Source organism: Paenibacillus nanchangensis (genome assembly GCF_046543445.1).
Classification (GTDB): Bacteria; Bacillota; Bacilli; order Paenibacillales; family Paenibacillaceae; genus Paenibacillus_AQ; species Paenibacillus_AQ nanchangensis.
Genome location: NZ_JBHOFD010000011.1, coordinates 56,891 through 114,561 on the forward strand (window position 1 = coordinate 56,891; position 57,671 = coordinate 114,561).

Annotated in this window: 53 protein-coding genes (2 of these 53 running past the window's edge); 33 read left to right on the forward strand and 20 right to left on the reverse strand. The window is 51.6% G+C overall.

Annotation, left to right across the window (positions count from 1 at the left end; all coding sequences use genetic code 11):
* Both ACE6ED_RS10395 and ACE6ED_RS10400 read right to left on the reverse strand, forming a co-directional pair.
* Positions 1-783: the 5' end (the start) of a flavocytochrome c gene (locus ACE6ED_RS10395; RefSeq protein ID WP_410827050.1), read on the reverse strand. 807 nt of this gene lie to the left of the window's left edge; the window shows 783 of its 1,590 coding nt (coding positions 1-783); it begins with the start codon at positions 781-783; its stop codon lies off the left edge, out of view.
* 364 nt (positions 784-1,147) lie between these two features.
* Positions 1,148-2,671: a serine hydrolase domain-containing protein gene (locus tag ACE6ED_RS10400; protein ID WP_410827051.1), complete on the reverse strand. Its 1,524-nt coding sequence runs from the start codon at positions 2,669-2,671 to the stop codon at positions 1,148-1,150.
* 247 nt (positions 2,672-2,918) lie between these two features.
* Here ACE6ED_RS10400 and ACE6ED_RS10405 point away from each other — a divergent pair, with 247 nt between their 5' ends.
* From ACE6ED_RS10405 to ACE6ED_RS10415, 3 genes are all read left to right on the forward strand, one after another.
* Positions 2,919-3,464 carry an SMI1/KNR4 family protein gene (locus tag ACE6ED_RS10405; protein ID WP_410827052.1) on the forward strand — a complete coding sequence of 182 codons (546 nt, stop codon included), beginning with the start codon at positions 2,919-2,921 and terminating at the stop codon, positions 3,462-3,464.
* A 188-nt stretch (positions 3,465-3,652) separates the two neighbouring features.
* Entirely contained in the window at positions 3,653-4,318 is a 666-nt protein-coding gene (locus ACE6ED_RS10410; protein ID WP_410827053.1) for a DUF2625 family protein, read from the forward strand.
* A gap of 50 nt (positions 4,319-4,368) precedes the next feature.
* The gene (locus ACE6ED_RS10415) at positions 4,369-5,229 is read left to right on the forward strand and encodes a metallophosphoesterase family protein (RefSeq protein WP_410827054.1); all 861 of its coding nucleotides are present in this window, start codon (positions 4,369-4,371) and stop codon (positions 5,227-5,229) included.
* A gap of 10 nt (positions 5,230-5,239) precedes the next feature.
* On the opposite strand, the gene ACE6ED_RS10420 is transcribed toward ACE6ED_RS10415, so the two are convergent.
* Positions 5,240-6,352 carry a hypothetical protein gene (locus tag ACE6ED_RS10420; protein WP_410827055.1) on the reverse strand — a complete coding sequence of 371 codons (1,113 nt, stop codon included), beginning with the start codon at positions 6,350-6,352 and terminating at the stop codon, positions 5,240-5,242.
* Positions 6,353-6,356: 4 nt separating this feature from the next.
* Positions 6,357-6,722 carry a hypothetical protein gene (locus ACE6ED_RS10425; RefSeq protein ID WP_410827056.1) on the reverse strand — a complete coding sequence of 122 codons (366 nt, stop codon included), beginning with the start codon at positions 6,720-6,722 and terminating at the stop codon, positions 6,357-6,359.
* A gap of 404 nt (positions 6,723-7,126) precedes the next feature.
* Between ACE6ED_RS10425 and ACE6ED_RS10430 the strand changes: the two genes are divergently transcribed.
* A complete protein-coding gene (locus tag ACE6ED_RS10430) occupies positions 7,127-8,194 on the forward strand; it encodes a hypothetical protein (RefSeq protein ID WP_410827057.1) in 1,068 nt (355 codons plus the stop codon).
* Positions 8,195-8,300: 106 nt separating this feature from the next.
* Here the strand turns inward: ACE6ED_RS10430 and ACE6ED_RS10435 are convergent, their stop codons facing one another.
* Positions 8,301-8,768 (reverse strand): hypothetical protein, encoded by a 468-nt coding sequence (locus ACE6ED_RS10435; RefSeq protein WP_410827058.1) that lies wholly within the window; start codon positions 8,766-8,768, stop codon positions 8,301-8,303.
* A 240-nt stretch (positions 8,769-9,008) separates the two neighbouring features.
* Between ACE6ED_RS10435 and ACE6ED_RS10440 the strand changes: the two genes are divergently transcribed.
* From ACE6ED_RS10440 to ACE6ED_RS10450, 3 genes are all read left to right on the forward strand, one after another.
* Positions 9,009-9,440, forward strand: coding sequence for a hypothetical protein (locus ACE6ED_RS10440; protein WP_410827059.1), 432 nt, complete (start codon positions 9,009-9,011; stop codon positions 9,438-9,440).
* Between the two features lie 72 nt (positions 9,441-9,512).
* The gene (locus tag ACE6ED_RS10445; protein ID WP_410827060.1) at positions 9,513-10,244 is read left to right on the forward strand and encodes an MORN repeat-containing protein; all 732 of its coding nucleotides are present in this window, start codon (positions 9,513-9,515) and stop codon (positions 10,242-10,244) included.
* Between the two features lie 46 nt (positions 10,245-10,290).
* Positions 10,291-10,881: a hypothetical protein gene (locus ACE6ED_RS10450; protein ID WP_410827061.1), complete on the forward strand. Its 591-nt coding sequence runs from the start codon at positions 10,291-10,293 to the stop codon at positions 10,879-10,881.
* 54 nt (positions 10,882-10,935) lie between these two features.
* Here the strand turns inward: ACE6ED_RS10450 and ACE6ED_RS10455 are convergent, their stop codons facing one another.
* Both ACE6ED_RS10455 and gdhA read right to left on the reverse strand, forming a co-directional pair.
* Complete coding sequence (locus ACE6ED_RS10455) at positions 10,936-11,103, reverse strand: hypothetical protein (protein ID WP_410827062.1); 168 nt, start codon at positions 11,101-11,103, stop codon at positions 10,936-10,938.
* 220 nt (positions 11,104-11,323) lie between these two features.
* A complete protein-coding gene (gene gdhA, locus ACE6ED_RS10460) occupies positions 11,324-12,697 on the reverse strand; it encodes an NADP-specific glutamate dehydrogenase (protein WP_410827063.1) in 1,374 nt (457 codons plus the stop codon).
* Between the two features lie 515 nt (positions 12,698-13,212).
* On the opposite strand from gdhA, the gene ACE6ED_RS10465 reads away from it, so the two are divergent.
* The gene (locus tag ACE6ED_RS10465) at positions 13,213-13,884 is read left to right on the forward strand and encodes a stalk domain-containing protein (protein ID WP_410827064.1); all 672 of its coding nucleotides are present in this window, start codon (positions 13,213-13,215) and stop codon (positions 13,882-13,884) included.
* Positions 13,885-14,005: 121 nt separating this feature from the next.
* On the opposite strand, the gene ACE6ED_RS10470 is transcribed toward ACE6ED_RS10465, so the two are convergent.
* Positions 14,006-17,143, reverse strand: a complete 3,138-nt coding sequence (locus tag ACE6ED_RS10470; protein WP_410827065.1) for an alpha-mannosidase — start codon at positions 17,141-17,143, stop codon at positions 14,006-14,008.
* A 309-nt stretch (positions 17,144-17,452) separates the two neighbouring features.
* Here ACE6ED_RS10470 and ACE6ED_RS10475 point away from each other — a divergent pair, with 309 nt between their 5' ends.
* The 8 genes from ACE6ED_RS10475 to ACE6ED_RS10510 all read left to right on the forward strand — a co-directional run bounded on the left by ACE6ED_RS10475 (position 17,453) and on the right by ACE6ED_RS10510 (position 28,935).
* Positions 17,453-19,210: a sensor histidine kinase gene (locus ACE6ED_RS10475; protein WP_410827066.1), complete on the forward strand. Its 1,758-nt coding sequence runs from the start codon at positions 17,453-17,455 to the stop codon at positions 19,208-19,210.
* Entirely contained in the window at positions 19,207-20,811 is a 1,605-nt protein-coding gene (locus ACE6ED_RS10480; protein ID WP_410827067.1) for a response regulator, read from the forward strand. Before ACE6ED_RS10475 ends, ACE6ED_RS10480 begins: the two co-directional genes overlap by 4 nt.
* 273 nt (positions 20,812-21,084) lie before the next feature.
* Entirely contained in the window at positions 21,085-22,014 is a 930-nt protein-coding gene (locus tag ACE6ED_RS10485) for an ABC transporter permease (RefSeq protein WP_410827068.1), read from the forward strand.
* A 17-nt stretch (positions 22,015-22,031) separates the two neighbouring features.
* Positions 22,032-22,982: a carbohydrate ABC transporter permease gene (locus ACE6ED_RS10490; protein ID WP_410827069.1), complete on the forward strand. Its 951-nt coding sequence runs from the start codon at positions 22,032-22,034 to the stop codon at positions 22,980-22,982.
* A gap of 112 nt (positions 22,983-23,094) precedes the next feature.
* Entirely contained in the window at positions 23,095-24,624 is a 1,530-nt protein-coding gene (locus tag ACE6ED_RS10495; protein ID WP_410827070.1) for an ABC transporter substrate-binding protein, read from the forward strand.
* Between the two features lie 114 nt (positions 24,625-24,738).
* Complete coding sequence (locus tag ACE6ED_RS10500) at positions 24,739-27,519, forward strand: endo-beta-N-acetylglucosaminidase (protein ID WP_410827071.1); 2,781 nt, start codon at positions 24,739-24,741, stop codon at positions 27,517-27,519.
* A 262-nt stretch (positions 27,520-27,781) separates the two neighbouring features.
* Positions 27,782-28,111, forward strand: coding sequence for a transposase (locus tag ACE6ED_RS10505; RefSeq protein ID WP_410827072.1), 330 nt, complete (start codon positions 27,782-27,784; stop codon positions 28,109-28,111).
* A gap of 110 nt (positions 28,112-28,221) precedes the next feature.
* Positions 28,222-28,935 (forward strand): IS3 family transposase, encoded by a 714-nt coding sequence (locus ACE6ED_RS10510; RefSeq protein WP_410827157.1) that lies wholly within the window; start codon positions 28,222-28,224, stop codon positions 28,933-28,935.
* 137 nt (positions 28,936-29,072) lie between these two features.
* On the opposite strand, the gene ACE6ED_RS10515 is transcribed toward ACE6ED_RS10510, so the two are convergent.
* The 3 genes from ACE6ED_RS10515 to ACE6ED_RS10525 form a co-directional block, all read right to left on the reverse strand.
* A complete protein-coding gene (locus tag ACE6ED_RS10515; RefSeq protein ID WP_410827073.1) occupies positions 29,073-30,608 on the reverse strand; it encodes a DUF4179 domain-containing protein in 1,536 nt (511 codons plus the stop codon).
* Positions 30,580-31,161, reverse strand: a complete 582-nt coding sequence (locus ACE6ED_RS10520) for an RNA polymerase sigma factor (RefSeq protein WP_410827074.1) — start codon at positions 31,159-31,161, stop codon at positions 30,580-30,582. The genes ACE6ED_RS10515 and ACE6ED_RS10520 overlap by 29 nt, the downstream gene beginning before the upstream one ends.
* Before the next feature lie 534 nt (positions 31,162-31,695).
* The gene (locus ACE6ED_RS10525) at positions 31,696-32,058 is read right to left on the reverse strand and encodes a MerR family transcriptional regulator (RefSeq protein ID WP_410827075.1); all 363 of its coding nucleotides are present in this window, start codon (positions 32,056-32,058) and stop codon (positions 31,696-31,698) included.
* Between the two features lie 128 nt (positions 32,059-32,186).
* On the opposite strand from ACE6ED_RS10525, the gene ACE6ED_RS10530 reads away from it, so the two are divergent.
* The gene (locus ACE6ED_RS10530; protein ID WP_410827076.1) at positions 32,187-32,825 is read left to right on the forward strand and encodes a nitroreductase family protein; all 639 of its coding nucleotides are present in this window, start codon (positions 32,187-32,189) and stop codon (positions 32,823-32,825) included.
* Between the two features lie 403 nt (positions 32,826-33,228).
* Here ACE6ED_RS10530 and ACE6ED_RS10535 read toward each other — a convergent pair whose 3' ends face one another.
* Both ACE6ED_RS10535 and ACE6ED_RS10540 read right to left on the reverse strand, forming a co-directional pair.
* Positions 33,229-34,167, reverse strand: coding sequence for a sulfurtransferase (locus tag ACE6ED_RS10535; protein ID WP_410827077.1), 939 nt, complete (start codon positions 34,165-34,167; stop codon positions 33,229-33,231).
* A 206-nt stretch (positions 34,168-34,373) separates the two neighbouring features.
* Positions 34,374-34,757 (reverse strand): PilZ domain-containing protein, encoded by a 384-nt coding sequence (locus ACE6ED_RS10540; RefSeq protein WP_410827078.1) that lies wholly within the window; start codon positions 34,755-34,757, stop codon positions 34,374-34,376.
* Between the two features lie 340 nt (positions 34,758-35,097).
* On the opposite strand from ACE6ED_RS10540, the gene ACE6ED_RS10545 reads away from it, so the two are divergent.
* The 3 genes from ACE6ED_RS10545 (at position 35,098) to ACE6ED_RS10555 (ending at position 38,006) form a co-directional block, all read left to right on the forward strand.
* Entirely contained in the window at positions 35,098-36,723 is a 1,626-nt protein-coding gene (locus ACE6ED_RS10545; protein WP_410827079.1) for a sensor domain-containing diguanylate cyclase, read from the forward strand.
* 544 nt (positions 36,724-37,267) lie between these two features.
* Complete coding sequence (locus ACE6ED_RS10550; protein WP_410827080.1) at positions 37,268-37,669, forward strand: hypothetical protein; 402 nt, start codon at positions 37,268-37,270, stop codon at positions 37,667-37,669.
* 73 nt (positions 37,670-37,742) lie between these two features.
* The gene (locus ACE6ED_RS10555) at positions 37,743-38,006 is read left to right on the forward strand and encodes a hypothetical protein (RefSeq protein WP_410827081.1); all 264 of its coding nucleotides are present in this window, start codon (positions 37,743-37,745) and stop codon (positions 38,004-38,006) included.
* A 108-nt stretch (positions 38,007-38,114) separates the two neighbouring features.
* Here the strand turns inward: ACE6ED_RS10555 and ACE6ED_RS10560 are convergent, their stop codons facing one another.
* On the reverse strand, positions 38,115-38,705 hold the full coding sequence (locus tag ACE6ED_RS10560) for a TetR/AcrR family transcriptional regulator (protein WP_410827082.1): 591 nt from the start codon (positions 38,703-38,705) through the stop codon (positions 38,115-38,117).
* A 276-nt stretch (positions 38,706-38,981) separates the two neighbouring features.
* On the opposite strand from ACE6ED_RS10560, the gene ACE6ED_RS10565 reads away from it, so the two are divergent.
* The gene (locus tag ACE6ED_RS10565) at positions 38,982-40,466 is read left to right on the forward strand and encodes a DHA2 family efflux MFS transporter permease subunit (protein WP_410827158.1); all 1,485 of its coding nucleotides are present in this window, start codon (positions 38,982-38,984) and stop codon (positions 40,464-40,466) included.
* A 193-nt stretch (positions 40,467-40,659) separates the two neighbouring features.
* Here ACE6ED_RS10565 and ACE6ED_RS10570 read toward each other — a convergent pair whose 3' ends face one another.
* The gene (locus ACE6ED_RS10570; protein ID WP_410827083.1) at positions 40,660-41,058 is read right to left on the reverse strand and encodes a cytidine deaminase; all 399 of its coding nucleotides are present in this window, start codon (positions 41,056-41,058) and stop codon (positions 40,660-40,662) included.
* Positions 41,059-41,195: 137 nt separating this feature from the next.
* Complete coding sequence (locus tag ACE6ED_RS10575) at positions 41,196-42,092, reverse strand: RCC1 domain-containing protein (protein WP_410827084.1); 897 nt, start codon at positions 42,090-42,092, stop codon at positions 41,196-41,198.
* Positions 42,093-42,691: 599 nt separating this feature from the next.
* Between ACE6ED_RS10575 and rsmD the strand changes: the two genes are divergently transcribed.
* Together rsmD and coaD are read left to right on the forward strand one after the other, a co-directional pair.
* The gene (rsmD, locus tag ACE6ED_RS10580) at positions 42,692-43,300 is read left to right on the forward strand and encodes a 16S rRNA (guanine(966)-N(2))-methyltransferase RsmD (RefSeq protein WP_410827085.1); all 609 of its coding nucleotides are present in this window, start codon (positions 42,692-42,694) and stop codon (positions 43,298-43,300) included.
* The gene (gene coaD, locus ACE6ED_RS10585) at positions 43,284-43,811 is read left to right on the forward strand and encodes a pantetheine-phosphate adenylyltransferase (protein WP_410827086.1); all 528 of its coding nucleotides are present in this window, start codon (positions 43,284-43,286) and stop codon (positions 43,809-43,811) included. The genes rsmD and coaD overlap by 17 nt, the downstream gene beginning before the upstream one ends.
* Here the strand turns inward: coaD and ACE6ED_RS10590 are convergent.
* Positions 43,774-44,973: a nucleoside recognition domain-containing protein gene (locus ACE6ED_RS10590; RefSeq protein ID WP_410827087.1), complete on the reverse strand. Its 1,200-nt coding sequence runs from the start codon at positions 44,971-44,973 to the stop codon at positions 43,774-43,776. The genes coaD and ACE6ED_RS10590 overlap by 38 nt on opposite strands.
* A gap of 586 nt (positions 44,974-45,559) precedes the next feature.
* Here ACE6ED_RS10590 and ACE6ED_RS10595 point away from each other — a divergent pair.
* A complete protein-coding gene (locus ACE6ED_RS10595) occupies positions 45,560-46,582 on the forward strand; it encodes a SepM family pheromone-processing serine protease (RefSeq protein ID WP_410827159.1) in 1,023 nt (340 codons plus the stop codon).
* On the opposite strand, the gene ACE6ED_RS10600 is transcribed toward ACE6ED_RS10595, so the two are convergent.
* Positions 46,572-47,897 carry a tRNA(Met) cytidine acetate ligase gene (locus tag ACE6ED_RS10600; RefSeq protein WP_410827088.1) on the reverse strand — a complete coding sequence of 442 codons (1,326 nt, stop codon included), beginning with the start codon at positions 47,895-47,897 and terminating at the stop codon, positions 46,572-46,574. The genes ACE6ED_RS10595 and ACE6ED_RS10600 overlap by 11 nt on opposite strands.
* A 195-nt stretch (positions 47,898-48,092) precedes the next feature.
* Here ACE6ED_RS10600 and ACE6ED_RS10605 point away from each other — a divergent pair, with 195 nt between their 5' ends.
* Together ACE6ED_RS10605 and rpmF are read left to right on the forward strand one after the other, a co-directional pair.
* Positions 48,093-48,605 carry a YceD family protein gene (locus ACE6ED_RS10605; RefSeq protein WP_410827089.1) on the forward strand — a complete coding sequence of 171 codons (513 nt, stop codon included), beginning with the start codon at positions 48,093-48,095 and terminating at the stop codon, positions 48,603-48,605.
* A gap of 52 nt (positions 48,606-48,657) precedes the next feature.
* Positions 48,658-48,831 carry a 50S ribosomal protein L32 gene (gene rpmF / locus ACE6ED_RS10610; RefSeq protein ID WP_019911234.1) on the forward strand — a complete coding sequence of 58 codons (174 nt, stop codon included), beginning with the start codon at positions 48,658-48,660 and terminating at the stop codon, positions 48,829-48,831.
* Positions 48,832-48,905: 74 nt separating this feature from the next.
* Here rpmF and ACE6ED_RS10615 read toward each other — a convergent pair whose 3' ends face one another.
* A complete protein-coding gene (locus ACE6ED_RS10615) occupies positions 48,906-51,119 on the reverse strand; it encodes a M56 family metallopeptidase (protein ID WP_410827090.1) in 2,214 nt (737 codons plus the stop codon).
* Between the two features lie 2 nt (positions 51,120-51,121).
* Positions 51,122-51,484, reverse strand: coding sequence for a BlaI/MecI/CopY family transcriptional regulator (locus tag ACE6ED_RS10620; protein WP_410827091.1), 363 nt, complete (start codon positions 51,482-51,484; stop codon positions 51,122-51,124).
* Positions 51,485-51,720: 236 nt separating this feature from the next.
* Between ACE6ED_RS10620 and fapR the strand changes: the two genes are divergently transcribed.
* From fapR to fabF, 7 genes are all read left to right on the forward strand, one after another.
* Positions 51,721-52,326: a transcription factor FapR gene (gene fapR, locus ACE6ED_RS10625; RefSeq protein ID WP_410827160.1), complete on the forward strand. Its 606-nt coding sequence runs from the start codon at positions 51,721-51,723 to the stop codon at positions 52,324-52,326.
* Positions 52,310-53,299, forward strand: coding sequence for a phosphate acyltransferase PlsX (gene plsX / locus ACE6ED_RS10630; protein WP_410827092.1), 990 nt, complete (start codon positions 52,310-52,312; stop codon positions 53,297-53,299). Before fapR ends, plsX begins: the two co-directional genes overlap by 17 nt.
* Before the next feature lie 8 nt (positions 53,300-53,307).
* Entirely contained in the window at positions 53,308-54,297 is a 990-nt protein-coding gene (locus ACE6ED_RS10635) for a beta-ketoacyl-ACP synthase III (RefSeq protein WP_410827161.1), read from the forward strand.
* Positions 54,298-54,405: 108 nt separating this feature from the next.
* Positions 54,406-55,329: an ACP S-malonyltransferase gene (gene fabD, locus ACE6ED_RS10640; protein ID WP_410827093.1), complete on the forward strand. Its 924-nt coding sequence runs from the start codon at positions 54,406-54,408 to the stop codon at positions 55,327-55,329.
* 32 nt (positions 55,330-55,361) lie between these two features.
* Positions 55,362-56,111 (forward strand): 3-oxoacyl-[acyl-carrier-protein] reductase, encoded by a 750-nt coding sequence (fabG, locus tag ACE6ED_RS10645; RefSeq protein WP_410827094.1) that lies wholly within the window; start codon positions 55,362-55,364, stop codon positions 56,109-56,111.
* Positions 56,112-56,228: 117 nt separating this feature from the next.
* Positions 56,229-56,462 (forward strand): acyl carrier protein, encoded by a 234-nt coding sequence (gene acpP / locus ACE6ED_RS10650; protein ID WP_025334828.1) that lies wholly within the window; start codon positions 56,229-56,231, stop codon positions 56,460-56,462.
* Between the two features lie 204 nt (positions 56,463-56,666).
* On the forward strand, positions 56,667-57,671 hold the 5' portion of the coding sequence (gene fabF / locus ACE6ED_RS10655; protein ID WP_410827095.1) for a beta-ketoacyl-ACP synthase II. The gene runs 234 nt beyond the window's last position; only the first 1,005 of its 1,239 coding nucleotides appear in the window; it begins with the start codon at positions 56,667-56,669; its stop codon lies beyond the right edge, outside the window.

Genomic DNA, 57,671 nt, shown 5'->3' on the forward strand with positions numbered 1-57,671 from the left:
GATGGTTTTTTCATCCGTCTGGTTAAAAACAACCTTAACGCCGTTCACCTTGCCGTCCTGCTGCGTGATCTCCTTGACATCGGCATTCACGAACAGCGGGATTCCTTGTTCCTGGACGTTTTTGACCAGGCCTTTGACCAGGTATTGGCCAACGGCAGAGCCGTCTTCCGGACGGTGGGTGCGTTTCTCGTTCATTCCGCCGGTGATCGTAATGTTGTTCAGCCGGATCCCAATGGAATCGAGCCAGTCAATGGCGGCAGCGGAGTTGTCCACAAAAAAGCGGAGCATTTCTTTGTCGTTGGTGCCATGTCCGCCTTTCAGCGTTTCTTCATAAAACAGGTCGTTGCTGTCCTCAATGCCTTGTTCTTTCTGGAACTTCGTTTCGGAGGCGTTCATCCCCGAAGACGATTTGGTAGTGTTGCCGCCGGCAACCGGCATTTTTTCCAAAATGACCGGATTCATGCCTTTGGCTTTGGCTTCCAGCGCCGCCGACATACCGGCGCCGCCTGCGCCGACGATGATCAGGTCGTAGCTGTCTTTCAGCTGATCGTAAGGCGTATAGCTGGTTTCGGAAGCGCCCGAAACGGCTTCTACGGATTTGGTGTCACTGCTTGCGTTCTTGTTCTCGCCGCCCGGCGCTGCCGACGGAGCGGTGCTGGCGGAAGGCGCCGCGCTGCTGGCGGCTTCCTTGCTGTTTCCGGCATTGCTGCCGCTGCCGCATCCCGCGATGACAAGCAGGAACGACAGCAGGAGAAGAAGAGCGGCCGATGATGTCTTTTTCATAATTAGGTATTGCCCCCTTGTGCATAAATTCACAATTATCATAGCGGGTAACCGGCGTTTATTGGAAGTTTGCGTAACTAAAAAAAACGTTTTGTAATTAAAGTAACCAAATCTTCCGGTTATCTTAATCAGCCCCTCCGGTTTCCTCTATTCCCTTCTATATAGACTGAACTTTAGGAGGACAGGTGGGGCGGAGCCGCCACTGCGGCCAATTTGGGACTTCCGGTTGCTGTTATTTTCGGAGTTCTTGAATGAAAGTCTCAGATAGCGGTAGAACTCCGAAAATAAAGGCAATCGCGTTCGCTCCTCCATCTCCAAATTGCCTCCGCGACATCTCCCTTTTCCTGTCATTCAATATTTCAGTCTATATAGCTGGTGATTGTTCCCCGCTTTTCTTTAATCTGTGCAGGCGCAGAGTATGAATCCATACCATCAGCTTGGCAGCACCCATCCCGAGCGATAGGATACTCAGGCCAAAGACGAGATGCCCAACTCCAGGCAAAAAGGAGAACACCACTTTCCATGGGGCAAAAATATGGCTGGGACCATATAAAACCGTAATCGGCAGCACGACATGAAACAAAAGCAGGCCCATTGCGAATAAGCTGATCCGCAGCGGGGTAAACCGGATTCTTTTTTTTAGTTTAAGCAGATTGTAAACGGACACTCCCAGCATAATTACCAATGCTGCACATGCTATGTCAACAACAATAAGTGTACCGGTAATGCTGCCTGCATCCTCGTCCGGCTCGAGGCCATGCAGAATATCAAGAATTCCATCAGCCACCATACTTAATTTGAAGCCTCGAACTAAATAATCATGTGTATTGACCAATACCACAACACCTAAATTTCCGTCCAGCTTGATATCGGAATGAAAGCTCTCAACGTCACCTGCATGCTGAACAATACCATTAACGATCTCAAAGCCCATGCCGTATTCACCGCCGGTGGTAGGATCTTTTATGGCCGGCTGATGCATCTTCACAACACTTTCTGCAGCAGCCACACTGCGGTCACGGAATTTACCGCCATTGATTTGCGCAATTAAATAATGGGTCATATCTTCTGCGCTTGAGATCAGATACGCGGATGCAAGCATAGATTGGTTGTCCGGCTGCTCAAAAGGAACAATGAAACCAAAAACGGATTTGTAGCCTGTGGCCAATCCATGTAGTTTCGCTTCAGGCGTAGAAGTAAAGCTGTTGTTCATATCCAAAGGAGAATAGATATGATCCTGAATATATCCAGCATAAGACTTGCCGGAAACGGCCTGAATAATTCCGCCCAGTATATCGTAATTAAAATTGGAGTATTGAAACTTGCTGCCGACGGCCTCGGTTAATGGTGTGGTTTTCAGATTATGGATAAGTTCATCTATCGATGGCACCGTGTTGGTAAAAGCCGCCCGCCCATGTAATGTGGACAGCCCGCTGTTCTGATTCAGCAGATGCCGGACGAGGATCGTTTTTGCCGCTTCCTTGTCGGCAAGCTCAAAGTCCGGCAAATAGCGCTGCACCGGCGCATCCAGGTCAATTTTGCCTTGTTCAACTAATTGCATGATGGCCAGCGCTGTAAACGATTTGGTGACGGAGCCTAAAATGAAAGGGGTTTGCGCGGTAACAGGCTGGCCATCGGAGCCGGAAATTCCATACCCCTTGGTGTAGACGGTCTGGTCTCCCTGCACAACGCCGACAGCCACACCCGGAATATCCAGCTTTTCGCGCATCGTTTCCACAAATTTATCAATTCGGTCCGTGTCTAAAGCAAGTGGTGGAGCCGTTTTCGCATGGGCTATCCCCGGTTGCAGTAAAGGCAGCACGCTGCCGGTGACCATAACCAGCATGATTATAAATGTTTGGATTATGGTCCGCAGTATTCTTTTCATCTCTCTCTTTACCTCTTCTCCTTGATTCCGTCCCTTTTTGGCAGACGTACGGATTAAGAATATCAGTTCAACCTTTCGGTACTATTTCGTTAATCTTAAATTAATCTTAACCGGCTGATGCAGAAGCTTACGTCTCGTCCCAATAGATTCATATGAGAGCGATTCGCCAATTTGTCCTTCTCCTGGAAACAGCTATAATAGAAATCATAGGTTTATAGAAGCCGAGTTCTTAGGGGTGAGCGTGCGTATGTTGTTAACCATAAACGAAATCGCGGAGAGTCTGGACCGTAAATTTATTCCGCTGGCGGATGTAGTAACCGGTCTTAGGCTGGTCAAAAGAGCCAAACCGCTTGCCGGGCTGGAAGAGGCGGAGCAGCGGCTGGGTACCGTTTTTCCCGAACCGTTCGCCCGTTTTATATCCGCGTATGAGCTGGATGATTTTTCGTTGAATAACGTGATGTTTGGTGCGGAACAGGATTACGTGGAAATGATCGTGGCTATGAACACAACCGCTTCGTTTGACCAGTGGTGGAGCGGGGAGACGAGGCCTTCCTCCTGGTTGGGTATTGCGAACTCCGATCCGTACGGGATCTTTTTGAACACGGACAGCGGCGAAGTCTACGCAGTAACAAGTGAAGACGAATGGGGCAGCTGGCGGAGTGCTGCTCGGGATTTTGAATCTTTTATCCGCGCGCTCGGTACGGCCTATCTCCTGCCGGTCAAGGCGGCTGAGCTTGCTGCTGAAGCAGGGTCGGAGCATTTTGAGTTTTGGGAGTGGGCGGCGACAAGATAAGCCGTTCAGTTCCCTCCATCCATCCGGACAAACACTGCAGTGCTTTGAGGCCTGCGTTTATCCGTACTTCCTGCGCTGGGGGCGGGAATGGGTTGAAACAGACTGGAATCAGCGAAAGGGCTGCAACCATCGAAAGGCAGCAATCATCGAAGGATGAGGCGGCAGCAGCATTAGAAAGGGGCGAACCAATGAATACCTTATCTGTAGAAGCGCTTGTTGATAAAGAAAACCATGCCTGGTCGGAGCTCAGGGAACTGCTTAGCGGCGGGAAAAATCAATACCGTGTAATCCCGCCAGCGGAAGGCGCGCCGGAGAAAACGCTGTATCTCCTTCAGGTCAGCACCCGGTCTTATCTCGGGACAATCGCTTATGAGACGGGCGGGATCGTCTTTGATTACGGCTGGCTTACTCTGCTTGGCGCTGGCGGGGAGGGCATTTATGGAAATCTGGCCGGGTGGAACGGACTGCAAAGCGCTGGCGGGACGCCGTCCCTGTCCGGACTGCTGGTGGTGGCTTATGACGCTGCGGGCGGTTTTTTTGCGCTGGATACGGGGCGGTTCGGCCGGACAGGCCATATCTATTATTACGCGCCGGATACACTGGAATGGGAATCGACTGAACTCGCCTACTCCGGTTTTATCGGCTGGTTGGCGGAAGGGGATTTGGATCAGTTCTACAAGACATTTCGCTGGGAGGGCTGGCGGAACGAGCTGAGTGAACTTTCGGCCGGGCAGGTGTTCAGCTATTACCCGCCGCTCTGGACGGCGGAAGGCGGAGGCGAGTCCAGTACCAAAACGCCGGTTACGGTGGCGGAAGCCTGGGAAGCGGTTTGCGGCAGCAGCAATGACGGGTAGGGAAGATTTTGTCCCTTCAGTACAGGGCGTACAGGACAGGGAGTGAGGTTATGAAATCAGCTAAAAAAGGAAGCCGGGCACTGCGTATCGTCAGTCTTGACGACCAGCCGGTGGATCAGCTTCCCGTCACTTCCGCCCAGCCTGGCGGAAAAGGGGCGGCACATGTCTGGCTGCCTGTCTATGCAGGTCAGATTGCGGGCCTGCCTGAAGGGATCGACGGCCTGATTATTGCCTCCGATCTGCAGGGAATTTCGGGGCACAAGGCTGTGGGAGAGGCGCCCGACAAGCAGATTGGTGCAGAATTGGCCGAATGGCTGCCAATTCTGCTGGAGGCAGCGTTCCCGGCGCTCCAAATGGACAAGGTGATGGTGCTGCTGTGCGGCGATTTGTACGGCGATCCCGCCAAAAGAGGCTCCAGCGGCGACCCGCTGCCCGTATGGAACGCCTTCCGGCGCTCGTTCCAGACGGTAATCGGCGTGGCGGGTAATCACGATTTGTTTACACCCGAAGGGGTGGAGCAGATGCAGATTACGCCGGGAATCGACTATTATGACATTCCCAAAATCTCAGAGCATCGCGGAATAAAGGCCGCAGGATTGGGCGGTGTGATCGGGAGGGCAGACAAACCAAACCGGATGCCGGAAGCGGAGTATCTAGGCGTGCTGCACAGGCTTCTCCGGAGCGGTCCCGAGCTGTTAATGCTTCACCAGGGCCCTGATGTGCCTTCCAGGCTGCTGCCTGGCGAACCCGGCATCCGTCAGGTGCTGGAACGGATGCCGCCGCTGCTTGTCGCCTGCGGCCATGTGCACTGGGAGCAGCCGCTCGCGGAGCTGGATAACGGGACCCAGGTGATTAACGCAGACGGAAGGGTTTATATTCTCGCCCGTGCTGCGGAGGGTGGGCAGCATTGAAGTAACCGTCTTACAACCGGAGGATCCGCCGGTAATGCAGATGGTCAAGGCGGTCCGCCCATTCCAAATCGTCATCTCTGTTATTCCGGAAATAGACGGCGACAGGGAGATACCCCCAAAAGATCCCGCCGCCGCTGCAAATGGCGTTTCCGCCGTCTCCGCCTTTGCTGACGGCCTGTCCTTCCGGCGAGACGGTAAGCTCAATCTGGTAAGGATCGCCAAGAAAACAGAGGCCAAAGCCGTTCGGAAGGGCCAAATCAAAGGGCCGGTCCGGTGATCCTTTACCGGCTGATCCGCCAGTTTCGCCAGTTTCGCCAAGCTTGACAAGCTCGCCTGCTTCGCCAAGCTTGACAAGCTCGCGCGTTTCGCCAAACCTGTCAAGCTCGCCTGCTTCGCCAAGCTTATCCAGTTCACCGAAATGAGCGACCTTCATCGTGTAATCGAAGCTGTCCCCCCAAGGAAACAACGAGCGGGTTCCTCCCCCGTAGACATACTCCCATTCCTCTTCGGTCAGGAGGTCAAAGGGTTCCTCCAGTTTATGCTCTAACCACTCGGATAAATCCTCAGTGTATTCGAACAGATAAATACGAATACCGTCTGCTGTGCGGTCCAGGCGATAGGACTGATACACTTCGTATCCGTTCAAATCCGAAAGTCTGAACTCCGCTAACTGTTCCAGTACATCCTCATCCTCCTGCGGGTCCAGATCGCCTTCTGCAACTTCGATCCAACCTGCGGAATGCGTCTTCCGTTCTACCAGCATGGCTCGAATCTCAGTGCTCCGTATGGGCGACATCTGCTGCTGCAGCAGCTCGGGGCCGGCTGCCGCATCCATTCCCGCTGCGGCCAAGGTTTCCTGCATATCCTCCATCGTAGTCTGGTCCATCTCTCCTGGCCATAGCGACTGCTCCCAGCCTAAGGTAACCCTGTCGCCGGGAATCCACACAAATTCGCTGTCTTTATAGGTAAAGACGCCCGTTTCTAGGCTGACACCGTACCGTTCAAACCGCTCCATCCGCTTAAAAATAAAACCCTCAGGCAGTTTCGCCTCAAGCTCGCGCATCCGGCGCTCCTTGCCGGTACGGTTGAGCATCATCCACTCGGGACGCAGCATTTCCGTCATGGCTTTACACCTCTTTTAAATGAGGAAGAGGGACGGGGGAATACACCAGCGTATCGCCGTCTTCGTCACGCTTTAATATCATTCCAAAGACGGCGCCGCCCCGCAGGTCTCCCTGCGGAAGGGCAAACACCATGGGAGGGCAGCGCAGCTCGTTATTCCGTGGAAACTGCTTTACCCAGTCCTTCATTGCGGCCTCCAGAAGTTCATCCAGCTCCCGCAGCACATCGCCGATCTTGGCGCCGGCATGCTGGTAAAACGTTTCATTTTCAGCGTATTTCCGGGTCAGGAACGCTTTGTAATCTTCAATTTGCATGAAGCAGAACTCCCAGTCAAGCGGGAAAAAGCCGAGGTCGTACGTATAAAGCTGCATTTGATTTTCCTCCTCACGAAACAACGAAATGATGGAAATTAGCGGAACTCAAACTATCTTATCACGTTCAGCGAGGCCATCCAACGATTTCCACCTTAAGGACAAGTCTGGTTTAATAGATTTGCCCAGTGTTACAGCGGTCCTGTCTTCTCGCTGCGGACCGGTATTGCGTCCACACGCATTTCAGGCATATTAGGCAGGAGCAAGGTCCCTTTTTCATCCGCCTAACGGTCGATGCCACCCCCCGAAACCTTGCCAATGTACTTTTTGTGTGCGTACAATCCAACTATAGCGAAACTAAATCCGAACCGTCCGTCCACCGGGCAGCCTTTTTGCCTGCCTGTAGACTGCAGGAATGAGGACATTTTAGCCGTCTGGTAAATTGGCCGTGGAGGGAAGAAAATATGCATATTCTACAGGAAGTTTCTTTGCCGCAAAATCTCTTGAAGCCAAGGGCAATCACAGCGTTCGAGACGCTGCCGGGTGCAGATCCTGCTGACATTAAGCTGCTGGCTCTCACTACAGACGGTGAGCTGTGGAAACTTGATCTGAATACAGGGGCCGCGGAGCATCTTTTGCAGCTCCGGCTGCCGGATTTCGATCCAAAGCTGCCTGTCCAGCTTGTTGCCAGTCCGGACGGAAAATTTGCCGGGATCTCCAACCGTTTTGGCAGGTATGCGGGAGTTTACGATTTATCGGCGAAAACCTTGAACATCCAGCGGTCACGGGGCGATTATTACACAGAAGTCAGCACATTTCCGCTTGCATTTGTACCGGACCGGGATAAATGGCTGCTTGTCCATGGATCGGATTGGAACCGGCTGGATCTTTCGGATCCGGCTACCGGCGGGCTGCTGACGGCAAGGCAGGATAACGAGCGTGAAGCCGATTATTTTCACGGCAGATTGCGGGTTTCGCCGGGGGGACAATGGATCGCCGACAGCGGCTGGGTATGGGGACCTGCCGGAATTCTTCAGAGCTGGTCCGTGTCCAATTGGACGGCGAACCCATGGGAACCGGATGACGGACCATCCGTTCGTCCGCTTTGGCAAACGGAGGACTGGGATCTGCCGGTCTGCTGGACCGGTCCCACGCAGGTTGCGGTGTGGGGACATGTGGATGCAGAGCTGCTGGATGAGGAGGATCAGGGGGAGGAAGGGACGTCGCCGGTAATCGTCATTTTTGATATGGAACGGCCGGAATACCGTAAAGTACTGCATGGAATGCCCGCGTTCAGCTGCGGCACAGTGGGCACCGATGGGCATTTTAATCCGCGGGCGGACATGGCGGCCAAGGGAGACCGGCTGTTTTTATGGGGAAAAAACGTGCCGTTTCAAGTCTGGCGCATCTCCACCGGGAAGCGGGAATATATAGGCAGCGAATACGAGGCGCTCCTGTATCATCACCTATCGGGTTTGTTTATTGAGCTGCTGCCCGGAAAAGACGGCTTCAAAGTACTGTCGTACACGTAAGCAGGGACCGAACGCAGTGAATACGGGATCAACATGGTTTACTATGCAGCTCCCGACGCTTTGCGCCGGGGCGGGTCCTCTGCCGACGTGATGCGGATTCTCATTTTTACAGCGGGTATACTTTCAACTCCTGATGAAATACACGCTCGCCGTGACGGATGATGTTGGGGTAGTTCTCAGGACGGGCAAGCTTGTACAGTACGGACTGTCCTTCCTGGTAAAAAACTTTGTCTTCGCATTCATCGTATAATTTTCGCGAGAGTCTCTGAAGCTCTTCAAAGTGACTGCCGCAGCTCCAGCCGAACCGGACCATGCCAAGCTGATCGAGCGGGTCTTGATAAGAATCTATAATAATGTAGGTACCAGGCGTATCCTTAAGCACATACTTCAGCACATGCCCGGTGTGGACGGGCTGCTTCAGGGCATATTCGTGAATATCACGAAAAGGAATCTGCAGGTTCAGCACATCCATAATGCTCTCGAAATTGGGATGAACCAGGTAGTCTTCCGAATCTTCCTCCGGCCAGTATGTCAGTTCGCTTAAAGGTGCCATAATTAAAAATTGCTGTATCACGTTGTTCCCCCCCTAAATTTTTCCGGTATTCGTAGTTTAACGGATGCGAGGGAAGCAAGTAAAGCGGTCTAGTCCGTCGTTGGCGGTCCAGTTTGTCGTTGGCGGCCCAGTTTGTCGTTGGCGGTCTAGTCCGTCGTTGGCCGTCTTGTCCCGGCATTGGACCTTGTGTATTCCGGCTAAACGGTTACGGGTAATACAAGTATGTGTATTTTATTAAAATCTCAATAGGAGTGAAGCCGAATGTTGTCCAATAAAGTGAAGGAATACTGCCAGCAAAAAGGCTGGTGGCATGAATCGGTCCCGGAGGAGTATAAAACAGCGCTGCAAAGCATAAACGTGGACCTGGCGTCCGACTTTGCCGAATTTTATCTGCATGCTGAAGATTTGCATACGTTTTTAAGCAGGAAGCGGGAGATTTACCAGGTCTGCTGGTTCATTCTTAATTCACATTATCAGCAGTCCGTCACCTCAGCACATGAATCGCTGAAGCTGCCCGAAGCGTACATCCCATTGTCCACGTTTGATGAAGACGGATTTTTTTATAACCGGTCCACGGGAGAAGTTCTGCATTTGGAGGTAGGGGAGAAGCTGGCCCGATTGTTTGAAACGGGGCATGTGACCCCGGATTGGCCGGATTTTAATTCGTTTCTGGAATGGTATTTTGAGAGATAACGAGTATAATCAAAGAGTTGGAAATGAAAGGGCAAGTGGTGTAGCAACTATTGTGTATAAGGGGATTAGAGGATGAAAAAGAGAATTTTGATCACATTATTGGCAGCACTCAGCGTAACATCCTTATCGCCTGCGGCTGTACGTACCGTTCCGGGCGCCAATGCCGCAACCGCGGCGGAGACCATGAAGTTTGCGAATGGCGTGTACCTTGGGGAGGTCAAAAACGGACTGCCTCACGGAAAAGGCAAACTCACGTGGAGCAACAACAAATGGTACATGGGCGATTTTGTGCAAGGTAAACGTTCAGGGGCAGGCAAATATTATAACGAGTACATAAGTGAAGACGGAAGAACACACCGGACCGTATACAATGGGGCCTGGAAAAACGATCAAATGAGCGGAACCGGCACGTTCACCGACAAAGTCATCGAGACTACCGGCGAAGTCGTCAGTAATGCCATTACCACCGGCGAATTTGGCAACAACGTCTGGAAAAGCGGCTATCAGGTGATGCATGCTGTAGCCGATCCAGACTACAGTTTTATGTATAAAGGAAACGGAACAACTATTTCCATCTGGGGCACAAACGGCAGCCTGCTTCAACAGTGGAAAGAGGGCAATCTGTTCCGTGTGCAGTACCAGAAAGGCCAAGTCTACAAAGAGTATTGGATCTTCCCTACGGACACCGCTGCGGAAGAAAAAGCCAAACAGGCATCGATCCGTTACCTGAAAAACATCGCCTCTCAGGCCGCTCCGCATCTGGCGAAGTTTGAGCAGTTGGCCAAGCAGGTGCCTTTGAAGTAGCACCGGACAGGGGGGATGATGCTGGATACCAAAGGGGAGGGATACCGTGGGAATTGATGGACTGAAAGTGGAGGAATTTGCGGCATATGGGTTGCGTGTGTCGGCACGTCCGGTTCAGACCATGACGGTGGAAGAAATCGGGGCCAATCCCTTGGGGCGTCTCATCGATTTTCAAGGGTTTACCTTTGCGGCGTTCCCCGATCAAATGCTGGATGCGGTCCGGGAAGAAGAAAACTACGAAATGTTTGGTACGGCGGCTGCGGGTCCATTCCACGGGGCGTTTGCGCTTGACCGGGATGGACATGTCCGGTTTTTGGTTGATGCCCGGGAGGTTGCAGAAGCGGATGCCGAAGAAATAGGCGAACTGGATGGAGGAATTGTCAACCGGTCTTTGGAGCAGTTCGTTTCCGTGTTTTGTTTGTTTATAAGCGCGCATTTTCGGGCGCGGGCCTATCCGTCTACGGCGGCTGCGGTAATGGAAGCAGCGGCAAGGGAGTTTGTGGAGTTGGCGGAGCAGGTTGAAGCCGGCTGCACGGGCCCCGGGCGCTTCTGGGAACAGCTTGCTTATGAGCTTGAGGACGGAATGGCGCATCTGGCACGTCCGCTAAGCGACTATATTGAAGCAGGACGGATTTAAGAGTTCTGGGGCCACCGGCATTAAGCCGGACTGGCCCCTTGTTTGTTTCCCGGGTTAGCTGTTTTGCTGCCCGGATTTTTGATTGTTAAAAGCAGCTTTGGCATCTGCAGCAATTTCTTCGGCGAACTCTTCTTTTTCCTTGCTTGGGTCCGGCATGACATTGAATTTGCTGCGTTGTACTTCATATTTGCTGAGTCCACTGCCTTGTGATTTGTTGTCCATCCGTACTTCCCTCCTTTAATTACAATCCAGTCCGTCTTTAGGCTGCTGCAAAAAGAATGGTTTTATGCGCGGGTCACATGTTCCCTGTAACGGCCTGGTTGAATGGGGGAGGATAAAGACGACAGCGGACTTTTGTTCCTTAGAAAGCACAAGGACCAGGAAACACACGCAAAAGAGGAGGATCCGGCGGGATCCTCCTTTAGTTACGTTTTAACGGTGATTAAACAACGCCTTGGGCCAGCATGGTATCGGCTACCTTCAGGAAACCTGCGATATTGGCTCCCGCCACCAGGTTGCCCGGTACCCCGTATTCCTCCGCCGCGTTAACGGCGCTGCGGAAAATATTTTTCATAATTTGATGCAGGCGTTCATCAACTTCTTCAAAGGACCAGGAAAGGCGCAGGCCATTTTGGCTCATTTCCAGTCCGGAGACGGCTACACCGCCTGCATTGGCTGCTTTGGCGGGTCCAAACAGAATTTGATGCTCCAGAAAATAATCGATAGCCGAAAGGGTGGAAGGCATATTCGCCCCTTCCCCGACCGCCATTACTCCGTTAGCTACCAAGGTGCGTGCCGCTGTTTCGTCCAGCTCGTTTTGCGTTGCACAAGGCAATGCGATGGTACAGGGGAGATTCCAGATGCCTGTGCTGCCTTCTGTGTAGACGGCATGAGGATGTTCATTCACGTATTCGCTGATTCGGGTGCGCTTTTGTTCTTTCAGCAGCTTGACGGTCTCCAGGTTGATGCCTTGCGGATCGTGGATATAACCGCCGGAATCGCTGCAGGCAATGACGTGCGCGCCAAGCTGCTGCAGTTTCTCAATGGCGTAAATCGAAACATTACCTGAACCCGAAACGACAACCGATTGACCTTGGAAGTCCAGCCCTTGCATGGCCAGCATTTCCTGGACAAAATAAACAAGCCCGTAACCGGTGGCTTCTTTTCTCGCCAGGCTTCCGCCATACAGCAGGCCTTTGCCTGTCAGGACGCCGGCTTCATGTCCGCCGTGAATCCGCTTGTATTGCCCAAACATGTAGCCGATTTCGCGTGCGCCTACACCAATATCGCCCGCGGGGATATCGGTATCCGGTCCAATGTGCCGGTACAGTTCAGTCATAAAGCTTTGGGCAAAAGCCATGATCTCCCGGTCGGATTTGCCTTTAGGATCAAAATCGGAGCCGCCTTTGCCGCCGCCGATGGGCAGGCCGGTCAGGGCGTTTTTGAAAATCTGCTCAAACCCCAAAAACTTGACAATCCCCAAATAAACGGAAGGGTGGAAGCGAAGGCCGCCTTTATAAGGACCGATTGCGCTGTTGAACTGTACGCGGTACCCGCGGTTCACATGGATCCGGCCGGCGTCATCGTACCATGGAACCCGAAAGGACACGGTGCGCTCCGGTTCGACAAGACGTTCCAGAATGGAGTTCTCCATGTAATGGGGATGCCGCTCTAACACAGGGACGAGCGTATCCAGAATCTCCTTGACGGCCTGATGAAACTCCCGCTCCTGCGGATCGCGGCGCTGAACTTCTTCGTAAATACGCTGTACATAATTTTTTGCCGCTGACTGGGTTTCGGTTTGAAGTGTGGACACTTGATTGAACCCTCCCTGTTCCTAGGATGAAATGAAATAAAAGTCAAACACATAAATGATTAAAAAGAATATTACATAAAAATGACATGAAAGTGGTAATCAATTCTTTTTTTCTGGGTTATTATTAATTTTTATGGAGGAACCCGCTGCTAAATCTGTAGTATGCATAACACCGTCCGAAAGTATAAATACCATGTTGTTTAACGAAGTAAAGCGTTCACTTAATAATACTTTAAAGAAGGTGTCCATTCCTAGCTTTTCCTTAAAAATTTTTTTGATGATTTTTTATAGTGGAATAAAAATATAGTTTCCGGGGCTTCAGAAGGGAGGGTTGGCGTTCATTTCAATCCGGGACCAAACATGCAGATGGCGGCCTATAACATGAAGCTGGGGGAGGTGTTAGATGACCTGGCGCACGTATTAAATTCGTAATATTTTATTGCCTATGAAGAAAAAAATAGGTATAATCTGCCTGATCATTTCAAATTTAAAGTATTGGGAAGGAGTTATCGAATTTGAAAAAGAAAACGGCAGCGGCATTCATCTCCTTAGCGATGTTGGGGTGCCTCGGAACAGGCGTTTATGCCGGTTCGAATCTTCAGGAGATTAAGGCTTATTTAAATCCCGGCATCAAGTTTAAGGTAGACGGCCAACCCGTTCAGCTTAAGAACGGCAGCGGCGCAGTGATTGCTCCTATCTCCTATAACAACACTACATATTTGCCGGTCCGGTCGGTTTCGGATCTGCTGGGTGTAACCGTGAAATTTGATGGAAAAACCAACACCATCCAATTGGGCGAACAGACCGAAGGCGTTTCGATTGCGGCAGGATTTGACTCCTCCTATCATACAAAAGACCCAAAAATGACCGTATACAATGGCAAGGATTACAAGGACGTTTTTTTTGATAATGGGAGCGGCACCCGGGGAAGCTCGTTTATGCTGTATCCCAAAGGAAAATACCAAAAGCTGTACCTGCAGGTGGCGGCAATCGGTTCGGACATCGAGGAGTTCATGATCAATGATTCCGACACAGATACCACACTGAAAAAACAAGAGATCCGGGTAGAGGATGGACTGGTTACCCTGGAAGTGGATATTGCTGGGGTAAAATCACTATTCGTGCACGGGCAAGTGAAAAACGGCGGTTCCGTGTTTATCCCGTTAACAAGCTCTTATTATAAATAAGACTAGGGAGCGGCCGCTCCCCTATAGAATAGAGGAAGCGGCCGGGCAGCAATAAAGCCTTGTGCTATTATCATTAACTGGATAAGGGTGCTAAGGCTTTTTGTATCTCCTGTGAGTCGTTTTATTTGATCAATTCGAGCTCAAACGTTTTGATCTCGTATGGTTCAAGCACAAACGAAATGGTTCCTGTCTGCATTTCGCCTTCCGGTTTCTCCATCAGGCTGCATTCCCGCCAGCCCGAGATGGTAAAGCCGCTGTTCAGCGTGAGCTGCTGTCGGCTTCCGGAGTAATCATGCAGCCGGACAATGACCGTGCCGCGGTCTTCGGATTTTTTTACGGCTGAAATCATCGCCGTATTGGGGCTTAGGCTGAACATGGAGAAGCTGTGCTGCTCCGCTGTTCCTGAAGCCGCTTTTAACGGGCTGTTCAATTCCCAGGCATACCGGACGGTGTCCCCATGCAGCCAGCCTCCCTGATGAGGAAATAAAGCATAAGTGAATTGATGCTTGCCTTGATCCGCTTCAGGATCAGGGTGTGTTGCCGATTTGATCAACGACAAGCGTACCTGGTTGTGTTTAATGTCATAACCGTATTTGCAGTCATTCATCAGGCTTACGCCGTAACCTTGGTCAGACAGGTCCGCCCATTGGTGGCCAACAGTCTCAAAGCGGGCCATGTCCCAGCTGGTATTCCAATGCGTCGGGCGCTTCACATTGCCAAACTGGATGTCATATGTGGCTTCGGTGGTACGGATATGAACAGGGAAGGCAACCTTAAGCAGCTGCTGTTTTTCATGCCAGTTGGCCTCGGTTTCAAAATCAATTCGGCGGCTGTTGGCATACACGATCAACCGCTGACGGATCAAGGAGTCGCCGTAAGTCCAGGTAAACTCAAGTCCTGCCCGCAGACGTCCGCACTCTACGAGACGGATTTCTTTTAAGCTGCGGATTTCGCGGGATTTTTCCTGATAAAAAATATCGATGTCCCAGGCTTCATGAGCCAACGGTTTATCCTCAAACACCTGAAAAACATTCCCGCACGATCCCTTAGCGAGCACCTCGCGCTGATTCTCCACATCGTAAATTCGGGTCAGCTGACCGTATTTATTCCATTCCAGTTTGTAAAAAGGTGTATCTATTCCTTGATCCTTCACAGTAAACGGGCAATCGTAAGTTTCTGGAGCTGAAGACAGCGTCTCCAGCCGGATCGCTGCATACCCAAGCGAAGGAAGGTTTTGGGCTTCCACAAGCCATCCCGTTTCTGTTTTTTGAGAATGCAGCGTGTTGCCCAGCATATCCTTCCATAAGCCCTCAGTGTACTCGTTTGCGATTTCCACCAGTCCGGTCCAGACCCATGGAGCCGTGTTCCATATGGTATATTCCTTGCCGCCCGGCCGCCGTTCAACAATGGCTTGCTCCGCCTGCTGCCAGGCCGTGAGGCCGATGCTTTGGGCATCCGCATATTCGATGCGGCTATCCTCATATACTTCCCCGATCGAGGAACCCGGGATGATATCATGAAACTGATTCCGCAAAATAATCTTCCAGCCGGCAGCCAGAGATTCAGCCGGATAACGGGTCCAATCACCGCTGAATACGCTGTTCAAGGCATTCAGCCACTCGGTTTCACGGTACAGCAGCTCCAGCTTGCGGTTCATTCGTTTGTTGTACGCTTGACTGGTGTACGTACCCCTGTGGTATTCCAGGTAAAGTTCGCCATCCCAGGTATGCACATAGCTGTCCGTTTTCGCTACGGTTTCATTCAATTTGCGGAAATACTCACCCGCACGTCCAGTCTTGAGCTTGGGCAGCCCGGGCATTTGATCCAGCCTGCGGCGCATTTCCAGCATTTCGCGGTTAACGCCGCCGCCGCCGTCTCCAAAACCGTAGGACAGCAGCAGTTCTTGATTCATTTCCTTGTTCCGGTATGCATCCCAGCTGCCCTTTACTGTTTTCGGCAGGATCCGGCCGTTGTAGGTGTAAAACCAGGAGCCTGGCTCGGACCAGGGTTCGGTCGTCGTAATGAAATGGGTCAAAATTTCGGTTCCGTCAATGCCCCGCCAGTAAAACGTATCATGCGGCATCCGATTGTATTGGTTCCAGCTGATTTTTGTGGTCATAAAGGTGTGAATGCCTGATTTTTTCAAAATCTGCGGCAGAGACCAGCTGTAGCCGAACACATCCGGAAGCCATAAGTAGTCACAGCCGGCATCCAATTCGTTTTTGAAGAACCGGGTTCCCATAAGCAGCTGGCGCACCAGGGATTCTCCTGATGTCAGGTTGCAGTCCGCTTCGAGCCACATGCCGCCTCCGGCTTCCCAGCGACCTTCCGATACCCGTTGTTTAATCTCCTCGTACAGCTCAGGGTAGTCCTGCTGCACATACTCATACAGCTGAGGCTGGGTTTGTAAAAAAATATACTCCGGGAACAGCTCCATCAGGCGCATGACCGTGGAGAAGGAGCGGGCGCATTTTTCCCGGGTATGCTTCAGCTGCCATAACCAGGCCACGTCAATATGGGTGTGGCCCACACATGTTACTTCGACAGGGGTTGTTTTCTCCATTGTCTGGATCGCGTGTGCAAGTTCGTCTCTGGCTGCATAAACCGAGCGGTAAAAAGCATCCGAACCCGGACGGCTCCAGTCGATCCGCGCCAGGGATCGGTCCGCAGATTTCTGCAGCTGCGCTCTTTCCGCAAGGTTCGGGTCCAGTACTTTAATAGTTTCGGAAGCGGCGAGAAGCGTATAGTAGTAGTCGTCCGCCATTTCATCCAGCCAGCAGAGCTCGGCCAACCGGACGGAGTGGGTCTGGTCTCTCTTTGGTCCGCCGCCTTCAAGACCCGACCAGAGGCGGAACAGGAACCGCTGACGGGTTCCGGACAGCTCTTTGTTCAGAAATACCTCGGTATGGTTGGAGTCCACCCCTTGGTAGGGAGCCCCTTGGAGGTATAACAGGGATTCAAAACCGGAGTTGTTTCCGCCCCCGGTCTCTCCAAAGTCAAAGCGGCCCAGCACTTTTTTGCCGGTCCAAGAGGAGGGTATGTCTACTTCGGCGGACAGCCATAAATACAGGTCGCGTCCTGTCCATGTGCCGCCGACAGGCAGTTCGCCCCATGTATCGTCTACCTCGGGAAGGGCCGGATTGATTTCATTGCCCCGGTCTTCCAGACAGCGAAACGACGGGATGGACAAGGAATCGCGGTAACGGTAACCGGATAATTCGTGAATGCGGGCTTCAAGCTTTTGCTGAGTGAGAAACATGGAAGGTACCCCCTTTTGATAATAGGGAGTGCAGAATGAAGGCGGAGCCATTAGGCCGTGCTTGCGGGCGTTTAGACCCTAAAGTGGGGGGATCGATCTTGGGGGATCAGTAACATTATAATCACAGGCAGCCGTTTTTTCAAACCAGATCGACACACTCGGCCGAGAACACGGGAGTATGCAAGAGTAATGAATTGCCACAAGAATGGGTAAGGTGTTAAACTGAACCCCGAAAGTAAGCGCTAAAAATAGGAAGTGGTCGATATCTGGAAACTCCGGAGGTTTTATTCCAATCACCTGAAACGAAAGATGTTCAACAAAATCATTGTGTTGTATTCCGCCGTAATGATGCTTCTTTTTGGAATCGCTGCGGTGCTTGTCTACCAGTACCAGACCCAGCGGATTTTACGCGAGTATACCGATGCCAATCTCAAATCTGCTCATGTCCTAAGTATGTACTTGAACCGCCAGTATGAGGGAGTGATGAGCATGCTGCAACAAATTTATGGAGACGCCGCGCTTAGTGATGAGCTAACGTTTTTTCTGAACCATGATTATGAAAGTTATTTGAAGTACAGGCTTGATCTCTACTCCAGGACAGGAGAGCGGCCCCGCTCCTTTACGGCATTGATCAAAAATTACTTGGAGCAGGAGCCCGGTGTCAAAAGCATAACCGTGTACAGCAGTACTCAAAACTTCGATATGTTCTTCAGTAAAAGCCGGCAGATGCTCGATAATGAAACCGTTTCCCAACATTATGCCCCCCCGTTTAATCTGCTTGAACCCCAGAGCTGGGATTCGAAAAAAGAGGGGAATCAGGAGGTTTACTCCTACTCCCGCGAGTTAAAAGACCCGTGGACGCTTGAACAAATCGGGATCATTAATGTTGAATTTGACCGAAAGCAAATCTCGGCTTGGCTGGAAAACAGGGCTTCCATGAGAGGAAGGCTCGTAGCGCTAACACCGCAGGGGGAGACGATCTTTGATTCAGAAGGAGAAGGAAGCCGGAGCGGCTCCGTTCATCGAATGGATCTAAATCATGGAGACAAGCGGGTACAGCCGGATGAATCCTCAAAAGCAACGGTGCTTCAAGTCGGAAATTCAGGTCTGAGTGTTGCTGCAATGGTGCCCAAATCATCCATTCAGCTGAATACCAAACATCTCAAGCTCAGCTTGGCAGCCATTACGCTTTTATTTATAGCCGCGAGCTTCGCGGTTACCTTCTCGGTTATACGAAAGTATTCAAAAAAGGTGCAGCGGATTATTCGCTCTATGAACCGGATCGGGGAAGGGGATTTATCGACCCGGATTCACATGCCGGGAGAAGACGAACTGCAGCAGATTGCCGCCCGGTTTAACGATATGGGGGACCGGCTGGAGCAGTACATTGACCAGATGTACACTTCCGAACTCAAGCAAAAACAGGCAGAACTCGTCGCTTTGCAGTCCCAGATCAACCCGCATTTTTTATATAACACGCTGGAATCTATCCGAATGAAGGCTTACGTGCAGGGAGCTAGGGAAACCGGGCAAATGATCTACAGTCTGTCGGTCTTGTTTAAAAATATGGTCAAGCAGAGCACCATCGTTACGCTTGGAGAAGAACTCGAAATGTGCAGGGTGTATTTGGAGCTGCTGCGTATCCGTTATGAAGGCCGGCTGGTGACGCAAATTGAGCTTGAACCGGAGATTCGGGATTGTCCGATGATTAAACTGTTGGTTCAGCCTGTAGTTGAAAATTATTTCGTCCACGGCTTCCGGTCGTCGGAGGAGGATAACCGGATTTGTGTTACGGCCAGACGCGAACAAGAATATATCTTGATTACAGTTACGGATAACGGAACGGGCATTTCGCCAAGCAGATTGGAAGAGATTAGACGAACGCTTGACGGTGCTGCTGCCTCTGGAGTGGATAAAGTGTATGCATCCATTGGCTTGATGAACGTTCACGAACGAATTGTGCTCAATTACGGGCCGGGGTACGGATTGACGATAGCCAGCCAAGAGGGCCGGGGCACTGAGGTCTGCCTGAAAATACCTATGCTGCTTAAGGGGGAGAGTACATGAGAAAGGTATGGTTTGTTGATGACGAGCCGCTTATCGTTCAGGGCTTATCCGCTATTATGGACTGGAGCCGGTTTAACTTCGAAGTGGCGGGAACGGCGCGGGACGGTGCAGAGGCTTTGGAACAACTAAGAGACGAACCCGTGGATCTGCTGATAACGGACATTATGATGCCTAAAATGAACGGTTTGGAGTTAATCCAAAAGATCAAGGAGCTGCACCCTCACACCCGGTTTATTATATTAAGCGGCTACGAGGAGTTTGACTATGTTAAACGCGGGATTAAGCTTGGGATTCAAAACTATATTTTGAAGCCGATCAATCTTGAAGAACTCGAATCCACCATCGAACTTATTGTGCAAGACTGGCAGCGCGAAGAACGAAGCCGGTATTGTCAGGAAGAAGATTGGAAGGTGCTGAGGAGTAATGTTTTGCAGCGGTGGGTTAACGGAACGATCGAAGCGCCAGAGCTGGAGCAGAGGGCTGAATTGCTCGGTTTCTCGTTAAAAGGCAAAACCTTTCACGTCCATGTTGTCCGGGTTTGGGACCCTGAAAACAGAGGGCTGGGGATACTTGAAACCAGCTGTTTGCCGGAGCTTCTTGGCGGCCTTTTGTCTGAATGCTGCGGGGCCTTTAAGAACTCCATTGTATTTACGGACCGCGATGACGATCTTGTGGTATTCCTCCCGTATACCGGTGGAGACCGCTGGAGAGAAGCGGAGCGGGAGGCCCTGTATTCCTGCTTGGAGCAGCTGCACAGCCGGACCGGAATGCGGTTTTGGTGCGAACCCGGAGCAGCGGACGCCAAGGGTAACATGACGGAGGTTCCAGACAGCTACATCCACGCCAAAAGACAGCTGGAAACCCGGCTGATCACAAACGGCAAGCCGGTTTATTGCGGCAGGGCAGATGAGGAAAAGGCCGTACCTTCTCCGTTTACAGGCGGGCTGGATGCGTTGAACAAGCATGTGATTGAAGGAGATTCCGAGAAGATTGAGAAGCATATTGTCTCCGTCCTTGGCGCTGCTTCAGACATGGATACCGTTTCAAGAGAGGGATACCTGAATTTGGCGGTACAATTGATGCTCGCTGTAAAGGAAATTGCAAACAATACCGATTACAGCGACGTATTCACACCGCTTCAACGTATTTATACGCTGGAGGAACTGCAGCAGCATGTGCTGCTGGTGGTCAGCCGCACCTTTGACCGGAAGCAGGAGGAGCGTCCCTGCTGCAGCACGCACGTTTCTTATCTCTTAGACCAGGTAGAACATCATTATGCTGAGGAACTGTCATTAAAGACATTAAGCCAGCGCCTGCAGCTGCATCCCAATTACATAGGACAGCTGTTTCTGCAGGAGGTGGGGGCGACATTTTCGGATTATTTAAATCAATACCGGATCGAGCAAGCTGCCCGGCTCCTCTTGCATACGGACCAAAAAACCTCTGATATTGCAACTCATGTAGGTTATATGGATAGTTCGTATTTCTATCGCCAGTTCAAAAAATACACCGGAATATCGCCAACCAATATGAGAGCCCGGTACGCTAAAACGTCGTTACTGACAGCTGAACAAGAGTTAGATACGCAAAAACGTCATTAATATGTTTTTTCGTGGTTTGTGGGCGCAAATACGTCATGAACGGCAGTGAAAAGGGAGGAAGCGTTCTAAGCTTCCTCCTTTTTTAGTTAAACCTTTAATTTGTACATAACATTCTTATGTTTTTCAACTTGAGCGAGATAGCGCTTACTTGCCACAATAGAAGCAGGAATAACGGGTGTTCAGATTGGCGAATGGCCCAAGGCTGTGCCGGGGATCTGTGGGGGATTTCAAAAGTACAGCGATACTTCAAGTGTTGGTAAGGAGAGGATGCCTATGCCGGCATTCATCAAAAAGGTAATCCGGAACCGGTTTATGCTGCTGATGATTTTGCCAGGAACGATTTGGTTTCTTGTTTTTGCTTATTTGCCCATGTTTGGAACGGTGCTCGCGTTCAAGGATTTCAGAATCAGCCCGGACGGTTTTTTTGCCAGCGTCTTTAACAGCGAATGGGTTGGAATGAAAAATTTTGAGTATCTGTTTATGACCTCGGATGCTTACATCATTACGAGAAATACCATTTTGTACAACCTGGCGTTTATTATTTTTGGCCTGGTCGTCGCTGTCGGGTTTGCCATTATGCTCAGCGAGCTGGTGAACAAACGAATGGCAAAGGTGTACCAGACCGGCATGTTTTTGCCGCATTTTTTATCATGGATCATTATCAGTTATTTTGCGTTTACCTTTCTGAGCGTGGATAAGGGGACGCTGAATCAGATGATTACCTTTTTTGGGGGAGAACCGGTCAGCTGGTATTCTAGCGCTCCATATTGGCCGTTTATTCTGGTGTTTGTAGGCATCTGGAAAGGTGTTGGCTATAACAGCGTCATTTATTTGGCGGCGATTACCGGGATCGACAAATCCTATTATGAGGCCGCGGTGATCGACGGCGCAGGCAAATGGAAGCAGGCCCGCTATATTACGATCCCGCTGCTGAAACCGCTGATGATTATTTTAACCATTTTGGCAATCGGGGGCATATTCCGTTCTGATTTTGGTCTGTTTTATCAGCTTCCCAAGGATTCGGGAGCGCTTTATCCTGTAACGAACGTTATCGACACTTTTGTCTATAGAGGACTTATCAACATGGGAGACATCGGAATGAGTACCGCCGCCGGCTTATACCAATCCCTGGTGGGTTTAATCCTGATTTTGATCTCCAACTATATTGTCCGGAAAATCGAAAGGGAGCATGCCATCTTTTAAAGCAAGGAGTGTACGGGATGTCTCAGCTATCACGCACCGCTAGTGAACCGGTAAAAGCCGGCCGCAGAAGAAAAAGGGATTTTAACGCGATTTCTCCGCCGTGGAATACGCTGTTTCATATTGTAATTGGTTTATTCTCGTTTTCGTGTGTATTTCCATTTTTGTTTGTGATCATGATCTCGCTGACGGATGAGCAGACATTGGCGATGGAGGGCTTCAGCCTGTGGCCAAGCAAATTTAGCACCGCTGCCTATGCTTATATTTTTCAGACCGGCGGGGAGCTGTTTTCTTCCTTTGGTTTAACCCTGCTGGTCACCGTTTTGGGAACGCTGATCAGCCTGATACTGGTAACGACTTATGCTTATGCTTTATCCAGGCGGAGCTTTGAATTTCGTGGTGTATTCAGTTTTCTGGCCTTTTTTACGATGCTGTTTTCGGGTGGAATGGTTCCAGGCTATATTGTGATGACTCAGTTTTTACATTTGCAAAATACGATTTGGGCGCTGATTTTTCCTTTGTCCCTCAGTGCGTTTTCCATCATCGTCATGCGAACTTTTTTTCAGACAACGGTGCCTGATGAGATTATCGAATCGGCGCGTATAGACGGGGCGGGAGAGTTTACCACCTTTGTCCGGATTGTCTTGCCTGTATCCCTGCCCGGTATTGCGACCATCGGTTTGTTTAGCTCTTTAGGGTACTGGAACGACTGGTTTAATGCGCTGCTCTATTATAACCATCCGCAGAAGACGCCGCCGCTGCAGTTTTTGCTGATGCAAATTGAAAAAAACATGGATTTTATGATCAAAAATGCACAAAATTTAGGTTCTTTTGATGCGGCAGCCGGATTGCCGACGGAAACGGTTCGTATGGCGATGGTTGTGCTGGCTACCCTGCCAATTGTAATGGCCTATCCGTTTTTTCAGCGTTATTTTGTCCAGGGGCTCACCATCGGTTCAGTGAAGGGCTGAAGTCCGGATGATCTTGGTTTGTCCCGCCTAAGGCAGCGACAAAGCTTGGCTTTCGACGCTGTCTGTAAGCGGTATCATTATACCAACATTTATGTTCCAAGGGGGAAAACACATGTTCAGAAAAAAGGGTTCATCTGCTGCTTTGGTGCTGGCCATTGTGCTGGCGCTCTCCGTTGTTTTGACGGGCTGCGGCGGCAAGGAAAGCAGCGGAAGCTCAAGCAATACTTCCAAGGAGGAAGCAGCGGTTCAAAGCGACGGGACCATTGACGTATCCAAGCTTGAACCGGTCAAACTGAAAATGTATATGATTGGACCGTCGCAAAAGGATCTTCCCATGGTGCAGGAAGAAATCAACAAATACTTGGAGGAAAAAATCAACGCCAGTCTTGAAATTGAAATGATCGACTGGGGCGACTACAGCCAGAGAATGCAGGTAATCACCAGCTCAGGGGAAAATTATGATATTGCGTTTACCAGTTCATGGGCATTTGACTATTTGCCTAATGCGGCCAAAGGAGCGTTCAAACCCCTGAATGAGCTGCTGGACCAGTACGGTCAAGGTATTAAAGATGTGCTGGACCCGCGGTTTTTGGAAGGAACAAAGGTGAATGGGGTCAATTATGGCATTCCGGCGAATAAAGAGCTTGCCCAGCAGTTTGTATGGCGGTTTAACAAAAAATACCTTGATAAATACAAGCTGGACATCTCCAATGTGACCACCTTAGAGGACCTGGAGCCCCTTCTCAAAACAATTAAAGCAAACGAACCGTCGGATATCACTCCTCTGGCGGTTCCGAAAAGCTTCAAGCCTTATATGCCGTATGATTTCCTGCTGGGGGACGAAATTCCGATCGGCATGCCTATCGATACAAAGGATTTCAAATACGAAAATATTTTGGATTCCTCAGCGCTGAATGCTGCACTAAAAACGATGCGCAGTTATTACAAGGCAGGTTATGTCCGCGAAGACATCGCCACATTGGACGGAATAGATAACATAAAAACGGGCAAATGGCTGGTGGACCGTGAAATTACACAGCCGTATGCCGAAATGGGATGGTCCAGGAACGCAGGGTATGAGATCGTGACACGTCCGATGCATCAACCCGTAATTTACACCAGCTCGGCGGCAGGCTCGATGATGGCCATTTCCTCTTACTCCAAACATCCGGAGCGGGCAATGATGTTTCTGAACCTGTTGAATACCGATGTGAAGCTCCGCAACATGATCCAATATGGCCTGGAAGGCACGCACTATAAAAAGCTGGAGGACCCTTACATCGAAGATCTGCCGGCGATGCAGGAAAACTATGCAATGCCCGGTTTTGCGCTCGGCAACCTGTTTCTCACCTATCTTCATGAGGGTGAACCCAAGGACAAATGGAGCGAGTTTGAAAAGTTTAACAGCTCTGCCGTTGTCGCGCCTACTTTTGGTTTTAACTTTGACACGGCTCCGGTAAAAACCGAAGTGGCGGCCATCACCAATGTTGCCAAGGAATTTATTCCGGCGCTGTACACGGGTTCCGTTGATCCCGATGAGTATCTCTCCAAAGCAAAACAAAAGTTTCAGGATGCGGGAATCGACAAGGTTATTGCCGAGGCTCAGAAACAGTTTGACGAGTGGAAAGCAGAAAACAAGTAAAGAGCCGAAAATAAGTGATAAGCAGGAGAGATCGGCGGCAGTTGAGGGACGGCCGGTTAGGCCGTTTCTCCTTCTTGCTATATTCAATCTGCGCTCGACAAGGGAGGATACGGAATGAAACAAAAGAAACCTGGCTTGTTTGCCGGAAGTAAAAGGAAGCGGCAGCTGAAGGTAGGAGTGGCGGTTGTTATGCTGGCAGGCGCCATTGGGTTCGGAGGAACTCCTGCTGCAGCCGAGCAGCCGTATTCTTCCTATTGGTATCCGGATACGCTCCTTTCCTGGTCTCCGGCTGCCGACAAGGACGCCCGGTTTAACCGGGGATCCGTCAAGCTTCAGCATCAACGTTTTGTAGGCGAAAAGGCCAATCCAAATGCCAAAGAGGAAGTGAAGGTGGTCGCGATTGCCTCCATGTATCCCAGCACCAGCGGTGCGCCTTCACAGGGGTCGGACCGGTTTCATACCTATACGTTCAGCTACTGGCAGTATATCGATAAGCTGGTGATGTGGGGCGGGTCGGCAGGAGAAGGGCTTATCGTGCCTCCAAGCGCGGATGTAATCGATGCCGCTCATAAAAACGGCGTCCCTGTATACGGGACGGTATTCCTTCCGCAAACGGAGCATGGAGGCAAAATTCAGTGGCTGCGGGATCTGCTGCAGCAGCGGGAAGACGGCTCGTTTCCGGTAGCGGATAAGCTGATTGAAGCTGCGGCGTATTACGGTTTCGACGGATGGTTCATCAATCAGGAGACGCAAGGGGGAACGGCGGAGGATGCGGCGCGAATGGCAGCATTTCTGGCCTACCTTCAGCAGCATAAAAAAAGCGGCATGGAAATCATGTGGTATGATTCGATGATTAAGGATGGTCCTGTGAAATGGCAGGGCGCGCTGACGGATCAAAATGCGATGTTTTTTCAGTCAGGACAACAGCGGCTGTCAGACAGCATGTTCCTCGATTTCCGCTGGCAGTACAAAGATGAACAGGATGGTAAATATGACTATATCACGCCGTTTTTAAATTCGCCGGCGAAGGCGGCCGAGCTGGGCCGAAGTCCGTATGACCTTTATGCGGGAATAGATGTCGAAGCAAAAGGCTATGAAGGACGGTATAATTGGCCGGTGCTGTTTCCCGATCACAGCAAATCGGTCACCTCACTTGGGCTCTACCGCCCGGATTGGACCTTTAACAGCGCAGAAACCCATGATGAGTTTATGGAAAAAGAACAAATTTTCTGGGTTGGGCCAGCTAAAGATCCCTCAAATCCGGCTCTTGCCAATGCCGGTGATCCGCTTGCCTGGAGAGGTATAGCCCATGATGTGCCGGAAAAAAGCGTGATTACCGGAACAGAATTTATGACTCATTTTAATACAGGTAACGGACAGATGTTTGCTGTCGACGGGAAAGCGGTGCGAAGCCGGGAATGGAGCAACCGCAGCTTGCAGGATCTGCTGCCGACTTGGCGCTGGATTGTCCAATCGGATGGAAAGGGATCGCAGCTTCAGCCGGACTTTGATTTCGCCAAAGCTTATTACGGCGGCAGCTCACTGAAACTCGCAGGGGAACTGAAAAAGGGGTCAACCGCAGAAGTGAAGCTGTATAAGACAAAGATACCGGTTGAGCCGCAAACAGAGGTGGAATTGATCTACACCAATCGTTTTGCAGATGCAAAATTGCAGGTTGGGTTAGCTTTTTCGGATGCCCCGGCACAATATGAATTTTTTGATCTCGAAAAGGTCGGAGAGACGAGGGAAGGACAAGAATGGGTTCAGGGAAGCATACGTCTGAACAAACATAAGGGACGTACAATCACAGGTATATCGCTTCGCGTGCAGCCTTTGGCCGACGTGCCGGCCTACCAGACGAATATCGGCCGGCTGGCGGTCACGAGTGAGAAGGATCGGCCAAAGAAGCCTAAGCAGGTCAAAGAGCTTAAAATGATTGAAAGCGATTTCCGCGACGGGATTTATGGAGATGCACGTTTGTCGTGGCAGCCGCCTAAGCAGGATGAGGATATTTTATATTACCATATTTACCGTGTACATCCGAATGGCAAATATGAACTGATGGGCATGACCGGCAATAACGTCTATTATATTCCTGAAATGAAACGAGCGGAGAAAGAGACCACATCGAAGATCGCAGTTATCCCGGTGAACCGTCACTATGAACAAGGTAAGGAAGCCCGTGTAAATCTGCAGTGGCCGGCTTATCCGAAGCCAACGGCCAATTTTACAGCGGATAAGACACTGGTAGCGCCTGGCGGCAGTGTGCAGTTTACCGATTTATCGTCTGAGGTAACCGAAGTTTGGCGCTGGAGTTTTACTGGCGGCCAGCCGGCCGAAAGCACGGAAAGAAATCCAAAAGTAACCTATTTAAAGGAAGGTACCTATGAAGTTGCGCTGATCGCTTCCAACAGCGAAGGAGAAGACCGTCTTGAGAAAAAATTAATTACGGTTACAAAGGAAGCTGTGAACGGAGTAGGGAATGTGGCGTTGAATCAGAAGGTTTCGGCATCCAGCTATGTGAATGAGAAAGAAGCGCCAGCTTTTGCTGTGGATGGCCGGCAGGATACCAAATGGTGTGCGGTGGGGGAAGGCCCGCATAGGATGACCGTGGATCTCGGCGAGGAACGAAAAATCAGTGAATTTGTGCTCCGTCATGCCGAAGCGGGTGGAGAACCGGCTGCTTTTAACACACAAAGCTATACCATTCAGGTCAGCACGGATGGAACAACGTGGACAGATGCGGTGACGGCAGCAAATAATACGGAACCGGTCAGCCGGCATGCCATCGAACTGACCACCGGCAGATACGTGCGTCTGCAGGTCAATAAAGCCACACAGGGCGGCGATACGGCTGCCCGGATTTATGACTTTGAAGTGTGGGGGCTGAAGTAAGCTGAACTTAACTATGCATTAAAAGAACTCGCGATAAAGAATCGGGGAGAAAGAATCCGCGAGTAAGAACCCGTGCTCCTTCGCGGGTTCTTTCTTTTTTTCTTCTCGTTGTTATATTTAGCTGCTAACAACTGTCTTAATAAGAAACGAAACTAGTCGTAACAAAGGAGAAAACTATGTTAAAGCAGTGAAGTGCACTCCTTAGAATAGACATTGGAAAAACCTCCTGGTTAATCCGATGAAATCTAAGGGGTGCATTTTTATGGCGATTAAAGGACAGAAGTTTAAATCATATACGGAAGAAGATAAGAAAGAGGCAATCCGACTACATGTGGAAGAGAAATGGACATACAGACAGATCACTGAACATCTTGGGATCCAGGTTAAGAATAGGGTTAAGAAATGGATGCGTAAGTACAGAGAACTGGGTGAGTATGGATTATTGGATCAGCGAGGGCGCCGAGAGGAATATATGGATCAGGATCGGTATGTTCAAAGGCTTAAACGGGAGAATGACATGTTAAAAAAGTGCTTGGAAATCTGGATGCAGGAGGTAAGGAAGAACGCTTTAAACTCATCGAGCAAGCCGTAGGCCTAGGAGGAATTGCGGAGTTGTGCCAACTCTTTGGCGTCTCCAGAAGCGGTTACTACGCCTATTTGAAGCGAAAAGGGAACGACCGCAACGCCGAAGCCAAATAACAAATTCGTAAAGTCTACAAGTGCTACGAGGGAAAGTACGGGTATCGGCAGCTCCAATTGTTCTTGTGGCAAGATGACGGCATATGGATGAACCACAAGAAGATTCTGCGCCTCATGCAAAAGCTTGGACTTCAAGCCAGGATTCGCCGGAAACGTAGGAGGAACGGGACGAAGCAGCAGGCTGGAGATCGTGTGGTAGAGAAACTGCTGAAACGAGACTTTACGGCAGACAAACCCAACCAGAAATGGGTAACGGATGTGACCCAATACCGGGTAGGCGAACGCTGGCTCTATCTCTCGGCAATAAAAGATTTGTTCAACAATGAGATTATTGCCTACCAGCTAAGCGAACGTAACGATAGCGAGTTAGTTCTCCGCACGTTTGCCAAAGCATTTGCCAAGCGAAAAGACGTGACCGGAGTGGTCGTTCACAGCGACCAGGGATTCCAGTACACGTCTCATGCATACCATGACATGCTGCCAAAGGTTGGCGCCCAAATCGGCATGTCACACCGGGGCAATTCCCTAGACAACGCCTCTATGGAGAGCTTCTTCTCGCATCTTAAAACGGAAGGGCACTACCCTTATGATATCCGAAAAATGGCGGAGGCACAAAAGAGAATTAAGAAATACATTCAGTTTTATAACCGAAGACGACCACAGCGTAAATTAAATAAACTGGCACCGGTAGATTACCGACGCCAGTTTGCTGCTTAGGTGTTTTTTCAATGTCTACTGATTGGGGGCTTGACTAAAGTGGTAGGTAGGGCTTCTTTTGTTGCTTTTCGTTAAAGTCAATACCGCAATACTTTGGTAACTGAATGAATACCGTCGTACTAAATATCCACACTAGGTTATTTTTCATTTAAAGCTATTGACCAATCAACAGAAGTATATAATCTTTCCACAAATGTCCGGACCAACTTGAATTCTCCTTCAATATTTGGTAGTCCTTCTATTACAAATTCAGAATTATTACTAATTTCAGTTCCGCTTCCTGAAGGGGATAAGCCACCTCTAAATTGTACTGGATATATCTTTGTATCACCGATACGCTGAATAATCCATTGATCATTAATAAAGATACTGTTGCTAAAGCCATTAATTTTAATTATGGTTTGATTTGTTTTATCCTCTCCCTCAGCGGATAGAACAACTTTATTTAAATGAATCTGATCCTCGTTGTTTTTTCCTTCGAACGTTATCATATTTTGCCCCAATTCATTAAAATCAAAATCAACTGAAGAACCATCCTCCTCTAATAACGAAAGACCATCAAATACAAAAATAGCTTCATCTGGGATGTTTATAAAGGAGTAAGACCAATGAGTGATTTTTTCATCTTCGATGTCAGTATACTGATGTTTATCTAACAATCCCTGCTTATGCCCACTCTTAGTACTTCCTATACTGTGAATTTCATTTCCCGTATCATCTTCGAAGTGAAACATAAGACTTCCAACTTTTAGTTCATTAGAAGTAGAATTAGTTTTCATCTCTAATCTCGTTGATGAAGGAGTTTGAATTAACCTATTCACCTGAACAATAATATTTGTGTTAGGGACAGCATAGGACTGATTTATTTCTTTAACAGTTGATATTTGATTAGCTTCATTTAAGTCTAAAGCAAAATTGAAATTCCAATCTCCCTGTATAGTTCTTGGATTATCGACCGTACCACCAAGCTGGTTAATTTCTCCTACAACTTTAATGCTTTCTGATTCAATAAAGTTAGGAAAGATCACAGATAACTGATAGTAGTTGTTCGTCTTGCCCACATGGCTAAACTCACCTAATATTTTTCCGTTTTCATCTTGAACATATATGTGGTTTTGTTTACCAAGATTTAGCATACCTTCTGAACTTGATTCATCAGAATTAAAAAGCTGAAGAGCCATTACTATACGTCCACCGTCTGCACTAACTTCGTTTATTTTTAATGTATAATCTTGATCGGTGACCAACACTCCAGGATCCAGGATAGTTCCGTATTTTTTTGCATTTAGCAATCCAGTGTCCGTGCTGTCCACTGATAAAAGTGATTTAAATGTCTCCGCAATAGTTGGCCCAGATATATAGAGGAATGACCCAGTAATTAACATGACTGATAGCGAAATCAATAGTCTTTGTTTTTTCCATCCCTTTTTCTGACGAACAAATGAAACTGGTTCTTTCTTTCTTACATGATTATAAATGTAGTGCATAACGTTTTTATTTATCTCTTTGGGGCTCTCTACGCTAAATAAATTACGCAGATCTTGATGCTCATTAAGAACTCGTTCATAAATTTGCTTGCAATGAAGGCATGTTTTAATATGGAGATTTTGGGGGCTATTTTCATCTACATCGTAAATTAAATCTTCAATCTCCGAAATTTCTAAGCATTTCATTTAAATCATCCCCTTTTTCTTGGATTGTTGAACGAAGCTTCTTTTTGGCACTAAATAATTCATTTCTTACTTTTATTGCAGATATTTGCAGTATGTCAGCAATCTCTTGATAACTGAGTTCTCCTAAATAACGAAGCATCAGTATTTGCTTTTTTTTCTTAGGCAAAACATTTAATAAATTCATTATGGATTTTTTATGATACTCATAAATAAATTTACTTTCCGGGGTCCTATAATCTGCTGCGTTTTCATCCACAGCAAAAGGGAGCTTTAATCTCCACCTTTGTTTTCTTTGAAAGTCCCTCATTTGATTGATAGCGATACTAAAAAGCCATGCTGAAAACTTTTTGGACAAATTATGTTGATCAAGTTTTGTATAGGCCTTGAAGAAAGTCTCTTGGGTAAGTTCCTGCGCATCGCTATAATTCATGCCCATCTTGATGAAATAGCTGAAAATTCTCTGATGATACCGTTCGACAATAATTGAGAATTTATTTATTTCTCCGTTCATTATCTCTAAAATCAGCTTTTCTTTATCAGTAAAAGTGTCCATCCTAACCTCACCTCCAAACTTTTTTTAACTATAAGACGAATATGAAATTAAACGTGTCTAAAAAAAGTGAAAATATTTTCCTTTTAGTGCAATGTAATGTGTGTAAACTTACGTCATCTTTGACAACCACCTGAACAGAGAGTTTACAGCAGACCAGCCTAACCAAAAATGGGTCACGGATATTACTTACCTGGGATGTTGGCTACCGGGAGATGTAGTATTTCTGGGAGTAAGAGGAACGGTTTCAAAATAAAAGAAACGGCCTTTTCCTGAATAACTTTGGGAAAAGGCCGTTTTTTGTGAATTGTGCTTTTAGTGTAAACTCGAAAGGGGGGCTCCTTTAAGGAGCTATGACCACCTTCGCGGGCTTTGCTTGTTTGCAAATAGCTCTAGGCCTCTAAGTTTCTAAGCCTCTAAGCCTCAGAACCATAAACTTCTTCTCCGATCGCCACCGTGTTCTCCAGGTACGAAATCCAATCACTCCAGTTGCCGTTTGCTGTGGTACGGTCCCGGAGCTGGCAGGCTGACACCACGTTAATGCGATTGGCATCGGGTCTGAAACTCAGCCTTATCCTCTAACACATCTCTTAAGAATGCTTTAGATGCCTTCAATTTAGCTTCGACATCCTGAATATATGTAATTTTATCCGCCACCAATGCTCTCTTCTCTACGTGATGGGTATTTTCATTTATGAGTAAAGCCACTTCCTGAATTGTAAAACCTAATATGAGCAGCATTTTCAAATCCTGCAAATAGGTGACCACACCTTTATCGTATACGCGATAATTATTTTCATCCCTTGATATAAACTGTTCAGGGATTAACTGTTTGCGTTCATAGAATCGTAAGGTGGATATGGGTAATTCTGTCAGTCTAGAAACTTCCTTAGCTTTCATAACCTGTCCCTTCTGAATCCAAATAATTGATAGTTGCTATAAACCAAGGTTCATAGTTCATACTAGCAACATGATAACCCGAGACATCACTACTGTCAAAATAATGGATTATCAGAAGGAGTGCTTATATGATGGAACATATCCAGAATAACGACTTTATCAACATTCTGACCGGCCGCCGTTCCGTACGACTGTACGATGAGGACGCCAAAATTTCAGAGGAAGAAATGCACGCGATGATTCAAGAAGCAAGCTTGGCTCCCTCTTCTGCAAATATGCAGCCATGGCGCGTAATCGTGGTTTATTCCCCTGAAGGAAAAAACAAGCTCCGTCCTCTGGTCCAGTTCAATACGCGGCAAAATGATACATCCGCGGCGATGCTCATTATTTTGGGTGATACGCAGAGCGAACAGAATGTAGAAGAAATTTATAATACGGCTGTGGAACAAGGGAAAATGCCTAAAGAAATACGCGACAAACAAGTCACGCAAATTCTGAGCATGTATCCTTATCTCCCGAGAGAATTAAAGATCGAAATCGCCAAAATCGATGCAAGCCTATTTGCCATGCAACTGATGCTGGTAGCCCGCGCGTATGGGTATGACACCAATCCGATGGCAGGCTTTGAACGCGATCAGGTCGTCAGCGCATTTAATCTGGACGACGAAAGGTATGTTCCGGTCATGATCCTCTCCATCGGAAAGGCCAAGGAGGAGGGGCACGAATCTGTGCGCTTGCCTAGCGAGAAAATTACCTTTTGGCGTTAATGTGGACTTGTGTTTGTCATTAAACAGGAAGAGAGTCGGCCCCTTACCGGTCCGGCTCTTTTCTGCGGGAGACCAATTCTATCGTCTTTTCGTATGATCAAATTAGTCAGAATCTCTGGCAGGCGTTTTCATAGCCGTTTAAGACGGCGGAGCCGGGAAAACACGCGGCTTTCTAGCGCTGAAGTTGTTTCTTTTGAACGTATCTTCTATAGAAAATATAACAATCTCAACTTTCTGCTTTACCACTATTTGTGATACGGTTCACCGCACTTCATCTTCAACGCTAGTGTTGACCTTTCGTTGATTTGTTTTGAACATCTTCATTTGTTGATTCCATGCATATACAAAAATACATCGCCAGGGCATTTACCTCCATGACGATGTATTCATTGAGAAAGAACTGCTATACTTCTTTCTGATCTTCTTCTTTCCCCGTCACCACCGGGTTCTCCGGGTACGAAATCCAATCACTCCAGCTCCCCGGATACAGCTTGACGTTCGCGAAGCCGGCTTTCCGCAGCGCCAAGACATTCGGGCAGGCGGTTACGCCTGAGCCGCAGTAGACGATGATCTCCGATGCCAGATCGATTCCGGCAAAATGTTCCCGGAGCTGCTCCGCGCTTTTAAAGGAGCCGTCTTCCTCCAGGACCTCTTTCCAGAAAAAATTGACCGCGCCCGGAATATGGCCGGCGACCGGGTCAAGCGTCTCGCCGCGGCCCTCGTAGCGCTCCCGGGAGCGGGAATCGATCAGCACGATGGGCTGAGCCGGGCTGTCTGCGGGTCTGTCTCCTGACCCAGCTCCTGGCCCAACATCTGAGCCAGCTCCAGACTCCGCTCCGCTCAAGCTTGCCGACACTTCACGTACCCGTTCCACGTCTACCCGCAAATGTTCTGCCGCTACGGTAACCTCATAATTCGTGGGAATGACCACGGGCTGATCGCTGGTCACCGGATAACCGGCATCCTTCCATGCGGAAAACCCCTGCTCCAGCACATACACCTGCTCATGCCCCAAGTAGGTGAGCATCCACCAGACGCGGGCCGCATTCATCCCTTCGTTGTCGTCATAGACGACAACCCGGCTGTCCCGCCGGATGCCGGCGCGGCCAAATACGGCAGCCATCCGCTCTACAGAGGGCAGCGGGTGACGGCCGCCGTGCGCAGCAGGCGGGTCGGATAAATCGCGTTTTAAGTCCAGATAAACCGCCCGGGGCAGGTGGCTCTCCTCATACCAGCTTTTTCCCGCTTCGGGGTCTTCCAGCCAAAACCTGCAGTCCACGATGACCAAATCGGGTTCAAACAGCCGGGCCAGCAGCCAGCGTTTCTGCACCGTAAAATCCATATTCATCCGCTCCTTTATCCTCAGGCTGCAATGCAATCGTACGATCAATTATACTAGCTCGCGCGTTTACTTGGAACCTTGCAAAAGAGAGGCGGATAAAATGATCTGCATTCACTCATTCGGGGAGAAAGCGGAGGACAGGAGGGCATGCGCGCGGAGTTGATGTTAGCCGACGCGGGCTGCCGCCCAAGCGGCGAGAGAGACGCTTAGTTAGCGGCTTCTTCGCCGGCAGAGAGCGTAAAAAATTCAAGCTCATGCAGCAGCAGTTCATCTTCCGCGGGGGTAAGATCCAGACGGATGCCGTATTGATACAACCCAATACCAAACATCCAGCCCCAGCGGACACAGCCGTCAAACTCAAGTTCCCGATCATTCAGTTGAAAATACACCTTGATCCTTGTTTCCTTCGTCGTAAACCGAAGATTCAGCGGCGTGCGGATTTTGCAGCCCGACCGGCTGAGGTCCAGCAGAATCCCTTCGGTTGTCTTGCCCGCTCCCGGTCCGCCATTTTCAACCGGAACTTCGATTTTACAATCAATGGGTTGATTCATCACGTACCGGAACGGTTCTTTTCTGTTGGGAGTTTCCATTACCTCACCTTACCTCCGAGCGGATATTTGCTCTATTATAGCCAAACGCCTGGCCCGGAACAATCTACTATAGTTCCATATAAGCGGCGAAAGGTCTGCCTGATATTTCCAGGCGCGATAAAAGGTCTCTTTCCGTTTATCGGAAAAACGCTTGTATTTAATTAGAGGAGAGGGAGAGTGCAGGGTTCAAATAAAAATCTCCGGTTTTTGGCGGTGGAGACATGAAACAGAGGCACCGATCCTAACATTCCGCGTCCGCTTAACCGATACATAATTTATCGACTAAATTCGACATGGCGCTGTATTCTTACATATTCCTTCATTAATAAGGAGAATTTTTATGTCCTTTCATTTGCGGACTTTATTTGCTACTTCGTTCGCGGCATTTATTATTCTGCTTACCGTGCTGTTAAGTTATTTTATCGGCAAAGAGTCCATGGATTCCATGAAGCAAAATATCGGCTTGTCGTTATCTGATACGGCAGGCCAGATGGCCGAAAAGCTGGATCACTTTATGTGGTCCCGTTCCGGGGAAGTCGAGGTGCTCAGCAAGCTGGGGGCGTTTCGTGAACCAATCGACACACGTGAAGTAGACAGTCTGCTCAATCAATGGAAGATCAGTCTGCCGGTGTTTACCTGGATCGGGTATATCGACAGCAAGGGCAATGTAAAATCCGCAACGGATGGCATCCTTGTGGGCAAAAGTGTCTCAAAACGGCCGGTCTTCACGGAAGGGGTGAAAGGCCCGTTTATCGGCGATGTGCATGACGCCGTGATGCTGGCCAAGCTGCTCCCGAATCCAACCGGCGAGCCGCTGCAGTTTGTGGACTTCAGCTTCCCGGTGCGGGGAACGGACGGTCAGCTGACCGGCGTCCTGGCCGCTCATTTAAGCTGGAGCTGGGCAAGGGAAGTGGAGCGTTCGATTCTGGAGCCGCTGCGCAGCCGGATGAAAGAAGCGGAAATTTTTATCGTGAGCAAAAAAGACCGTACGGTGCTGCTTGGCCCAAGCAGCTATATCGGCAAGCCGATGCCGGGCCGGTACACCTTGGGCAGCGGTGCCAACCGGGCGGGATGGAGTCTGGTTGAGGACGGTCAGGAGTATCTCGCTGGACATGCCTACGGCGACGGTTATATGAACTATCCCGGTTTAGGCTGGACCGTCATTGTCCGCCAGCCCGCTGAAGTCGCTTTTGCCTCCGTAGAGCGGTTAAGATTATACATTCTTGCAGTGGGACTGACTGTTGCGTTCCTGTTTGCCCTGGCCGGTTGGTTTCTTGCGGGCTGGATTTCTCGTCCGCTCCGGCAAATTGCCGACACCGCCGACCGTTTAAGCACAGGTGAACGCCTGGAGATTCCGGATTATGGCGGGATCCGTGATATCTCCGTGCTCAGCCGGTCGCTCCGCAATCTGGTGAATAATCTGACGCACACGGAATCAGCGCTTGATCAAATGTCGGAAATCGCACGGCATGACCCGTTGACCGGGCTGCCCAACCGCACTGCGCTTGACGATTATTTGGCCCAATCGGTGCAAAAAGCGAAATACCAGCTGTCCACCTTAAGTTTCCTTTACCTGGATCTGGACGGCTTCAAGGCAGTGAACGACAATTACGGACATGATACCGGGGACAAGCTGCTGCGTGAAGTTGCACTAAGGCTGCTGGACTGCACGAGGGAGCATGAAATGGTAACCCGGATCGGCGGGGATGAATTTGTCGTTGTGCTGCAGACCTCGGCGGTCCGCCCGGAATATGAAGCGGAGACCGTCGCCAAACGGATCATCAACCGGATTAATGAACCGTTTTTTATCGGCGGGCTGACGCTGAATGTCGGAGTCAGCATCGGCGCCGCCGTCTGGCGGCCGGAAGGGGCGGACACCAGCGAAACGCTGCGGCTCGCGGACGAAGCGCTGTATATCTCCAAACGCAGCGGCAAAAACCGGATTACGTTTGAATTTGTTGCTTAATCTAAAGCATCTCCTCCGAATTATTTGGGGGAGATGTTTTTTTGTCGAAAAATTGCGTTAATGCGAAAATAATGACCTTAATGAATGAGGATTAGAGCTGTCATATGTAGAATTCTGTAGATTTGCGCAAAAATTGAACAATGGGTCAACGGAGCCGTTTTCGCGCTTTTGAACCATATTTGATCCACGGATTCCCTTCATCATCACGGAAAAATTTGATACCGACCCATTTAAGGGGTGTCCAGATCTCTTTGAAATAGTAGGATGGCATAGGCAGTAAGGCACTCCTGTTCTCTGGTTAATTATACCTATATCATATCCGCTGCTATCAAAGATTGCAAGGAAATGGTAATCTTGTCCGCAAGGTCAATTGAGTCTTTTTTTTGTAAAAATGTTTCAGAAAAGCAGCAGTAAGGATATACACAAGCTTGGGTTAGTGTTATGATAAACATAGCTTGTTAATACTGTAAGGATACACCAAGACTTCCTTTAAGGCACGGGCTGCAGGAAGTCTTCTTTCTTTACAGGGAGAAGGGAGGGTGCCATGTACACCATCCAAGATGTAAAAGCAAGCTACAAAGATATGAAGGTCCGGATCGAGGCGTTTGTGAACAGCTGCGGCGGTGTTGAATTTGTGGAAGGCTCACAGGAAGTCGTTAATGAAGGCATGTTTGCGTGGCGGGAACTTGAGGACAGCATGAAGCAGCAGCAAGCGCTGCTTGTGGAAGACTACTCGGATTTGACTCGGGCAATGCGGGCTCTAGTGAGTGACCGTGACGAAGTTCACCTGGAAGAGTTCGACAAGAGCTGCAATACGGTTCTTGCCTATATCCGTCAGGATTCATTTATATGGGAATCCCGTTTGGATGAAGTCATTGAATCCATCCGGAAAGAACTGATTATTCAGGCTTTTTTGGTCACCCAGACGGAGAATGTAAAGGAATAATTTTTATGGTTGCTCGGAGGTGTCATCACGCATGCGAGTTCGCTTTATCCTACAAATGCTGGCGGCAGGGGCTGTGGCAATTATAATATATGTTGCCCTCCAGACCGTTCATGGAATGTGGCTGACGGTCAAATGGGAGGCTCATTTAGAAGAAGCTTCCATGCGATACGCGGGAGAGAATGTATCTCTTCTGGTCTGGAAATCCCCGGCAGACCCGTTTTTGGAATGGATCAAGTACGCGGCTGCGGCTGCAGCCGGTATGCTGACCTATGCCGGTTTGTCGGCGCTGCTGGCCCGGCGCAGAAGGAGAGACAACCTCAAGCGACCACAACCATAAGACATGGGGAGAGATTACTCCTGCATGTCTTTTTTGTGTCCTTCATTCTTAACACTTAATTCTTAACCCATATTCTTAACTCTTAAACTGGCGCAGCCGGTTGTCTTTTTATCCGTCCTTATCCAAAAGCAGCAGTGAAAGCTGCTCCGCCAAATAGTGAGGCGTATAAGGGAAGTCGCTCCTGATCCAGGCGATAATAATACCGATCAGGACTGACGGGCCGTACCACATGGCAATCTCTTTGGACACGCCGGCTTTGGAACCATAATATTCGTCTTTATCCCACATTGTCCGCTGCTGAATAATCTCCGATAGCAGCTTCAACAGCCGCTCCCGAAACACCGGTGCCCGCCCGGGACCTAACACCACTTTATAAAATTTAGAATTTTCCGCGATATGCTCCAGCAGTTTGACGATCATATGAGTGTCCATCTTGTCGCCGGCATCCGGCTTGGACGGGTCCGCATTTAGAACACGCTGGATGTTCCCTACCATCTCCTCCGCCATCTTCTCGAACATGTCCGGAATATCCCGGTAATGCAGATAAAACGTGACCCGGTTGATTGTGGCCCTTTCCGCAATCCGGTTCACCGTAATTTTTTCAATGTCCATCTCCTGCAGCAGCTCGATGAGTGCATCCTTGATTAACTGGCGGGTGCGGACGATTCTGGGATCAAGGCGGGGCTTGTCCTCGCTCATGAAAAAACCTCCTTGTCTTATTTACAATTTACATCGAACTGTCGTATAACTTTCACTTTAACTACAAACTCACCAGAGATGATGAATACTTAGCATTTATTTAAAAATTGTAGTTTGTGTGAACGTCCCGAATCCATTAATCTAATTTATACATTGTTAATTATCTAACAAGATGTAAATTAAGTCTACAGAGAGATGGAGAGAGGATGGAGTACAGTGAGTAGAGGAAAGGAAACGCCGATCGGGGACATAAAAAAAGGGCCGATCCTGTTTATTATGATTTTAGGTGCATTTCTCGCCACCTTGAATCAGACGATTATGAGTGTTGCAACGCCTGAGCTGATGAAGGATTTTGGCATCACGGCTGCAACCGCCCAATGGCTGACGACCGGCTATATGCTGGTGAACGGCGTGCTGATCCCCATAACGGCCTATTTTATGCAGCGGTTCAGCACCAGGCAGTTGTTTCAGGCGTCGATGTTCATCTTTTTGGCCGGGACGATAGTCTCCGCCGTTGCTCCGGGATTCCCGGTGCTGCTCGCCGGAAGGATGATTCAGGCCGCAGGCGCAGGAATTATTATGCCGCTGCTGTCCAACGTGATTTTGACCTTGTTCCCGCCCGAAAAAAGAGGGGCCGCGATGGGCACTATGGGGCTTGCCATTATTTTTGCCCCGGCGATTGGGCCGACGCTAGCCGGTTATGTGCTGGAAAATTATTCGTGGGAAACGATGTTTTACGCCATGATTCCGCTGGCAGTCATCGTCATCGTCTGCGGATTTATCTTTTTGAAAAATGTGTCCCGGCAGGTTAAAACTGTACTGGATACGATTAGCGTACTTTTTTCTACCATTGGTTTCGGTTCGCTGCTGTACGGCTTCAGCCGTGCAGGAAGCAAAGGCTGGACCAGCACGGAAGTGCTGCTGACCATCATTGCCGGCGTTGTGTTTTTGGGTCTGTTCACCTGGCGCCAGCTGGCGTCGAAGGACCCGCTGCTGGATCTGCGAGCGTTCAAATACAGCATGTTCTCTCTGACTACGATCATTAACGTAGCGGTGACGATGGTAATGTACGCGGATATGATGCTGCTGCCGCTGTATTTGCAAAATGTCCGGGGCTACTCCGCGCTGGAATCCGGCTTCCTGATGCTGCCCGGCGCGCTGGTGATGGGACTGCTCATGCCGGTTACTGGCAAACTATTTGACCGTTTTGGCGCAAAATGGCTGTGCATCATCGGGATGGGCATCACGATTCTGACGACGCTTGGATTTGTAGATTTGTCGGATTCAACCAGCTACACTTACCTGCTGCTGATGTCCACGGCCCGCCGTATCGGAATGGCGCTGCTGCTCATGCCGGTGCAGACCGCAGGTCTGAATCAGCTGCCAAACCGGCTAAATCCGCATGGCACGGCGATTTCCAACACGGTCCGCCAGGTAGCGGGCGCCATCGGCACATCGCTGCTGGTGACCGTGATGTCGAGCCGGACGGAAACCCATTTAAAGACGATGTTGACCGGCGGCGGTGCAAAGGCTGCTGATCAGGCACAGATGGTCACCCAGGCTACGATTGGCGGAATAAACGATGCCTATCTCGTGATTGTTGGCATTGGAGTTATCGGTCTGCTGCTGTCCTTCTTTATTAAGAAGGTAAAGCAAGCGGAGGAGGAAACACCTGCCGGTGTGAAAGCCGGAGCGGCCGTAAAATCCGCCTCGAAAAAATCAGAGTTGGTATCGGCGCGCAAAGTATCTGACTTGAACTAAGCGGAGTTCGGCTCGGTGGATTTTATTTTGCCCAACAGACTGACAATAAACTGTTGCCGGGATAAAGGCAGCATAATAGACAAGAAGACCCCGTCAGTTGACGAGGTCTTCTTGTCTATTTGACTATATAGTTGAGCCGCTAAGGCGGAAGAAGCTGCCTTGAGGTTACCGTAACACGTCTGGCGGTTAATTGTTACATCTCCAAATCTGTGAAGGCGTAAGGCAGCAGGTCCTTTAGGGTCAGCTCCATTATTTCTTTTTTCTCGTTGGTTAAATAAACAGGCATATCAGACGAACAGAATTCCGCCAGTACCTGTCTGCAAATGCTGCAGGGCGGCAGGAAGTCCGCGGTGTCCCCCGCGACGGCCAGCGCTTGAAAGTCTCCTTTTTTGTACCCATTGGTGACTGCGGTGAACACCGCGGTCCGTTCCGCGCAGTTGGTGGCGCCAAGCGATACGTTTTCCACATTCACTCCAGTAACCACACTGCCGTCTTTTAATAAGAAGGCGGCGCCAACGGGAAATTTGGAATAAGGGATATAAGCGTTTTGTTTCACCTTGCGTGCGTGTTCCATTAACTGCTCTTTATTCATATTCCCCATCCTTTCCATAAAAAAGAATGAACTATATGTTAGTTCCCTTAACGCCAACCTTGCGGTGGGCAGGACTTCATACTTTATCGTCTTTCGGCAGATTTGTCAACGTGGATTCCGAGGGGGGCCGCTCCTCCTCAAGTGCCGGGCAGCCGGATGCTATCCCAACCGCTTACATCACATTGGCCGTAGTTGTTATCTCCCGCAGCAATCACGGTGCTGTCTGATTTAAGCCCAAGCGTATGCGTGCAGCCTGCCGATACTGCCACTACATCACGCCAGCCGCTCACCTCGCATTGGCCGAACATATTCCAGCCTGCAGCGACTACTGTGCCGTCTGATTTTAGTCCGGCGGTATGCTGACTGCCTGCCGAAATCGCCACTATATCACGCCAGCCGCTCACCTCACATTGGTGATGATTATTCCGTCCCGCAGCCGCCGTAGTGCCATCTGATTTTAGCCCAACCGTATGAAGATAACCTGCTGCAATCTCCATTATATTGTGCCAGCCGTTCACTTCACACTGCTGGTACTGGTTATTCCCTGCAGCCACCGCCGTGCCGTCTGATTTAAGACCGGCTGTATGCCAGTCACCCGCCGCAACCGCCACTATATCACGCCAGGCGCTTACCTCGCATTGGCCTTCATGATTCCGTCCCGCAGTGACTAGCGTACCATCTGATTTTAATCCGACGGAGTGACGCCAGCCTGCCGCAACGGCCGTTATATCGCGCCAGCCTAGTACTTCACATTGGCCATGTTTGTTCCAACCGACAGCTGCCGCCGTACCGTCCGTTTTCAGTCCGATGGTATGCGTATTGCCAGTGTTCGCCGCCAGATGCACATTCCCAACCGCGACCGCTACCATATCACGCCAGGCGTTTACCTCGCATTGGCCATGTCTGTTATCCCCCGCGGCAACCACCGTTCCGTCCGCCTTCACCCCGGCAGAATGACGGCGTCCCGCTGCAATGACCGCTTGCGGACGAAGTGCTGCTGTTAATGCCGTTTCATTTGGCGGTATGTAGTTCATGTGTACCTCCTTGAGAAGAAGACTATTTATATAGTATAAATCCGCACCTCATCTCCTTATGTGATCATAGTGCGAAAGCGGAGGTGCGGTGAATGGGTTGGGCGTGCGTGAAATTACTATAGAATAGCATAGGGCGGGGAAGAAGGGATGTCCATAATACAAGTAAAGGATAACGGGAGGGGGGACCTGCCCTGACTAGTACAGCATGTCTTAATACTGTCAACAATTCGTCAACGATGCTGCAACTCCTCTGTTCGGATATTGAGTCAGAAGAGAAAAAACCTTGATATATAAGGCCGTAACCAAAAAATCGGGCCCCGTCTCGCGACGAGGCCCTTTCATGGGAGAGGAGAAACCGGACGAAGAGCTTATGGGGAACGTAAGCTTGCTCCGCGGTTGTCTACGACATTTTGTGATGTCGTACTATCATGATGCCCGGGACGGAGATTTTTATACACAAACAACCAAAAATTTGCATGAAAAAACAGTCCGCCAGTTATCCGACAATATTTTTCAATCCGACAGCGAATGTGGTACGATAGGCGTGAACTTATGCCGCAGGCATTCCATTGTACACCAGACGAAGCGGGTGAAGAGACGTGAGAGTTGTATCGGGCAGCGCCAAAGGGCGGCCCTTAAAAAGTGTCCCGGGAACGGGAACGCGGCCGACAACAGACAAAGTAAAAGAAGCGCTGTTCAGCATGATTGGCCCTTATTTTGACGGCGGGCTTGCGCTGGATTTGTTCGCAGGAACCGGCGGTTTAGGTATTGAAGCCTTGAGCCGCGGAATGGAGCGCGCCGTATTTGTCGATATGGAGCCGAAGGCAATCGACACCGTCAAAGCCAATCTGAAAGCGGCAAAACTTGAGGGGCAGGCGGAGGTATACCGCAACGACGCGGTGCGCGCAATCGGCGCGCTGGAGAAGCGGGGCCGCCAGTTTGACCTGGTGTTCCTTGATCCGCCCTACCGGATGAAGAACGGGGAGGAATTAATGACAAGCCTGGCGGACAAAGGGCTGCTGCGGGACGGAGCGGTTATTGTGCTCGAGCATGAATCCGGTTTTTCATATCCGGAGAGCTTCCCGGGCTTCCAGCGGCAGCGTTTGGCCGTATACGGGGAAACTGCCTTATCCATTTATCAGTATTTCGCCGGGGACGAAGATCAACGTCCGGACGGCGAGGGAGGACAGAATGAACGCACTAAATAGACCTGAAAGAGTAGCCATCTACCCGGGCAGCTTTGATCCGGTGACGGAAGGCCACCTGGACATTATCCGTAGAGCATCGAAACAGTTCGACCGCCTGATCGTGACGGTGCTGAATAACTTAAGTAAAAATCCGCTGTTCACGGTAGAAGAACGCAAGGAGCTGCTGCGCCAGACGACGGCGGACATGCCTAACGTAGAGATCGACAGCTTCCGTGATCTTCTGGCTCATTATGTGCGCCAAAAGGACGCGCAGGTGATTGTGCGGGGGATTCGCACGGTCACCGATTTTGAGTACGAGCTGCAGATTGCTTCTATTAATCATAAGCTGAATCCTGATGCGGAAACGATTTTTATGATGACAAATCCCAAGTATTCGTATCTCAGCTCCAGCGTCGTCAAAGAAATCGCCCATTTCGGCGGGGATATGACGGATCTGGTCACCCCTGAAGTGGAGCGGGCCCTGCGCGATAAATTCAGCGCGGACGGCGGCGCCGGTGCCGGACGTACATAAACGCTGACAAAAGCGCCAGCAGCGCAACCAAAGCCGTCTGAAGAAGAAGGAGCTGCGGAAGCGACGTCCAGACGTTCGGCAGCGTGTGCGGACCGCCATCGGGCAGCGGAGCAAAAACTTCGGCCGACTCGCCGGCCTGCAGCTTCTGTGAGATAAAGAGGAGGGCCGGCAGCAGCAGCGCGGAGAGTCCGGCGTGCAGCAGCCGGTGCGCTGCGAACCCCAGCGCGGCCCGGCCGGAGGACTTCAGCGCGGCGAGCGCCTGGAGCTGGGCGCAGAGTCCGCTCCAGCCGAGCGCTGCGGCGAGCGCAATAAGGACGGGCAGCGATGCCGCGCTGTGGGCCAGCCGGCCGGCGCCGAGGTGCAGCTCCAGCAGCGCTGCTGCCGGAGCAGCGGAACGGCCGCCGAAGGCCTGCGCGACGACGTGGATGATCACGGCGAAGATGATCATCAGGCCGCCGGTGGCCATCAGCTGCTGCACCGCCGAGGCGACCGTCTCGCCCAGCAGCCGGCCGAAGCTGCGCCCGTCTTCGGCCCGCGCCGCTTCGGCGGCGGCTAAGGCCCGGCGCAGCGGACCGCCGGCAGGCTGTTCGGCGGCCGGCTTCGGCGCCTCCGCTGCCGGGCGGCTGAACCGCGCGGCCAGGCCGCCGGCCAGCAGCCCGCCGAGCCAGTGCGCGGCGAGCAGCGCGTAGCCGGCCGACGGGCTGTGCAACAGCGCGGCGCCGAAGACGACGACCACGGTCACGGGGCTGGCGAAATGAGCGAGGGCGCCCAGCTGGGCTGCCTCCGCCGAAGTCGCCGCCCCTTGCCCGTGCAGCCGCGCCGCGCCAGCCGCGCCGGCGGGGAAGCCGGCGGTCATGCCGGCCGCCAGCACCCAGCCGGAAGCGCCGGGCAGCCGGAAGACGCGGCGCATAATCGGCTCGAGCAATACGCCGAGCCCATGCAAAAACCCGCTGGCGGCCAGCATCTCCGTCAGCATCAGAAACGGCAGCAGCGCCGGGAAGACGATCGTCCACCACAGCTTCAGCCCCTTCAGGGAAGCTTCGAACGAGCTTTCGGGCGACATGACGATCGACGCGGCCAGCAGCAGAAAAGCTGAACCGGCCAGGAACGGCGTCGCCCGGCTGGCTGTTTTTTTTAGTATAGGAGATTGAATAAGATTCACCCCATCTCTTTAAGCTTATATTCTCCGCAAAAAGCTTTTTTTCAGCGGCCAAGGATGCGGCATGCGATTATAGCAGCGGCATTTTGCAAATCCCTGGGGTCTGCAACGGGGAACGCAGCAACGCAGTGCATCAAGTATATTGATCGACGTTACCGCTGGGCATTGCCTGTCGGCGCTGCATAATGCATTTTGAAAAAGTATGCGTTAATTCCGCATTTCACCCCGCTGTATCTCGTATCCTTAACTATATGCCTAAGTTATGCGGCCGCCGGCCGGGACATGCCGGATTCCTTGTCTTACTTGCGGCTTCCATGAGCAGGGGTTTGGCATACGTAAGTGCGCTCTGCTGCAGGTGCTTGGCTTCCGTAAGTGCGCTCTGCTGCAGATGCTTGGTTTACGTAAGTGTGCTCTGCTGCAGATGCATGGTTTACGTAAGTGCGTCCTGCTGCAGGCGCTTGTTAATCGCGAGTATGGGTTATAGCAGATGCATTGCTATAGGAGAGCACGTTCTCCTGCAGGTGCCTGGTTTCCGCCAGCGGCTGTCCGCCGCATATGACCAGAAAGAAGGGTAAGCAAATTGAAATCGATGAAGATCCGGGCAGGGCTGCGCAGCGCGGTTTATTTGTTCGCCTGTGTCGTCCTGCTCTATGTGGTTGTCTTTATGCCGACGCCTTATATTGTGTATCAGCCGGGCAGCGCGTCCGAGATTGCGCCCATGATTCAAGTCGAACAGGCTGATCCCGCGGAAAAAGGCACTTTTATGATGACGACCGTTTCGGCGAGGTATGCGAATGTCGCGCTTTTGGCGGTGTCTGCATTTAACAAAAACGCGGAAATCGACAAAAAAGCGAAGCGTCTCGGTGATCAGACCGAAGAGGAATATGCTGCAACGCAGGTGTTCTACATGAACAGCTCGCAGTCTTTTTCTGTGCAGGCGGCTTACCGCGAAGCGGGCATTCCTTATGAAAATGTGCCGGAGTACTTGTTCGTCTTCTCCGTGCCAGGCGAAAACAAAGGCCCGCTGCTGCCGGGCGACCGGATTCTCCAGGTGGAGGGCAAGGCGGTCACCGATCCGGCCGCGCTGGCCGCGCTGCTTGGAAAACATAAGGTGGGGGATTCCGTGAAGGTGAAGCTGCGCCGGGGGGACAGCGAACTGGAGGAAAACATCAAGCTGGTGGAGGTTAAAAACGAGGGGCAAAAAGCCCGGCCGGGTCTCGGCGTTGTCATCGGGGCCATCCAGAAGGTGCAGGCTTCAAAGCCCGGCCGGGAGGTGCATTTTACCGACACGAATGTCGGCGGGCCGTCCGCGGGGCTGATGTTCACGATGGAGATTTATAACCGGCTGACGCCGGGCGATCTGACGCGCGGGTACCGGGTTGCCGGAACGGGCACGATCGACGGTGAAGGACGGGTTGGCCCGATTGGCGGCGTGAAGCATAAAATTGTAGCGGCTGACCGGGAGGGGGCCGAAATCTTTTTTGTGCCGGAGGGCAACTATAAAGAGGCTTTGGCCAAGGCGGAAGAAATCGGCACAGGCATGAAGCTGGTAAAAGTCACGGCTTTAAAAGACGCGCTGGATTATATGAAAAAGCTGCCGGCTAAAGAATAACCGGCGGCTGCAAATAATCCCGCAGCAGCGAACCCCGGCTGGCTCCCGAGTAGCGGGCTGCATAGGCGGCGGACGCCTGGAGATCGCGCGTCAGCTGCGGATGCTCAAGCGCCGTCGGCTGCAGCACTACAGGGAGCGCTGCGGCGGTCCGCATCCGTTTGAGCAGCAGCCGTCCGCTGCCGGCGAAGCCTAGCACCCGGATATATCCGGGTCCGCCGGCAAGCTGTTCAGCGGTGTGCTCCTCCTTAAGCTGGCCCAGCAGCACATGCACGAGCAGGCGCTGCAGCCTCGTCCGCGTGTAGCGCTTGGTCTTCACCGCCTGCAGCAGCGCCTCCGGACTGAAGGTGTCCAGGCTGGAAAGGGCGTTCACCAGCCGGTGCTCGAGCCCCTCCTCCATCCCCTGAATCGGCCGCAGCTCGTCCGCCGTCCGGGTCAGCAGCAGGTGCAGCAGAGGCTCCGCAAACGCCTCCCAGCCGATCGGCACCCGTCCTGCCGCGCGCTCCCGCCGCAAAATCTCCCCGGTATAGCCGGGCAGATAGGAGGAGGCATTGCTGCCGGCCTGCAGCAGCCCGCGAATGGCGGTAGCGCTGGCGATTGCAGCGCCCGGGACAGCGGGATCGTGGAAGCCTGCTCCGGTGCGTGGGATCGTCAGCGGGACGATCCCGCTTCCCAGCTTCCGGAGCGCGATCAGGTAATGCAGACCCAGGCGGTTGTTAGGCGCTTGCAGCAGTTCAGCCGCCGCTTCCGGCGACAAACCATGCGGCAGGGTGGAGGAAGCTCCAGGCGCGGCATCCCCGGGCATTGTCTCGCCCTCACCGCCCGGTGTTTCGCCCTCGCCGCCCAGAATCGCAGCCTCTCCATGGAGTGACTCCGCGGCCGCCTCGCTGTAAGCGACCGGGAAGCTCAGGCCCTGGTCCAGCTTGACCCGGATCCGCTGCTTAAGCTCGGGGCTTTCTTCGGCAAGCCGTTCCGCCAGCGGAAGCAACCCGTCCAGGGTTCCCGCTTCGGAACCGAAGCACAACGCGTCGACGACGCCCGTTGCTTCCAGCAGGGAGACGGCGCCGAAGCCAAACCATTCGGCAGGCTGGACCGCATAAGCGACGGGCAGCTCAAGCACCAGATCGGCGCCCATCCGCAGCGCCATTTCGGTCCGGGCATATTTATCGACACAGGCAGGTTCGCCGCGCTGTGTAAACGGGCCGCTCATTACAACGACGGCGCATTCCGCCCCGGACAATCTTTTGGCTTCATTAAAATGGTGGACATGTCCGTTGTGCAGCGGGTTGTATTCGGTGATCAGTCCCACGGTTTTCAAGGCGGATCCCCTCCTTTTGCGTTTAGCCCGGGCCGGTCCCGTGTATAGCATGATTATACCCGGCCGCCCGGTTTGTTCGTCAGCCTCAGTTATATCATAATTTTCGCGGGATTTGAAACAATATAAAGGAGAAATGGTTGACAAACTTCCGGGATGATAGGTATAATAAATTTTGTTTGTTTGGAGTGATATTCCATGAAAATTCACTTTCGTAAAATAGCAAATGCCGACGGCCCGACAGCGATTGTCGAGAAACTGGACATCAGCGGGGCGGTCAAGGGGCGCAAGGACATTACGTCCGTGTCGCCGCTCTCGGTGGAACTGAATGCGCTGCCCGCAGGCACCGACACGGTGCATGTGGCAGGGAAGCTGGGTGCGGAGACAGTGATGCTATGCTCGCGCTGTCTGACTCCAGTTGAACTGGAATTGGACATCCCGTTTGACGAAACGTTCAAGTGGATGAAGCAGCCGGAGGAACCGGACGAGGAAGCGGAAGACCTCATTTATGTGCAGGACGAGATGATTGATCTTGTTCCCTACGTGGAGGAGAGTTTTCAGCTGAATCTGCCGATCTCGGTGCTGTGCAAGCAGGACTGCCGCGGTCTATGCCAGACCTGCGGACGGAACTTGAATGAAGGCTCTTGCGATTGCGACAACACAGTGATCGATCCGCGGCTTGCCGGATTGAAGGATTTTTTCAACAAGTGATCGAAATGTAAAGAACCCGATGAGGGTTGACTTGAATAAGGAGGTGGAACACATGGCAGTACCTCAACGTAGAACGTCCAAGACGCGCCGTGACAAACGTCGCACTCACTTTAAACTGGTCGTGCCGGGCATGGTGAAATGTGAACAATGCGGAGAACTGAAGCTTGCTCACCACGTATGCAAAGTGTGCGGAACGTACAAGGCTAGAGAGATTATCAAACAATAGTCTTAATGGCAAACAGCGCTTCACCCTAACAGGTGGGGCGCTGTTTTTTTTGGTGCGGCCGGCATGGTTTTGAGTTAAGGGAGATATTGTTCCGTAATTCTTGTCACGCGGCCATCCTGTGTCGTAATGACATACAAAGCTTCCGTACCGGATTGCCGCGATAGATGTTCCGCAAATTCGGCGGCGGTCACCGGTTTGAGCGTGGCGGGCGCCTCAGGGTCTTGAATCTCATAGACCGCGTCCGCATTCACTTCGTAAGGGTCGATTACGTCATATTTATTTAGGATATAAAAGCCATTTGGCATATCCCGGTCCGGCTCGATCCCAAGCCGTTTCAGACGTTCGCCATCTTGGTCAGTTAGCCGCTCCACCTGATCGAAACCGATGCGGCGGTTGTTCAGGTCGGAGGTCCGAATGTAGCCGGTAAGCCGGCTTTCCGGACTGGCCGCATACGCTTCGTCGCTGTAATGACGGATTTCCAGCTGATCGGCGGACGTGATGGGCTGACCAAGTTCTCCTTTGATAAAAGAAAGGGACACCTTGGCCCGGTCGAGCAGTTGAAGCGACCTGCCGCTGTCCGCCTCAGCCTGCAGATTCTTGTAATAGTCGGTAATCGACCCCTCCGCCTGAGGGGTGACAAGGTACTCATTGCCGTTCGAGTCCTTCCAGCGTTCAACCGCCCATATTCCTGTTGGCCCCGCGTCCGCCGGCTGAGAGAGCAGCAGCTGCGCGGTTTCGCCTGTCGACAACGGGAATAGGACAAGGGCGTGATCACCTTCTTTATAGGATAGATGAGGCAGCCTGCCGCTCGATTCCAAAAATTTACGCAGAGCGGTCTCCCTGCCGGATTCCGTCGATAAGTCCCCCGTTTCTCCGCTGCTGTAAAGCACACCCATCATTTTAGGAGAACGTTCTTCATAGCTGAAAATCAGAACTGGTTTTCCCATACTGCCCTCTTCGGTTATCCAGCCATCCTCCAAGTTCAGATTCCCGCTTAGAAGGGCTTGCTCCGGGCTATCGGGTTTCAACCGGTACTCCAGCTCCCACAGCGCAAGCGGGGAGGGGAGCAGGTTGTCGAAGGTTTGGAGGTGTTCAAGCTTTGTAATTTGGCTTGCCGTGATTCGGGGCGCAGGCGCAGGTCCTTTTTCCAGAGCATGAATGTTCTCCTCGACAAACGCTTCGGCCAAACCCCGTTCATCCGCCGCGTTTTTTGGAGGGTTGCTCAGCAGTAAAATTCCCGCGAGCAGCAGGACCAATAAGGACAGCGCAACGGCCCGGAATCCGGGTTTCTTGTAATTCAAAACATTGGCGACGCGGGCTTTGATGTTATTCTCTCCAAAAGACAAGGTTGTGCCGTCTGAAAAACTTTTTCCCGCCGATATGGAGAGAAGGGACAGCGAATAATCCCGTTTAATCTCGCTGCCCATTCGCTTAACGACACTTTCGTCGCAGGACAACTCCATATCCGTGGACATCAGCAGAAAGGCTGCCCAGACGAGCGGATTAAACCAGTGCAGGCATAGGATGGCGTACGCCAGCAGTTTCACAACATGGTCCCAGCGCTGAATGTGAACCTGTTCGTGCATGAGCACATACTCGCGTTCCGTACCGGTCAGCCCGAAAGGCAGGCAGATTTTCGGCCGGATCAGGCCGAACACAAACGGCGTCCGCAAGCCGTCCCATTCATACACCCGGCTGTTTAGCAGCTTTGCGGTCTGCATCCGCCGCCGAAGACGCAGCGCGGCAAACCCGCTTCGCAGCAGCAGAACGAACACTCCGGCCAGCCAGAGGGAGGTTCCCCAAGTCAACCATTTTGAATATTGGACAGAAGACGCACTGTCTGGCGCAGAATCAGAGAGTGAAGCCGGAAGGAGGGTAGGGGTGACGTTGGTGTTGGTGTTCTTTTCCAATACTTCGCTGCCTTCGGCCGTTTTTACACTCGTGCGTTCGCTCACGCTCACAGTTGTTGTCTCCTCTGTGATCATGTCCCCGGGCAAAACCTCATTCCCGCTCCGGTCCAAGTCGCCAGCAATCTCTTCATTACCAGTCCTCTCTATCTGCTGCTCCGCGGTTGACAGCGCGGACTCCTGGAACGGAATAAGGCTGTACAAGCTGGCACCGCTTTCGAAAGATAGAGGACAGACGAGCCTGAAAAATACCAGAAACCACAGCAGATAAGCAAATATCTTTGGCGCCCGTTTCAGCGCCAGCCTTGCCAGCAGGACGCCAAAAAAGGCAATACTCGCGGTAAAGCTCATTTCGAGGATCTGCAGAAACAGCAGTTCCATCCTTATTCCTCCTTGTGATCCCGAATCATTTGCATCACTTCGTTGATCTCCCGCTCACTGAGCTTCCGGTTTCTCGCAAATGCGGCAAAAAAACGGGGCAGCGAGCCGCCGAACGCCTCATCTACGAGCCGTCTGCCCTGTTCGGCGTAATAATCGTCTTTTTGAATCAATGAACTGACTATACCGTCCGCGTTTTTAAAGATGTGCTTGCTCTCAAGGCGTTTCAGCATGGTGTAGGTGGTAGATTTTTTCCAGCTCCATTCCGATTCGCACAATTTGACCAGCTCGCCCGAAGATACCGGTTCCCGGCTCCAAATGAGTTCGGCAAACCTTGCTTCCGATTCCGTAAGATTGTCATGCGGCATAGATGTTCGGCTCCTTTGGTCTACAAGTTATAGACTTACACCGCTCAGTCTACACTGTGTAGACTGGAAAGTCCAGCCTGGTTCGATTCTCCAACTTTTGCACACGGCACTTTCTTTTTTGTCTATGTTGCTTTATACTACATATTAGTACCTGGTTCTAAAAAGAGAGATTACGGCATTCCGGCCGGCGGTCGCCTCCACGCAGCGCTTAAGCAGGGGGCCAGGAGGTGGGCTTCATCGAAAGGTTATCCAAAAAAGAACGGCAGCGGCAGCTGCTTCAAATTATCGCGGACAATCCCTTTGTCACCGACCGTGAGTTGACCCGCAAGCTGAAGGTCAGCATCCAGACCATCCGGCTTGACCGGATGGAACTCGGCATTCCCGAGCTGCGCGAACGGATGAAGCAGATGGCCGAGCATTCCTACGATCAGGTCCGCTCTCTTCCGGCGAGCGAGGTCGTCGGCGATATCGTGGATCTGCAGCTTGACCGGAGCGGTATTTCGCTCTTTGAAATCAAGGAAGAGCATGTCTTTTCGCGCAACGGGATTGCGCGCGGCCATCATGTGTTTGCCCAGGCGAATTCGCTTGCCGTTGCCGTGATTAACGACGAAATCGCTTTGACCGCTTCGGCGGATATCCGGTTTGTCCGGATGGTCAGGCTCGGCGAGAAGTGTATCGCCAAAGCGCAGGTCAGAATGCCGTCCAGACGCAGAGGCAAAGCGGAAGTGGATGTCATGACTTATGTTGGGGAAGAACTGGTATTCCAAGGGCATTTTGTGGTGTACCGTTCGGCCACGGAAGACAACACCGAAGGAGGAAACGGCAGTGAAAATCGCCATTGACGCCATGGGCGGGGACAACGCTCCCGCTTGCAATGTGGAGGGAGCGTTGTCCGCGGCCGCGGAATGGAAGGATACGGAGATCGTTTTGGTCGGAGATGAGGCGGTGCTCTCCCCGCTCCTTGGAACGAAACCTTCCAACGTCACGGTTCGCCATGCGGCGGATAAGATTGGATCGGACGAGGAACCCGTTAAAGCGGTTCGGCGCAAAAAGGATTCGTCCATGGTTGTCGCCGGACGTATGGTGCGGGAAGGCGAAGCAGCAGCCATGATTTCGGCGGGCAATACCGGCGCGCTGATGACGACCGGCCTGCTTGTCGTCGGACGGATGGAAGGCATTGAGCGGCCGGCGCTTGCACCGATGATTCCGACGCTGGACGATGTTGGCGTGCTGGCGCTGGATCTTGGCGCCAATATGGACGCGAAACCTGAACATTTGGCGCAATACGCCTTGATGGGCAGCATCTACCGGAACAAGGTTCACGGCTTGGCCAAACCGCGTGTCGGGCTGCTGAACGTCGGCACGGAGCCGGGCAAGGGCAACGAACTGACCAAAGCGGCGTACCCGCTGCTGGAGCAGCTGAACGGCATTCATTTTGTCGGCAACGTGGAAGCGCGGGACGTGCTGACCGGAGCCTGCGACGTGCTGGTATGCGACGGTTTTGCGGGAAATATCCTGCTCAAGTCACTGGAAGGAACGGCTGGAGCTATTTTTTCACTGCTTAAGGAGCAGTTTGGCCGTTCGCTGAAGACGAAGATGGGCGCGGCGCTCTTGATGAATGAGCTGCGCGGGCTAAAAGGCAAGCTGGATTACAAGGAACACGGCGGTGCGCCGCTGCTTGGCCTCGGCGGCCTGGTCGTCAAGGGCCACGGTTCATCCGACGGCAATGCCGTCAAAAATGCCATCAGACAGGCGCGGATCGCCCTTGAATCCGGCCTTGTACCAAGCATATCCAAGGAAATTAGCGGGAAGTGAGTGACGATATGAAACAGCTTCGGCCGGTGGGCATTATCGGGACCGGAAAGTATGTGCCCGAAAAAATTTTGACAAACAGCGATTTGGAACAAATGGTGGATACAAACGACGAATGGATTGTAAGCCGGACAGGCATCCGGGAGCGCCATATCGCGGCTCCGGAAGAGGCTACCTCGGATCTTGCTTATAAAGCTTCGCTTGCCGCGCTGGAATCGGCCGGGCTTGCGCCTGAAGATCTTGACCTTATTATCGTAGCGACCATTACGCCGGACACCGCGTTTCCTTCGACGGCATGCATCCTGCAGGATAAGCTGGGCGCAAAAGGGGCGGCGGCGTTTGACCTCTCGGCGGCGTGCTCCGGGTTCGTATACAGCCTAGCTACAGCGGTAGGTTTCATCCAGAACGGTATGTATAATAATGCGCTTATCATCGGCGCCGATACTTTATCCCGTATTACTGACTACACCGACCGCAACACCTGCGTGCTGTTCGGCGACGGTGCCGGCGCCGTGGTGCTTGGCGAAGTGCCGGAAGGCAGAGGTTTCCTGTCCTTCGACCTGGGTGCGGAAGGCGCAGGAGGCGGTCTGCTGAAGCTGGAAGGCGGCGGTTCGCGTCTGCCGGCCTCCCAAGAAACAGTAGACAATAAAAAACACTACATTTATATGAACGGCCGCGAAGTGTTTAAATTCGCCGTCCGCGTTATGGGAACCGCCACGGAAAAGGTGCTGGAGAAGGCCGGGCTGGACAAAACCGATATCGACCTGTTTGTCCCGCACCAAGCCAATATCCGCATCATCCAGTCCGCAATGCAGCGGCTGGAGCTGCCGCCGGAAAAGGTGGTTGTGAATGTTGACAAATACGCCAACACGTCCGCCGCGTCCATCCCGCTTGCGCTTGTTGAAGCGGCGGAGGAAGGCCGGATGAAAGAAGGCGACCATGTGCTGATGGTCGGCTTCGGCGGCGGTCTTACCTGGGGCGCTTCCGTGCTCGTGTGGTAGGCTTAAAAATCCAACAGATCCCCTTATTCCCGAAGCGGATCGCTGTGACAACGGGTCTGGAGCCTGCTGTGAATAGCGATGTGCGAAAGGCGAAAGAAAGGACAGATTATGAGCAAAACAGCATTTGTCTTCCCGGGCCAAGGCGCGCAAGCGGTAGGAATGGGCAAAGACGTATACGAAACGCTGCCTGAAAGCCGTGCGGTGTTTGAACAGGCCGATGAGGCGCTTGGATTTCCGCTGAGCCGGCTGATTTTTGAAGGACCGGAATCCGATTTGAAGCAGACCGTTAACACGCAGCCGGCGTTGCTGACGGCAAGCATCGCCTACCTTGAGGCGCTGAAAAGCCGGGGCATCCGTCCCGATTACACGGCCGGGCACAGCCTTGGCGAGTACAGCGCTCTGGTAGCCGCCGGCGTGCTGGAGTTTCGCGATGCCGTGAAGCTTGTCCGCCTGCGCGGACAGTTTATGGAAGAAGCCGTACCCGGAGGACAAGGCGCAATGGCCGCAGTGCTGGGCGCGGAACGCGAAGCGCTTGCGCAGCTGTGCCGGTCCGTCTCGGAGACGGACGGACAGGTAGAGCTCGCCAATGTCAACTGCCCGGGTCAAATCGTTGTTTCCGGGTCGGCAGAGGGCGTGGCCGCGATCGTTGCCCGTGTCAAAGAAGCGGGCGCCAAACGGGCGATTCCGCTGGAGGTCAGCGGACCTTTCCACTCCTCGCTGATGAAGGAAGCTGCGGAACGCCTCGGTTCGGAGCTGCAGGGCACGGTCTTCCGCGCGCCGCAGGTGCCGGTGATCGCCAATGTGACGGCGGAGCCGGTAACCGACGAGGAAGAAATCCGGGGACTGCTTGTCCGTCAGGTCTATTCGCCGGTTCTCTGGCAGGACAGCGTGGAACGGCTGATCGCGCTTGGAGTCGACACTTTTGTCGAGATTGGCTCCGGCACGGTACTCGCGGGACTGATCCGCAAGATCGACAAAAACGTCAAGGTCATCAGCGTTAACAGTCTGGAAAGCGCGCGGGGCTTCGAATAGTAACCCGCGGCAGCAGGAGAGGAGTACAACTTATGTTCGCAGCATTGAAGGGCCAGACGGCTCTTGTTACCGGCGCTTCACGCGGGATTGGGCGGAGCATTGCTTTGGCCCTTGCCGAACAGGGCGTTAAGGTGGCGGTAAACTATGCCGGCGGAGAAAGCGCCGCGCTGGAAACGGTCCGGCTGATCGAGGAACGCGGCTCCGAGGCGTTTGCGGTCCAGGGGAACGTAGGCAGCTCCGAACAGGCCGAAACGCTTGTCAAGGAAGTCTTAAACGCATGGGGACGCATCGATATTCTGGTTAACAACGCGGGAATTACGCGTGATAACCTGATTATGCGCATGAAAGAAGAAGAATTTGACCAGGTAATCGAAACGAATCTGAAAGGCGTATTTAACTGCCTCAAAGCGGTTACCCGCCCGATGATGAAGCAGCGCTACGGCCGGATTATCAACATTTCCTCCGTCGTCGGCGTTACCGGCAATCCCGGGCAAGCGAACTATTCGGCTGCCAAAGCGGGCATTATCGGCCTGACGAAATCCGCCGCACGCGAGCTGGCATCGCGGGGGATTACGGTCAACTGCATCGCTCCGGGATTCATCGACACGGATATGACCCGCGAGCTTCCCGAGAACGTCCGGGAAGAGCTGGTCAAAGGAATTCCGCTGTCCCGGCTGGGCGCTCCGGAGGACATTGGCATGGCCGCGCTGTTCCTTGCTTCGGAAGGAGCAGCGTATATGACGGGGCAGACGCTGCACGTCGACGGCGGGATGCACATGTAGCAGCAGGCTTCAAAACCGCGTGAATACTGGGTTTTTCAAGAGGATAACGCGATTTTGAAGCTCTATGGTATTTTGATTGCATATCTCGTATAATACCCTAAGAGGAGGTGAACCGGAATGTCCGATGTATTGGAGCGTGTAAAGCGCATCGTCGTTGACCGCTTAGGCGCCGACGAAGCGGAAGTTACACTGGAAGCGTCTTTCAAAGACGATCTGGGTGCTGATTCTCTCGACGTAGTAGAATTGGTCATGGAACTTGAAGATGAATTCGATATGGAAATCTCTGATGAAGATGCAGAGAAGATTACGACCGTGGGTGAAGTTGTGAATTACATACAATCTCATACCTAGGTCATAGCATGTAAAGAGGTCCCGTTCTGCTTGTAGGCGGGACTTCTCCTCTATTCATGCCTGGATGTATCATGAACCGCCAGGCTTCACGCGGACAAGCGCTAACTTGAGAAAATGACAGGCCGCTGGCGGCAGACGCCGCCGTGACGGCGTGATCCATAGATTGAAAGAGCTCTTTTAAGTCTACAGATGAGGTGAATTCGTTTGAGTCATAGAGTGGTTGTTACCGGCATGGGTGTAATAACTTCGCTGGGAAAAGACAAGGAAACGCTGTGGGACAGTCTGATGCAGGGCAAATCGGGCGTTTCCGAAGTCGAAGCATTTGATGTCAGCGATTATCCGACCCGGATTGCCGCATCCATTAAGGATTTTGACGCGGAAGCGTTGTTCGGGCGTAAGGAAGCCCGCAAGATGGACCGGTTTGTACAGTTTGCGGTCTTTGCGGGTGAACAAGCCCTCAAAGACAGCGGCCTGACCATCGGTGAGAACATTGATGCCGAACGGATCGGGGTTTCGGTTGGCTCCGGCATCGGCGGTCTCGGCACCTGGGAAGACCAGCATAACCTGCTGCTCGAGAAAGGCCCGAAACGCGTCAGCCCGTTTTTTATTCCTATGATGATTGCCAATATGGGATCCGGCCAGCTCTCCATCAATCTCGGTGCTAAAGGACCCAATACAACGCAGGTTACGGCGTGCGCGACAGGAAGCCATTCAATTGGCGACTCTTTCCGCATCATTCAGCGCGGGGACGCGGACGCGATGATCTGCGGAGGCGCGGAAGCGACAATCAGACCCACCGGCATGGCCGGATTCTGCGCAATGCGGGCGATGTCCACCCGCAATGAAGAGCCGGAGAAAGCCAGCCGTCCTTTTGATGTTGACCGCGACGGGTTCGTAATGGGCGAAGGCGCCGGCATTTTGATTCTGGAATCGCTGGAGCATGCCCAGAAACGCGGCGCGCATATTTACGGCGAAGTGATTGGCTATGGTCTGAGCGGCGACGCCCACCATATGACCGATCCCGATCCGGACGGCGCGGCCCGCTGCATGAAGATGGCGATCCGTGACGCCGGCATTCAGCCGGAGGAGATCGATTACATCAACGCACACGGAACGTCCACACCGGTAGGCGACAAGTCGGAGACGACCGCTGTGAAGAAGACGCTGGGCGACCACGCCTACAAAGTGGCGATCAGCTCAACCAAATCG

Excerpts from the sequence above, each read along its gene's own strand:
- ACE6ED_RS10400 (WP_410827051.1), bottom strand. The coding sequence starts at position 2,671 with ATGAAAAGAATACTGCGGACCATAATCCAAACATTTATAATCATGCTG.
- ACE6ED_RS10480 (WP_410827067.1), top strand. The coding sequence starts at position 19,207 with ATGAGAAAGGTATGGTTTGTTGATGACGAGCCGCTTATCGTTCAGGGC.
- ACE6ED_RS10540 (WP_410827078.1), bottom strand. The coding sequence starts at position 34,757 with ATGGAAACTCCCAACAGAAAAGAACCGTTCCGGTACGTGATGAATCAA.
- ACE6ED_RS10530 (WP_410827076.1), top strand. The coding sequence starts at position 32,187 with ATGATGGAACATATCCAGAATAACGACTTTATCAACATTCTGACCGGC.
- ACE6ED_RS10550 (WP_410827080.1), top strand. The coding sequence starts at position 37,268 with ATGTACACCATCCAAGATGTAAAAGCAAGCTACAAAGATATGAAGGTC.
- ACE6ED_RS10425 (WP_410827056.1), bottom strand. The coding sequence starts at position 6,722 with ATGCAGCTTTATACGTACGACCTCGGCTTTTTCCCGCTTGACTGGGAG.
- ACE6ED_RS10440 (WP_410827059.1), top strand. The coding sequence starts at position 9,009 with ATGTTGTCCAATAAAGTGAAGGAATACTGCCAGCAAAAAGGCTGGTGG.
- fabD (WP_410827093.1), top strand. The coding sequence starts at position 54,406 with ATGAGCAAAACAGCATTTGTCTTCCCGGGCCAAGGCGCGCAAGCGGTA.
- ACE6ED_RS10485 (WP_410827068.1), top strand. The coding sequence starts at position 21,085 with ATGCCGGCATTCATCAAAAAGGTAATCCGGAACCGGTTTATGCTGCTG.
- ACE6ED_RS10605 (WP_410827089.1), top strand. The coding sequence starts at position 48,093 with ATGAAAATTCACTTTCGTAAAATAGCAAATGCCGACGGCCCGACAGCG.
- ACE6ED_RS10420 (WP_410827055.1), bottom strand. The coding sequence starts at position 6,352 with ATGACGGAAATGCTGCGTCCCGAGTGGATGATGCTCAACCGTACCGGC.
- ACE6ED_RS10505 (WP_410827072.1), top strand. The coding sequence starts at position 27,782 with ATGGCGATTAAAGGACAGAAGTTTAAATCATATACGGAAGAAGATAAG.
- ACE6ED_RS10500 (WP_410827071.1), top strand. The coding sequence starts at position 24,739 with ATGAAACAAAAGAAACCTGGCTTGTTTGCCGGAAGTAAAAGGAAGCGG.
- ACE6ED_RS10520 (WP_410827074.1), bottom strand. The coding sequence starts at position 31,161 with ATGGACACTTTTACTGATAAAGAAAAGCTGATTTTAGAGATAATGAAC.
- ACE6ED_RS10430 (WP_410827057.1), top strand. The coding sequence starts at position 7,127 with ATGCATATTCTACAGGAAGTTTCTTTGCCGCAAAATCTCTTGAAGCCA.
- coaD (WP_410827086.1), top strand. The coding sequence starts at position 43,284 with ATGAACGCACTAAATAGACCTGAAAGAGTAGCCATCTACCCGGGCAGC.
- ACE6ED_RS10445 (WP_410827060.1), top strand. The coding sequence starts at position 9,513 with ATGAAAAAGAGAATTTTGATCACATTATTGGCAGCACTCAGCGTAACA.
- ACE6ED_RS10495 (WP_410827070.1), top strand. The coding sequence starts at position 23,095 with ATGTTCAGAAAAAAGGGTTCATCTGCTGCTTTGGTGCTGGCCATTGTG.
- ACE6ED_RS10620 (WP_410827091.1), bottom strand. The coding sequence starts at position 51,484 with ATGCCGCATGACAATCTTACGGAATCGGAAGCAAGGTTTGCCGAACTC.
- ACE6ED_RS10410 (WP_410827053.1), top strand. The coding sequence starts at position 3,653 with ATGAATACCTTATCTGTAGAAGCGCTTGTTGATAAAGAAAACCATGCC.
- ACE6ED_RS10545 (WP_410827079.1), top strand. The coding sequence starts at position 35,098 with ATGTCCTTTCATTTGCGGACTTTATTTGCTACTTCGTTCGCGGCATTT.
- acpP (WP_025334828.1), top strand. The coding sequence starts at position 56,229 with ATGTCCGATGTATTGGAGCGTGTAAAGCGCATCGTCGTTGACCGCTTA.
- ACE6ED_RS10415 (WP_410827054.1), top strand. The coding sequence starts at position 4,369 with ATGAAATCAGCTAAAAAAGGAAGCCGGGCACTGCGTATCGTCAGTCTT.
- ACE6ED_RS10570 (WP_410827083.1), bottom strand. The coding sequence starts at position 41,058 with ATGAATAAAGAGCAGTTAATGGAACACGCACGCAAGGTGAAACAAAAC.
- ACE6ED_RS10525 (WP_410827075.1), bottom strand. The coding sequence starts at position 32,058 with ATGAAAGCTAAGGAAGTTTCTAGACTGACAGAATTACCCATATCCACC.
- ACE6ED_RS10475 (WP_410827066.1), top strand. The coding sequence starts at position 17,453 with ATGTTCAACAAAATCATTGTGTTGTATTCCGCCGTAATGATGCTTCTT.
- ACE6ED_RS10490 (WP_410827069.1), top strand. The coding sequence starts at position 22,032 with ATGTCTCAGCTATCACGCACCGCTAGTGAACCGGTAAAAGCCGGCCGC.
- ACE6ED_RS10560 (WP_410827082.1), bottom strand. The coding sequence starts at position 38,705 with ATGAGCGAGGACAAGCCCCGCCTTGATCCCAGAATCGTCCGCACCCGC.
- ACE6ED_RS10515 (WP_410827073.1), bottom strand. The coding sequence starts at position 30,608 with ATGAAATGCTTAGAAATTTCGGAGATTGAAGATTTAATTTACGATGTA.
- ACE6ED_RS10575 (WP_410827084.1), bottom strand. The coding sequence starts at position 42,092 with ATGAACTACATACCGCCAAATGAAACGGCATTAACAGCAGCACTTCGT.
- ACE6ED_RS10470 (WP_410827065.1), bottom strand. The coding sequence starts at position 17,143 with ATGTTTCTCACTCAGCAAAAGCTTGAAGCCCGCATTCACGAATTATCC.
- ACE6ED_RS10635 (WP_410827161.1), top strand. The coding sequence starts at position 53,308 with ATGAAACAGCTTCGGCCGGTGGGCATTATCGGGACCGGAAAGTATGTG.
- ACE6ED_RS10615 (WP_410827090.1), bottom strand. The coding sequence starts at position 51,119 with ATGGAACTGCTGTTTCTGCAGATCCTCGAAATGAGCTTTACCGCGAGT.
- ACE6ED_RS10535 (WP_410827077.1), bottom strand. The coding sequence starts at position 34,167 with ATGGATTTTACGGTGCAGAAACGCTGGCTGCTGGCCCGGCTGTTTGAA.
- ACE6ED_RS10595 (WP_410827159.1), top strand. The coding sequence starts at position 45,560 with ATGAAGATCCGGGCAGGGCTGCGCAGCGCGGTTTATTTGTTCGCCTGT.
- rpmF (WP_019911234.1), top strand. The coding sequence starts at position 48,658 with ATGGCAGTACCTCAACGTAGAACGTCCAAGACGCGCCGTGACAAACGT.
- fabG (WP_410827094.1), top strand. The coding sequence starts at position 55,362 with ATGTTCGCAGCATTGAAGGGCCAGACGGCTCTTGTTACCGGCGCTTCA.
- ACE6ED_RS10565 (WP_410827158.1), top strand. The coding sequence starts at position 38,982 with ATGATTTTAGGTGCATTTCTCGCCACCTTGAATCAGACGATTATGAGT.
- ACE6ED_RS10405 (WP_410827052.1), top strand. The coding sequence starts at position 2,919 with ATGTTGTTAACCATAAACGAAATCGCGGAGAGTCTGGACCGTAAATTT.
- ACE6ED_RS10455 (WP_410827062.1), bottom strand. The coding sequence starts at position 11,103 with ATGGACAACAAATCACAAGGCAGTGGACTCAGCAAATATGAAGTACAA.